48 protein-coding genes are annotated in these 57671 nt (G+C 71.0%); 22 read left to right on the forward strand and 26 right to left on the reverse strand.

The genetic code is table 11. The features are described 5' to 3' along the window. Positions 1-2570: ATP-binding protein (locus ACLF6P_RS14710; RefSeq protein ID WP_415950699.1), on the forward strand; the 2570-nt coding region annotated here is incomplete at its 5' end. 132 nt (positions 2571-2702) lie between these two features. Here ACLF6P_RS14710 and ACLF6P_RS14715 read toward each other — a convergent pair. The 3 genes from ACLF6P_RS14715 to panB form a co-directional block, all read right to left on the reverse strand. Beyond that, complete coding sequence (locus ACLF6P_RS14715; protein WP_415950700.1) at positions 2703-3551, reverse strand: ABC transporter permease; 849 nt, start codon at positions 3549-3551, stop codon at positions 2703-2705. A gap of 73 nt (positions 3552-3624) precedes the next feature. Continuing rightward, positions 3625-4644, reverse strand: a complete 1020-nt coding sequence (locus tag ACLF6P_RS14720; protein WP_415950701.1) for an ATP-binding cassette domain-containing protein — start codon at positions 4642-4644, stop codon at positions 3625-3627. 142 nt (positions 4645-4786) lie between these two features. Then, positions 4787-5689, reverse strand: coding sequence for a 3-methyl-2-oxobutanoate hydroxymethyltransferase (panB, locus tag ACLF6P_RS14725; RefSeq protein ID WP_415950702.1), 903 nt, complete (start codon positions 5687-5689; stop codon positions 4787-4789). A 216-nt stretch (positions 5690-5905) separates the two neighbouring features. Here panB and ACLF6P_RS14730 point away from each other — a divergent pair, with 216 nt between their 5' ends. The 3 genes from ACLF6P_RS14730 to ACLF6P_RS14740 all read left to right on the forward strand — a co-directional run bounded on the left by ACLF6P_RS14730 (position 5906) and on the right by ACLF6P_RS14740 (position 9799). Next, positions 5906-7504 (forward strand): MFS transporter, encoded by a 1599-nt coding sequence (locus ACLF6P_RS14730; protein ID WP_415950703.1) that lies wholly within the window; start codon positions 5906-5908, stop codon positions 7502-7504. Between the two features lie 365 nt (positions 7505-7869). Continuing rightward, positions 7870-8487: a TetR/AcrR family transcriptional regulator gene (locus ACLF6P_RS14735; RefSeq protein WP_415950704.1), complete on the forward strand. Its 618-nt coding sequence runs from the start codon at positions 7870-7872 to the stop codon at positions 8485-8487. Between the two features lie 283 nt (positions 8488-8770). Beyond that, positions 8771-9799, forward strand: coding sequence for an endonuclease/exonuclease/phosphatase family protein (locus ACLF6P_RS14740; protein ID WP_415950705.1), 1029 nt, complete (start codon positions 8771-8773; stop codon positions 9797-9799). A gap of 85 nt (positions 9800-9884) precedes the next feature. Here the strand turns inward: ACLF6P_RS14740 and ACLF6P_RS14745 are convergent, their stop codons facing one another. The 5 genes from ACLF6P_RS14745 to ACLF6P_RS14765 form a co-directional block, all read right to left on the reverse strand. Further along, positions 9885-10871: a DUF4190 domain-containing protein gene (locus ACLF6P_RS14745; RefSeq protein ID WP_415950706.1), complete on the reverse strand. Its 987-nt coding sequence runs from the start codon at positions 10869-10871 to the stop codon at positions 9885-9887. A 72-nt stretch (positions 10872-10943) separates the two neighbouring features. Next, positions 10944-11819 carry an alpha/beta fold hydrolase gene (locus tag ACLF6P_RS14750; RefSeq protein WP_415950707.1) on the reverse strand — a complete coding sequence of 292 codons (876 nt, stop codon included), beginning with the start codon at positions 11817-11819 and terminating at the stop codon, positions 10944-10946. Between the two features lie 40 nt (positions 11820-11859). After that, complete coding sequence (locus tag ACLF6P_RS14755) at positions 11860-12621, reverse strand: DUF998 domain-containing protein (protein ID WP_415950708.1); 762 nt, start codon at positions 12619-12621, stop codon at positions 11860-11862. Positions 12622-12762: 141 nt separating this feature from the next. Then, positions 12763-13401 carry a DUF305 domain-containing protein gene (locus ACLF6P_RS14760; RefSeq protein ID WP_415950948.1) on the reverse strand — a complete coding sequence of 213 codons (639 nt, stop codon included), beginning with the start codon at positions 13399-13401 and terminating at the stop codon, positions 12763-12765. 14 nt (positions 13402-13415) lie between these two features. Continuing rightward, the gene (locus ACLF6P_RS14765; RefSeq protein ID WP_415950709.1) at positions 13416-14075 is read right to left on the reverse strand and encodes a DUF3105 domain-containing protein; all 660 of its coding nucleotides are present in this window, start codon (positions 14073-14075) and stop codon (positions 13416-13418) included. 213 nt (positions 14076-14288) lie between these two features. On the opposite strand from ACLF6P_RS14765, the gene ACLF6P_RS14770 reads away from it, so the two are divergent. From ACLF6P_RS14770 to ACLF6P_RS14780, 3 genes are all read left to right on the forward strand, one after another. Then, a complete protein-coding gene (locus ACLF6P_RS14770) occupies positions 14289-15650 on the forward strand; it encodes a glutamine synthetase family protein (protein ID WP_415950710.1) in 1362 nt (453 codons plus the stop codon). 141 nt (positions 15651-15791) lie between these two features. Next, on the forward strand, positions 15792-15998 hold the full coding sequence (locus tag ACLF6P_RS14775) for a hypothetical protein (protein WP_415950711.1): 207 nt from the start codon (positions 15792-15794) through the stop codon (positions 15996-15998). Beyond that, a complete protein-coding gene (locus tag ACLF6P_RS14780; RefSeq protein WP_415950712.1) occupies positions 15995-16420 on the forward strand; it encodes a type II toxin-antitoxin system VapC family toxin in 426 nt (141 codons plus the stop codon). Before ACLF6P_RS14775 ends, ACLF6P_RS14780 begins: the two co-directional genes overlap by 4 nt. A gap of 426 nt (positions 16421-16846) precedes the next feature. Here the strand turns inward: ACLF6P_RS14780 and ACLF6P_RS14785 are convergent, their stop codons facing one another. The 3 genes from ACLF6P_RS14785 to ACLF6P_RS14795 all read right to left on the reverse strand — a co-directional run bounded on the left by ACLF6P_RS14785 (position 16847) and on the right by ACLF6P_RS14795 (position 18892). Then, the gene (locus ACLF6P_RS14785; RefSeq protein ID WP_415950713.1) at positions 16847-17692 is read right to left on the reverse strand and encodes an endo alpha-1,4 polygalactosaminidase; all 846 of its coding nucleotides are present in this window, start codon (positions 17690-17692) and stop codon (positions 16847-16849) included. A gap of 115 nt (positions 17693-17807) precedes the next feature. After that, positions 17808-18017 carry a DUF397 domain-containing protein gene (locus tag ACLF6P_RS14790; protein ID WP_415950714.1) on the reverse strand — a complete coding sequence of 70 codons (210 nt, stop codon included), beginning with the start codon at positions 18015-18017 and terminating at the stop codon, positions 17808-17810. Continuing rightward, the gene (locus ACLF6P_RS14795; RefSeq protein WP_415950715.1) at positions 18014-18892 is read right to left on the reverse strand and encodes a helix-turn-helix domain-containing protein; all 879 of its coding nucleotides are present in this window, start codon (positions 18890-18892) and stop codon (positions 18014-18016) included. The genes ACLF6P_RS14790 and ACLF6P_RS14795 overlap by 4 nt, the downstream gene beginning before the upstream one ends. Positions 18893-19050: 158 nt before the next feature. On the opposite strand from ACLF6P_RS14795, the gene ACLF6P_RS14800 reads away from it, so the two are divergent. Both ACLF6P_RS14800 and ACLF6P_RS14805 read left to right on the forward strand, forming a co-directional pair. After that, positions 19051-19491, forward strand: a complete 441-nt coding sequence (locus ACLF6P_RS14800; RefSeq protein WP_415950716.1) for an ATP-binding protein — start codon at positions 19051-19053, stop codon at positions 19489-19491. A gap of 287 nt (positions 19492-19778) precedes the next feature. Further along, on the forward strand, positions 19779-20795 hold the full coding sequence (locus ACLF6P_RS14805; RefSeq protein WP_415950717.1) for a helix-turn-helix domain-containing protein: 1017 nt from the start codon (positions 19779-19781) through the stop codon (positions 20793-20795). A gap of 49 nt (positions 20796-20844) precedes the next feature. Here ACLF6P_RS14805 and ACLF6P_RS14810 read toward each other — a convergent pair whose 3' ends face one another. Further along, on the reverse strand, positions 20845-21276 hold the full coding sequence (locus tag ACLF6P_RS14810; protein WP_415950718.1) for a VOC family protein: 432 nt from the start codon (positions 21274-21276) through the stop codon (positions 20845-20847). 117 nt (positions 21277-21393) lie between these two features. Between ACLF6P_RS14810 and ACLF6P_RS14815 the strand changes: the two genes are divergently transcribed. Further along, positions 21394-24384 (forward strand): bifunctional [glutamine synthetase] adenylyltransferase/[glutamine synthetase]-adenylyl-L-tyrosine phosphorylase, encoded by a 2991-nt coding sequence (locus ACLF6P_RS14815; protein WP_415950719.1) that lies wholly within the window; start codon positions 21394-21396, stop codon positions 24382-24384. A 111-nt stretch (positions 24385-24495) separates the two neighbouring features. Here the strand turns inward: ACLF6P_RS14815 and ACLF6P_RS14820 are convergent, their stop codons facing one another. Both ACLF6P_RS14820 and ACLF6P_RS14825 read right to left on the reverse strand, forming a co-directional pair. Beyond that, entirely contained in the window at positions 24496-25410 is a 915-nt protein-coding gene (locus ACLF6P_RS14820) for a phosphatase PAP2 family protein (RefSeq protein ID WP_415950720.1), read from the reverse strand. 147 nt (positions 25411-25557) lie between these two features. Beyond that, complete coding sequence (locus ACLF6P_RS14825) at positions 25558-26574, reverse strand: LacI family DNA-binding transcriptional regulator (protein WP_415950721.1); 1017 nt, start codon at positions 26572-26574, stop codon at positions 25558-25560. 299 nt (positions 26575-26873) lie between these two features. Here ACLF6P_RS14825 and ACLF6P_RS14830 point away from each other — a divergent pair, with 299 nt between their 5' ends. From ACLF6P_RS14830 to pulA, 7 genes are all read left to right on the forward strand, one after another. After that, positions 26874-28148 carry an extracellular solute-binding protein gene (locus ACLF6P_RS14830; protein ID WP_415950722.1) on the forward strand — a complete coding sequence of 425 codons (1275 nt, stop codon included), beginning with the start codon at positions 26874-26876 and terminating at the stop codon, positions 28146-28148. A gap of 116 nt (positions 28149-28264) precedes the next feature. Then, entirely contained in the window at positions 28265-29143 is an 879-nt protein-coding gene (locus ACLF6P_RS14835; protein ID WP_415950949.1) for a carbohydrate ABC transporter permease, read from the forward strand. Positions 29144-29151: 8 nt separating this feature from the next. Further along, positions 29152-30000 carry a sugar ABC transporter permease gene (locus ACLF6P_RS14840; RefSeq protein WP_415950950.1) on the forward strand — a complete coding sequence of 283 codons (849 nt, stop codon included), beginning with the start codon at positions 29152-29154 and terminating at the stop codon, positions 29998-30000. A gap of 134 nt (positions 30001-30134) precedes the next feature. Beyond that, on the forward strand, positions 30135-31781 hold the full coding sequence (locus ACLF6P_RS14845) for a glycoside hydrolase family 13 protein (RefSeq protein WP_415950723.1): 1647 nt from the start codon (positions 30135-30137) through the stop codon (positions 31779-31781). Then, the gene (locus ACLF6P_RS14850) at positions 31778-32827 is read left to right on the forward strand and encodes a LacI family DNA-binding transcriptional regulator (protein WP_415950724.1); all 1050 of its coding nucleotides are present in this window, start codon (positions 31778-31780) and stop codon (positions 32825-32827) included. The genes ACLF6P_RS14845 and ACLF6P_RS14850 overlap by 4 nt, the downstream gene beginning before the upstream one ends. A gap of 154 nt (positions 32828-32981) precedes the next feature. Further along, positions 32982-34697: a carbohydrate-binding module family 20 domain-containing protein gene (locus tag ACLF6P_RS14855; protein WP_415950725.1), complete on the forward strand. Its 1716-nt coding sequence runs from the start codon at positions 32982-32984 to the stop codon at positions 34695-34697. 112 nt (positions 34698-34809) lie between these two features. Beyond that, complete coding sequence (gene pulA, locus ACLF6P_RS14860) at positions 34810-40092, forward strand: pullulanase-type alpha-1,6-glucosidase (RefSeq protein WP_415950726.1); 5283 nt, start codon at positions 34810-34812, stop codon at positions 40090-40092. Positions 40093-40191: 99 nt separating this feature from the next. On the opposite strand, the gene ACLF6P_RS14865 is transcribed toward pulA, so the two are convergent. Continuing rightward, positions 40192-40710, reverse strand: a complete 519-nt coding sequence (locus ACLF6P_RS14865) for a GNAT family N-acetyltransferase (protein WP_415950727.1) — start codon at positions 40708-40710, stop codon at positions 40192-40194. A gap of 165 nt (positions 40711-40875) precedes the next feature. On the opposite strand from ACLF6P_RS14865, the gene ACLF6P_RS14870 reads away from it, so the two are divergent. Next, positions 40876-41223, forward strand: coding sequence for a 5-carboxymethyl-2-hydroxymuconate Delta-isomerase (locus tag ACLF6P_RS14870; RefSeq protein WP_415950728.1), 348 nt, complete (start codon positions 40876-40878; stop codon positions 41221-41223). A gap of 53 nt (positions 41224-41276) precedes the next feature. Here the strand turns inward: ACLF6P_RS14870 and ACLF6P_RS14875 are convergent, their stop codons facing one another. From ACLF6P_RS14875 to ACLF6P_RS14915, 9 genes are all read right to left on the reverse strand, one after another. Then, positions 41277-42017, reverse strand: coding sequence for a TetR/AcrR family transcriptional regulator (locus ACLF6P_RS14875; protein WP_415950729.1), 741 nt, complete (start codon positions 42015-42017; stop codon positions 41277-41279). A 34-nt stretch (positions 42018-42051) separates the two neighbouring features. Further along, the gene (locus ACLF6P_RS14880; protein WP_415950730.1) at positions 42052-43107 is read right to left on the reverse strand and encodes a PDR/VanB family oxidoreductase; all 1056 of its coding nucleotides are present in this window, start codon (positions 43105-43107) and stop codon (positions 42052-42054) included. Between the two features lies 1 nt (position 43108). After that, the gene (locus tag ACLF6P_RS14885) at positions 43109-44023 is read right to left on the reverse strand and encodes a metal-dependent hydrolase (RefSeq protein WP_415950731.1); all 915 of its coding nucleotides are present in this window, start codon (positions 44021-44023) and stop codon (positions 43109-43111) included. A gap of 71 nt (positions 44024-44094) precedes the next feature. Next, positions 44095-46176 carry a hypothetical protein gene (locus tag ACLF6P_RS14890; protein WP_415950732.1) on the reverse strand — a complete coding sequence of 694 codons (2082 nt, stop codon included), beginning with the start codon at positions 46174-46176 and terminating at the stop codon, positions 44095-44097. Positions 46177-46229: 53 nt separating this feature from the next. After that, positions 46230-47276 carry a DUF1996 domain-containing protein gene (locus ACLF6P_RS14895; protein WP_415950733.1) on the reverse strand — a complete coding sequence of 349 codons (1047 nt, stop codon included), beginning with the start codon at positions 47274-47276 and terminating at the stop codon, positions 46230-46232. A gap of 192 nt (positions 47277-47468) precedes the next feature. After that, on the reverse strand, positions 47469-48467 hold the full coding sequence (locus ACLF6P_RS14900; protein ID WP_415950734.1) for an NAD-dependent epimerase/dehydratase family protein: 999 nt from the start codon (positions 48465-48467) through the stop codon (positions 47469-47471). A gap of 203 nt (positions 48468-48670) precedes the next feature. Next, positions 48671-49702 (reverse strand): glutamine synthetase, encoded by a 1032-nt coding sequence (gene glnII, locus ACLF6P_RS14905; RefSeq protein WP_415950735.1) that lies wholly within the window; start codon positions 49700-49702, stop codon positions 48671-48673. Between the two features lie 251 nt (positions 49703-49953). Then, positions 49954-51162 (reverse strand): ARPP-2 domain-containing protein, encoded by a 1209-nt coding sequence (locus tag ACLF6P_RS14910; protein WP_415950736.1) that lies wholly within the window; start codon positions 51160-51162, stop codon positions 49954-49956. After that, positions 51159-52604, reverse strand: coding sequence for a hypothetical protein (locus ACLF6P_RS14915; protein WP_415950737.1), 1446 nt, complete (start codon positions 52602-52604; stop codon positions 51159-51161). The genes ACLF6P_RS14910 and ACLF6P_RS14915 overlap by 4 nt, the downstream gene beginning before the upstream one ends. Positions 52605-52799: 195 nt before the next feature. On the opposite strand from ACLF6P_RS14915, the gene ACLF6P_RS14920 reads away from it, so the two are divergent. Continuing rightward, positions 52800-53753: a Gfo/Idh/MocA family protein gene (locus tag ACLF6P_RS14920; protein WP_415950738.1), complete on the forward strand. Its 954-nt coding sequence runs from the start codon at positions 52800-52802 to the stop codon at positions 53751-53753. Between the two features lie 43 nt (positions 53754-53796). Here ACLF6P_RS14920 and ACLF6P_RS14925 read toward each other — a convergent pair whose 3' ends face one another. Continuing rightward, entirely contained in the window at positions 53797-54168 is a 372-nt protein-coding gene (locus tag ACLF6P_RS14925; RefSeq protein WP_415950739.1) for an arsenate reductase family protein, read from the reverse strand. A 175-nt stretch (positions 54169-54343) separates the two neighbouring features. Between ACLF6P_RS14925 and ACLF6P_RS14930 the strand changes: the two genes are divergently transcribed. The 3 genes from ACLF6P_RS14930 to ACLF6P_RS14940 all read left to right on the forward strand — a co-directional run bounded on the left by ACLF6P_RS14930 (position 54344) and on the right by ACLF6P_RS14940 (position 56165). Beyond that, positions 54344-54649 (forward strand): hypothetical protein, encoded by a 306-nt coding sequence (locus tag ACLF6P_RS14930; protein WP_415950740.1) that lies wholly within the window; start codon positions 54344-54346, stop codon positions 54647-54649. A gap of 107 nt (positions 54650-54756) precedes the next feature. After that, entirely contained in the window at positions 54757-55170 is a 414-nt protein-coding gene (locus ACLF6P_RS14935) for a DUF4180 domain-containing protein (protein WP_415950741.1), read from the forward strand. Then, entirely contained in the window at positions 55167-56165 is a 999-nt protein-coding gene (locus tag ACLF6P_RS14940; RefSeq protein ID WP_415950742.1) for an asparaginase, read from the forward strand. Before ACLF6P_RS14935 ends, ACLF6P_RS14940 begins: the two co-directional genes overlap by 4 nt. 72 nt (positions 56166-56237) lie before the next feature. Here ACLF6P_RS14940 and ACLF6P_RS14945 read toward each other — a convergent pair whose 3' ends face one another. Then, on the reverse strand, positions 56238-57647 hold the full coding sequence (locus ACLF6P_RS14945; RefSeq protein WP_415950743.1) for a hypothetical protein: 1410 nt from the start codon (positions 57645-57647) through the stop codon (positions 56238-56240). Positions 57648-57671: the final 24 nt, after the last annotated feature.

Consider the following 57671-nt stretch of genomic DNA (forward strand, 5'->3'; position numbering starts at 1 on the left):
CACCCGCCCGCAAAGGCAACCTCCGCGCCCGCCTCACCTCTTTCATCGGCCGCGAGGAGGACATCGAGGCCCTGCGCGCCGATCTCGCCGGCGCGCGCCTGGTGACCCTGCTCGGCCCCGGCGGCGCGGGCAAGACGCGGCTCTCGCAGGAGGCCGCCGACGGGCTGGCCCACCGCGACGGCGTCTGGCTGGCCGAGCTCGCGCCGGTCGACGCGGGTGCCGATCCCGAGGCCGTACCGGAGGCGGTGCTCACGGCGCTCGGCGCCCGCGAGACCGTCCTGTACGGGGCGGGCGCCGAGGAACTGCGCTCCGCGGACCGGCACGGCCAGGACCCCCTCGTACGCCTGGCGGAGCATCTCGCGCGACGGGAGCTGCTCCTCGTACTCGACAACTGCGAGCATGTGGTCGGGGCGGCCGCTCACATGCTGGCGTATCTGCTTCCGCGCTGCCCCGGTCTGACGGTTCTCGCCACGAGCCGTGAACCGCTCGGCGTGCCGGGGGAGTCGGTGCGGCCGCTGGGGCCGCTGCCCGAGGCGATGGCGCTGCGGCTCCTCGACGAGCGCGGGGCGGCCGCGCGGCCCGGCTTCAGCGTCGAGGACGACCGGGCCGCGGCCGAGGAGATCTGCCGCCGTCTCGACGGCCAGCCGCTCGCCATCGAACTCGCCGCGGCCCGGCTGCGGATGCTCAGCCCGCGCCGGATCGCCGACCGGCTCGACGACCGTTTCCGTCTCCTGACCGGCGGCAGCCGCACGGCCCTGCCGCGCCAGCAGACGCTGCGGGCCGTCGTCGACTGGTCCTGGGATCTGCTCGACGCTCCCGAGCGGGCCGTGCTGCGCCGCCTCTCCGTCTTCGCCCGCGGCTGCGATCTGGGCGCCGCCGAGGCCGTCTGCGGCGCCGTGCCCGAGTCGGACGGGGACGCCGCCTGCCATCTGCACCTCATGGTCGACCGGCGCGATGTCCTCGACCTGCTCGGCTCCCTCGTCGACAAGTCGCTTGTGGTGGCGGCGCCCACGGCCGAGGGCGAGATGCGCTACCGGCTCCTGGAGACCGTCGCCGAGTACGCCTCCGAACGCCTCGACGAGGCGGGCGAACGGGCCCTCGCCGAGCGCGCCCACCTCGTCCACTACCGCGAACTCGCCCGCACCACCGACCCGTTGCTGCGCACCAGCCGCCAGTTCGAGGCGATCGCGCGGATCGAGACCGAGTACGAGAACCTGCGCACCGCCCTGCGCCGAGCCGTCGCCCTGCGCGAGGAGCAGGAGGCGCTGTGCCTGGTCCACGCGCTGTGCTGGTACTGGCAGATCCGCGACCAGCGGACCGAGTCCCAGCACTGGTCGACCGCCGTCGCCGAACTCGGCCCCGACCCGTTCGCGCCGCCGGTCACCCCCGCCCCCGACGTGCCCGAGCGCTGCACCGACGCGCCGCCGCCGATGAGCCCCGAGGTGCTCCAGGAGGCGCGGCGCGGCGTACGGCTCATCCAGCTGGCCACCCAGGACCACGGCCGCGACATCTGGTCGGACGACTCCTCGCGCGATCTGCTCGACGCCGTCGTGGCGACGTACCGGGTGGGCCAGCCGCAGACCTGCCGGATGCCGGGATCGCTCTGGTTCTTCGCCCGGCTGATCAGCGGCGAGCCCTTCGACGTGGCGGAGCTCACCGAGGAGACCGTGCAGGCCTGCCGACGGCTCGGCCACCGCTGGGAGCTGGCCACGGCGCTGCATGTGCGCGCCAACATCCTCGCCAACCGCGGCGAATGGGCGGACGGCGCCTGCGAGGCCGCCGACGAGGCGCTCGCGATCTACCGTGAACTCGGCGATGTCTGGGGGCAGGCCGAGGCGCTGTCCGCGCGCGGTGAGGCCTGGGAGCGGCAGGGGCACTTCGCGCGGGCCGCCGAGGACTATCGCGCGGCGATCGAGCACACCGAACGCATCGGCGCCTCCACCCAGGTCATGGTCCTCAAATCCCGCCTGGCCGGCGGCGCGCTCGCCGAACTCGGCCAGGGTGACGAGGCCGAGCGGATCCTGCGCGAGGTGATCGCCGAGTCCGATCCGGCGGTCCTGGAGGCCCAGGCCTTCGCCCGGCTCTTCCTCGCACTGCGTCTGGGCCGCACCGGCCGCACCGCTCAGGCGCGGGAGTGCCTTGCCTGGCTGGGCGAGCAGTTCTCCGCGGGGCCGATCGCGATGTTCAAGGGCATGATCATGGGCATGCAGGGCTGGCTCGACACCGTCGACGGCGACCACGAGTCCGCGTTGGTGAACGCGCGCGAGGCGCTGGTGCGCGCCCTCGACCCGATGCCGCAGATGGTGATGCCACAGCTGACCTGGACCCATCTGTCCCTGGCCGCCAGGGCACTCGCCGGACTCGGTCCGGAGCGGGCCCGGGACGCGGCCCGCGTGCTCGGCGTTTCCGACGCCCAGCGGCCCGTCAAGCATGTGGCGCCGCAGTTCGAGCGGGAACTGCGCGAGAGCGCCGAGGCGGCCGTGCGCGCCCACCTCAGCGACGAGGAGTACGAGCGGGCCCATACGGAAGGCGGCGGCCTCTCCGTCGAGGAGGCCGCCGCCCTGTTCTGACCCGGGTGCCGCGGGACGCGATCCGGCGGCACCAGGATCAGCGCCCCGATTCCGTAGGCATCAGACCTTCTCCAAGCGTCCGGCCTTCTCCATGCGTCCGACCTTTCCCACGCATCGGACGCTCTCCACGCATCAGCTCTTCTTCGCGAACTTGTGGATGGCGTACGGAGCCATGACCACGGTCAGACCGACCGTCCAGGCGAGCGTCAGCCACAGGCCGTGCGCGACGGGGTGGCCGGTGGTCATCAGGCCGCGGGCCGCGTCCGCGAGGCCCGACATCGGGTTGTACTCGGTGAAGTTCTGCAGCCAGCCCGGCATGTTCTCGGTCGGCGTGAAGATCGACGAACCGAACTGCAGCGGCATCATCACCATGACGGCCATCGCCTGCACCGACTGCGCGTTCTTCATGGTCACGCCGAGGACCAGGAAGATCCACATCACGGCCGAGCCGAAGAGCAGCGAGAGGCCGACGGCCGCGAACAGGCCGGGCCAGGACTCGATGTCGAAGCCGACCAGCACCGCGACGACCATCAGCACCGTGGTGGCGATCAGCATCCGCAGGATCTCCACGGTGATCTTCGCGACGAGCACCGAGGCACGCCCGATGGGCAGCGACCGGAAGCGGTCCATGATGCCCTTGTGGAAGTCCTCGTTGAAGCCGGTGCCGACGGCCTGGGCGATGGTCATCGACATCATCGCGAGCATGCCGGGGATGACGTACTGGATATAGGCGTCCTGTCCGCCGCCCATCGCCTTGCCGATCGAACCGCCGAAGACGAACACGAACAGCAGGGTGAGGACCACGGGCATCAGGAGGGCGTCGAACATCGACTCCGGGTCCTTCTTGATCCACAGCAGATTGCGGCGGATCAGGGCGCCGGTGTGGCGCAGGTTGGCGCGCAGACCGATCCTGCCGTCCTCGTCGTCGAGAAGGGGCTGCTGCGGGGCCGGTGCGGGCTTGTTGAGGGTCGTGGTGCTCATGCGCCGGCCTCGCTTCGCTCGGCGGGCTGTTCGCACAGCGCGCTCCTCTTGTTGATGCGTTCGCTTCGCTCTCTCATGCGGCGGCCTCCTCGAGTTCACGGGCGGGTGCGTCCTGCGGGGCACTGGCCTTCTGGCCGGTCAGCGAGAGGAACACCTCGTCCAGGCTGGGCAGTTCGGTGGCGATGTCGGCGAGCTGGACACCGGCGGCGGCCAGCCGGGCCACGATCGCGGTGAGCTGCTCATCGCTCTGTACGGGCACGATGACGGTGCCGTTCTCGGAGTCGACCGAGGTGGTGGCGAGGCCGGTGAGACCGGAGGCGTCCAGGTCCGCGGCGATCATGCGCAGCCGCAGGGGATCGGCCGGGCGGATGCGCAGGGTGCGGCCGCCGACCTTCGCCTTGAGTTCGGCGATGCCGCCCTCGGCGATGATCCGGCCGCGGTCGATCACGGTCAGTTCGGAGGCCAGCTGCTCGGCCTCCTCCATGTACTGCGTGGTCAGCAGGACGGTGACGCCCTCGTCCCGCATGGACTTGACCTCGTCCCACACCTCGTTGCGGGTCCGCGGGTCGAGACCGGTGGTCGGCTCGTCCAGGTAGAGGACGGCGGGGCGGCCGATCATCGAGGCCGCGAGGTCGAGACGGCGGCGCATACCACCGGAGTACGTGCCGGCGGTGCGCTTGGCGGCCTCGGTGAGCGAGAAGCGCTCGAGCAGCTCCTCGGCGCGCTTTCTGGCGTCCGCCCTCGACAGATCGAGCAGCCGGCCGATCATGTACAGGTTCTCGAAGCCGGAGAGCTTCTCGTCGACCGAGGCGTACTGGCCGGTCAGGCCGATCTTGCGGCGCAGCCGGCGGGGCTGGCGCAGCACGTCGTGGCCGGCCACGACGGCCGTGCCCGCGGTGGGGCGGATGAGGGTGGACAGGATGCGGACCAGAGTGGTCTTGCCGGCGCCGTTCGGACCGAGCACGCCGAGGACGGTGCCCTCGCGTACGTCCAGGTCGACGCCGTCGAGGGCCTTCGTCTCGCCGTAGTGCTTGGCGAGGCCTCGTACGGTGACCGCGGTGCGGTGGGTCGTGCTGTTGTCGGATCGCGTCATGCCGACAACTGTGGGCGGCGCCGCCGACAGGGGGCCGACAGAGTGCCGACAGGTCACCGACACGGGTTGTCGGTGACCTGCCGCTGACCTGCCAGTGACCGGCGATGCGCCTATACGTGCAGGTCAGATGGGGTGGACACCCCTAGTGGAACGTGTGCTCCTCCCGCGGGAAGGCGCCGCCCACGACCTCCTCGGAGAACTCGCGGGCCGCCGAGACCATCTGGGCGCGCAGATCCGCGTACTGCTTGACGAAGCGCGGCATCTTCCCGGGCGTCAGCCCCATCATGTCTGTGTAGACGAGGACCTGCGCATCGCAGGACGCCCCGGCACCGATGCCGACGGTCGGGATGTGCAGCGAGCGGGTGACCTCGGCCGCGAGCTCGGCCGGGACGAGTTCGAGGACGAGGGCGAACGCGCCCGCGTCCTGCGCCGCCTTCGCGTCCCGCAGCAGCCGGTGCGCATCCTCGTCCCCGCGCCCCTGCACCCGGTAGCCCATGGTGTTCACGGACTGCGGGGTCAGCCCCAGGTGGGACATGACGGGGATGCCGGACTGGACGAGCAGTTCGGTCTGGGCCAGCGAGCGCTCGCCGCCCTCCAGCTTCACGGCCCCCACGCCCGCCTCCTTGACCAGGCGGGTCGCCGAGCGCAGCGCCTGCACCGGCCCCTCCTGGTAGGAGCCGAACGGCAGGTCGCCGACGACCAGGGCACGCGAGGTGCCGCGTACGACCGCGGCGGACAGCATGGTCATCTCGTCGAGCGTGACGGGCACGGTGGTGTCGTACCCGAGATGGCAGTTGCCCATCGAGTCGCCGACGAGCAGGACGGGTACCCCTGCCTCGTCGAAGACGGAGGCGGTCATCGCGTCGTAGGCGGTCAGCATGGGCCACTTCTCGCCGCGCTCCTTGGCGGCGATGAGGTCCCGTACGGTCACGCGGCGGTTTGACCTGCCCCCGTACAGCGCCTTACTGCTGTCGGAAGCCTGCTTGCCCCCGGGGGCGTTCCCCTCGGGCGCGGCAGGCGTCTGGGCAGCCGAAATCTGCGACATTGCAACGGCTCCTTCAGTCATCTCGAGGCGCCCTGACGGCGTCCCCGGATCACCACCCATGGTGGCACCTCACGGGTCCGCAGACCAGAGGAACCCCCAAGCGCGCGCTTAGAGCCCTCTGCCGCCGGTGCTCAGAGCCTTCTGCCCCGGTAAAAGCTCCTCAAAAATTTACGATACGAGACGGTGTCGTATCGAAAAAACCCTATTCTCATCCCCATGACGACGACACCGCCCACCACCCCCGCCCGCATACCCGAAGCCGTCCACCGCCGCCGCTGGCTCATCCTCGGCGTGCTGATGCTCAGCCTGCTGATCGTCGTCCTCGACAACTCGATCCTGAACGTGGCGGTCAAGACGATCTCCGAACCGGCACCCACCGGCCTCGGCGCCACCCAGGGCGAGCTGGAGTGGGCGATCAACTCGTACACGCTCGTCTTCGCCGGGCTGCTCCTCACCGCCGGACTCCTCGGCGACCGGATCGGGCGCAAGAAGATGCTGCTGTTCGGCCTCGTCGTGTTCGGCGTGGGCTCCCTGCTCGCCGCGCTTGCCGACTCACCGGGTCAACTCGTCGCGTTCCGCGCCGTGATGGGCTTCGGCGCCGCCTTCGTGATGCCCGCGACCCTCGCGATCCTGATGAACGTCTTCGAGCGCGAGGAGCAGCCCAAGGCCATCGGCATCTGGGCCGCGGGCGTCGGACTCGCCATCGCCATCGGGCCCATCACCGGCGGACTGCTGCTCGACCACTTCTGGTGGGGCTCGGTCTTCCTGGTCAACGTGCCGATCGTGCTGCTCGCGCTCGTCCTCATGATCGCGCTCGTGCCCGATTCCAAGGACCCCGCCCCCGGCCGGATCGACCCCGTCGGCGTGCTGCTCTCCGTCCTCGGTCTCGTCCTGCTCGTCTACGGGATCATCGAGGGCGGCCGGCTCGCCGACTTCACCGCCCCGACCGTGCTCGCCACCTCGGGCGCCGGGCTCGCCGTGCTCGCCGTCTTCGTGGTGCACCAGAAGCGCAGCGACCACCCGTCCATCGACGTCACGTACTTCAAGAACAAGGTGTTCTCGGCCGCCATCGCGGCCATCGCCCTGGTCTTCTTCGCCCTCATGGGCGTCACGTTCTTCTCGGTCTTCTACCTGCAGAGCGTGCGCGGCTACACGCCGCTGCAGTCCGGTCTGCTCCTCATCCCGCTCGCCGCCGCCCAGCTGATCTTCGCGCCGCGCGCCCGCCTCGCCGTCGACCGCTTCGGCAACAAGGCGGTCACCACCGCCGGGCTGCTGCTCATCGCGGCGATGCTGGGCGTCTTCTCGCTGCTCGACGCGGACACCCCGATCTGGATCCTGGAGGTCGTCTTCTTCCTCATGGGCACCGGGATGGCGCACATCATGACCCCGGTGAGCGTGGTCATCATGCAGGCCCTGCCACGCGAGAAGGCGGGCTCGGCCTCTGCGCTCAGCAACACCTTCCGGCAGGTCGGCGGCGCGCTCGGGATCGCGATCCTCGGATCGGTGCTCTCCGCCGCGTACCGCTCCGGCATCGAGGACCGGCTCGCCGTCCTGCCGGAGCAGGCGCGGCACGCGGCGGGGGAGTCCATCGAGGCGACGCTCGCCGTGTCCCGCTCGCTCGGCGAGCGCGGCGAGGCGCTCGTCGCCCCGGCGCACCAGGCCTTCCTGGACGCGATGCACATCACCGCCCTGTGCGGCGCGGGCGTCGCCCTGCTGGGCGCGCTCGTCGTCGCCCTGTTCCTGCCGGGCCGCCCGCCCGCGCCTGGCGAGCGGGCGGCGGAGGAGACCTCCGAGCCGGTGGGCGCGGGCCGCTAGTGCCGCATCAGGGAACCTTTGCCCCGTCGCGACGCCCGGCACGCACTCTCGCCGCACGTGCCGAAAGCCCGAGTACGTCCAGTACGAGGACTTCCGGCCCGCACGCCGAGAGCACGCACCGGACGCCGCTCCTTGACGGGCAAAGGTTCCCTGACGCGGCACTAGGCGAGAATGACGTACGCATCGAGTACGTATGACGTACGGGTGCGAGTGACGTACGGGTACGAGCCACCGCGTACGCACGGCAGTTGCGTACGCGGGACGGCCGTGCACGCGCGACGGCTGCGTACACGGGATGAGCGGGACGAAGAGGAGCGCCAGGGATGGGCCCGAGGCACCGGCACGAGCAGCGGCATGAACGGCACATGCCATCGAGCCGGTCCGGGGCCGTGCGCGGGCGGCCGCGCAGCGAAGCCGTCGAGCAGGCCATCATCGAGGGCGTGATGAGCCTCCTCGAAGAGGGCGTCTCGCTCGGCGACATGTCCATCGAACGGATCGCGCGCACCGCCGGCGTCGGCAAGGCCACCATCTACCGGCGCTGGAGCGGCAAGGAGGAGCTGTTCGTCGAGGTCATGCGGGCGACCGAGGAACCCGATGCGGAGCTGCCGGGCACGTCCGTACGGGATGATCTCGTCGCCGTCCTCGAAGGGATCCGCCGCCGGGGCCTGGCCAAGCGCTCCTCGGCGCTGCTGCAGAGCCTGCTCGCGCAGGCCAAGAGCTATCCGCAGCTCTGGGAGCGCTATCACGAGGAGGTCGTTGCCCGCCGCCGCGAGCGGATCACCGAAGTGCTGCGGCACGGCGTCGAATCGGGCGAGCTCCGCGGCCACCTCGACGTCTCGCTGATGTGCGATCTGTTCACCGGCCCCATGCTCGCCCGCACCATCCTCAGCCATGACGCACCGCTGCCCGAGGGGCTCGCCGAGTCGGTCGTCGACACGGTCCTCGAAGGGCTGCGGACGGACCCCGGCCACGCGGGCCGGTGAGGACGCCCGCTCAGGGCGTATGGGACGCCCGAGCAGGCCGGGCGGGGAGCCCGCGCAGGCCGGTGAGCGGACCGGCGATACGCGGCTGATGTGCGCGTTTCGTCACAGCCGCCTGTGAACGGGCCCCGGCCAGGAACTGCCGGCCGGCACCGCCCGTCCTCCTAGCCGTACGGCCACGAGAACAGCCCGGCCCCGGCCCGGCCCTCGCGGCAAGGCACAGCACCGTCATCGCCTAGGGTCGACCCGGGACGGCGACGGTGTGCACGGCGAATGAGGCAACGGTATGGCGCAGGCGTATATGACGGAGACGGGGACCGGCGGCTCGGAGCCTGAGCACCGCTCCCGCGCCCGGCGCCTGCTCGACGGCCTGCGCAACACGCTCAGGAAGCCGGGCGTCTGGCGCCGCGGCATCGTCGTCGCGGCCCTCGCCGTCCTGCTCGCGCTGGTCATGGCGCTGCACTCGAAGATCCCCAACCAGGTCGGCAACCTCGGCTCGCTCACCGAGACCTTCCTGCCCTGGCTCGGGCTGTTCGTGCCGGTGCTCCTGGCCCTCGCGGTCCTGCGCAAATCGGCCACGGCGCTGATCGCCGTGCTCCTGCCGGCCTTCGTCTGGATGAGCCTCTTCGGCGGCCTGATCTTCGACAAGTCCGCCGCGGGCGGCGATCTGACGGTCGCCACGCACAACGTGAACGCCGACAACCCCGACCCCGAGGGCACCGCCCGCAGGATCGCCGCATCCGGCGCCCAGGTGATCGCCCTGGAGGAACTCAACCGCGAGGCGCTGCCCACGTACAAGAAGATCCTGCGCGAGACCTATCCGTACGCGGCCGTCGAAGGCACCGTCGGCGTCTGGAGCAAGTACCCGCTCAAGGACTCGCGGCCCGTGGACATCAAGATGGGCTGGACGCGGGCCCTGCGCACCACCGTGGCCTCCCCGAAGGGGGAGATCGCGGTGTACGTGGCGCATCTGCCGTCCGTACGCGTCAACGCGGACGCGGGTTTCACCGCCGGCCAGCGCGACAGCAGCGCCCGGGCGCTCGGGCTCGCGATCCGCGCGGACGAGGTGCGCAGGCTGATCCTGCTCGGCGACCTCAACGGCACCTTCAACGACCGGGCCCTGGCACCCGTCACCTCGCAGCTGCGTTCCACGCAGGGGGCTGCGGGGGACGGGTTCGGGTTCAGCTGGCCGGCCGCCTTCCCGATGGCGCGGATCGACCAGATCATGGTGCGGGGCATCGAGCCGGTGAGCTCCTGGTCGCTGCCCCGCACCGGCAGCGACCACCTGCCGCTCGCGGCTTCCGTGGAACTCTGAGTCTCCCCGCGGCCTTCGCGGCCTCCCCGGCCCGCCCGGCCTCCCCGGCCCGCCCGGGCTGACCGGGCCGCTCGGCCTGCGCGGCCTACTCGGCCGAGCCCGACCAGATCGCCGGCTCGTATTCGAGGAACTCGGGGCTCAGCTCCAGCTGGAGGTCCGTCTCGGCGCCGGCGGGGACGGAGAAGGCGTACGTGGCGGTGGCCTTCTTGCCGGGGAGCACGGAACCGGCGAAGGGCTTGGTGCTGTTGCTGCCGTCGAAGACCATCTCGGCCTCGGTGCCCTCGCCGTCGCGCAGCATGGGGTAGGCGCTGGCCAGGTCGAGCTTCCTCTTGCCGCCGTTCTCGATCGTGATCGTGAACTGGAAGGCCTTGTTGCCCTTCGTGTGGCCGACGGCGAACTCGTCCGGCTTGTACGCGGCGGGCTTCGAGACGGTGACGCTCAGACCGTCCTCGTACACGTAGCTCTCGCCGAACGCGACGGCCGCCTCGGCTTCGGCATCACCGTCGGCTTCGGCATCGGTGCCTCCGGCACCGCTGGTGTCCTTCTCGATCTGGGTGACCTCGTCCTTGGCCTCGTCGACGGCGTCCGAGACGATGATCACCGCGAAGACCAGCCACACCGTGGAGGCGACGATCGCGATACCGCCGAGGATGGCGCCCGCGAGGGCCACCCCGCCGTTGGTCGCCTCGCCCCGCTTGGCGCGGGAGCGGCCTATGAGGCCGAAGACCAGGCCGAGGATGCCGAGGATGATGCCGAGCCAGACCGTCAGGAACAGCACGGCGCCGATGATGCCGGTCACGAGACCGGCGATGCCCAGGCCGTTGCGCGGCGCCATCATGTACGGGCCCGGGGCCGGGGGCATCGGGTACGGGGTGCCCATGGCCGGGCCCTGGGGCGGTACGGGGCCGGAGACCGGCGGCGAGGCGAAGGGCGAATCCGGTCCGGAGGTCTGCGGCGGGGCGAAGGGCGAATCCGGTCCGGAGGTCTGCGGCGGGGCGGAGGGGGATTCGGCGCCCGAGGCGTGCGGTGGGGCGAAGGGGGACTCGTGGCCCGGCGGGGGCGGAGTGCTCATGGTGGTCCTTGGTGCGCGATGTGAATTTTCGCGTCACCGTAACAGAGGCTCATCTTTGCCCTACTGTGCCCTTCACCTGCGCAAATGGCATGCGGGGGCGCTCGTGGAGAGCACCGCGTCCGCCACCTCGCCGGGCCGGTCGAGCATCACCAGATGCCCGGCCCCCGCCGCGAGGCGCAGCCCGGCCCCGAGCGCCCCGGCGAGCTCCCGCTGCCGCCGCAGCCAGCTCTCGCCCTCGCCCGCCGCGAGAACCGTGACGGGCAGCTCGGCGGGCAGTGTGAACTGCCTTCGTACGCAGGCGAGTTGGGCCGCCATATCCGGATACGTGGCGTACTCGGCGAGAACCGCCCGCAGTGAACGGCTCGTCGCATAGGCGCGGCGCACCAGCGCGTACGGCGCCGGGTCGCCTGCCCGGCCGCCGCGCGCGAGCCGGAACACGGCCCGCCGCGCCGCCGGGCCCAGAGCACGCGGCACTCCCGCCGCGGCCAGGACCCGGGCGGCGACGCGGGTGAGGCCCGTGTGCAGCGCGGGCGCCGGGCGCGGGCGGGCGGCCGGCTCCACGCTGGAATCGATCAGGACGAGACCCGCCGTACGCGCGGGGTGCAGCCGGGCGAAGGCCTCGGCGTGGAAGCCGCCCAGGGAGTGGCCCGCCACGGTGGCGGGCCCGTCCAGGCCGCACGCGTCGAGGACCCGCGCGATCCGGTCGGCCTCGCCGGTCAGCGAAGGGAGCACGGCGGCCGGTGCGCTGAGCCCGAGTCCGGGGCGGTCGAAGCGGACGACCGTACGGTGCGGGGCGAGCAGCGCGGCCACGGCATCCCAGTCGAACCACGCCATGCCGAGCCCCGGCGTGAGCACGCAGACCGGCCCGGCGCCCTCGACGACGACGTGATGCACCACCCCGCCGATCCGCACGAACCCCTCGGTCCGCCCGTTCACGGCCCCACTCACGGGCCCGCTCCCGTCGCGTCGAACGGGCCCGTCCGCCCGCTCATCGGCCCGACCCCGTGCCGCTGGATCCGGTCCCGGTCCCGGCGCTGGTGCCGGTCCCGGTGCTGGTGCCGGTGCCGGTGTGCCCAGCGCCTTCGCCGCGCCCCACCTCGTACGCGAGCAGCCCCAGCCACACCGAGATCAGCAGCACCTGGCAGCGCTGCCCCAGGCCGAGCAGCCAGGTCCCGCCGCCCGCCTGGAAGGCCGCCACCGCGGCCAGGGTCCAGACGGTGGCGGCGAGTGCGGCCGCCACCAGCCACGGCCCGTACCGGGCCAGGAGCCGCCGGCGGTCGTGGCGGCGGGCCGCGACGGTCAGCGCCACCATGCCGGTCAGCGCCCCGAGCACCGCGAGTGAACTGCTCACCGCGTGCACCGTGTGGGTGGCCGGGAGCAGCCCGGCCGCCTCGCGCGCCGCGCAGCGCGGATCGGCGGTCGGGGTGCAGCTCAGCGGCAGCCGCGAGTCGACTGCGGTCGCCGCGCCGAAGAGCACGAGGCCCGCCCAGCCGGTCCGCGACCAGCCCGTCCGTGGCAGGTGCGCGGCCAGCCCCCAGGCCGCGCCGACGAGCAGGAGCAGCCCCGCCACCAGGTCCGTGGCACGGAAGACGCCGCCGAGCGGTTCACTCTCGGCGGCGAGTTCACTGACGTACGTCCGCAGCGGATCGAGACCCGTGGCGAGGAAGAACTCGCTGAGCCACGCGCAGTACACCACCGCGCCGAGCGCGAGCAGGACGGCGACGGGCCGCAGGCCGCGGGAAAGGCTCATCGCTGCATGCACCACCACCGGACGGGACGTAGTGGCTCAAACCCTACGGCCCCGACCCCGAAGCGGCCCACCGCGTCCGGGGCCTGAAGCGGCCCACGGCGTCCGGGGCGGCCGGAGGCGTCCACCGCGTCCGGGGCCGGTCTACCGCGCCTCGGCGCCCCGAGCCCGCAGCAGGTCCGCCATCAGCTCGATCTCCGACTCCTGCGCGTCCACCATCCCCTGCGCCAGCCGCTGCTCGACCCCCACCTCGCACCGGTCCACACAGCCCTGGGCCATGTGCACACCGCCCTTGTGGTGCTCGGTCATCAGCTGCAGAAACAGGATCTCGGCTTCCTTGCCGCTCAGCTCGCCGAGCCGCTTCATCTGCGTCTTGGTCGCCATCCCCGGCATCAGCGCCCCGTCGTGACCGGGCGCCGGTGAGGCCGCCATGTCCATCCAGCCCATCGGGGCGTCACCGGAGGCGACCGGAAGCCCCCACAGGCTGAGCCAGCCGAGCAGCATGCCGCGCTGGTTGGCCTGGGTGTTGGCGATGTCGTACGCGAGTCGGCGGATCTCCTCGTCGTCCGTGCGCGCCCGGATGACGAAGGACATCTCGACGGCCTGCTGATGGTGCACGGCCATGTCCCGCGCGAACCCCGCGTCGGCGGAGTCCGTCGTGGGCGTGGCCGTGGCGGCCGGAGACGCCTCGCCGTCGCCGTCGGCGAGCGCCAGTGCCGCGCCCCCGCCGCCCGCGAGCAGCAGCGCCGCCGCGATCCCCAGCCAGGTGCTGCGCTTTCCCATGAGGCTCATCCCGCTCACATCGTTCCGCTCGTGCAGGCGGCGCCCGGCTCAGGGGTCTGCGGGCCCTGGACGAACTTGGCGAAGAAGCTCTCCACCCGGGGATCCTTCGCACTGTCCACGGTCACCTGCTTGCCCCAGGCGGTCAGCATGAGCGCGCCCTCCTGCGCCTCCACCGGGCTCATCAGGGAGTACGGGGTGGCCTTGACCTTCTCCTTCAGCGCCTCGACGTCGGCGTCCTTCGCCTGCTTGTTGTACGTGACCCAGACGGCGCCGTGCTCGAGGGAGTGCACCGCGTTCTCGTTGCGGACCGGCTCGTCGTATACGTCGCCGTCGCAGTTCAGCCAGGTCGGATCGTGGTCGCCGCCGACCGGCGGGGTCTGCGGGTACGAGACCGGCGTCTTGACGTGGTTGCGCCCCAGCTTCTCGGCATCGAACTCCTTGATGCCCCCGATGGGCGCCTCCGACGCGGCCTTCGCCTTGGCGTCCGCTTCGTCCTGCTTGTTCTTCTCGTTGATGAACAGATACGAGCCGAAACCGACCAGGCCCGCCACTATGGCGGTACTGACGGTGATGGTGATCAGACGGGTGCGGCGCTCGCGGGCGTGTTCGGCGCGGCGCATCTCCTCCACGCGGGCACGGCGTTCGGCGGAGGAGGTGTTACGGGCGGAACCCATCTGGTGTAGTCCGTTCTCCAGTGGCAGGCAAGGTCAGGTGATGTTACCGACGGGTGGCCGCTGCGTCAGCCGCCCCGTCAACCCACTCGGCTCCCGGAAGGCCGGGCCGGTTTGCAATGTGCCGGAAACCGTGTGGTGGGATGCTCAGGTGACCCCGGGTGGATGACACGATCCGGTGGTCGGCCGGCCGGCAAGGATGGGTGGAAAGTCGCTATGGACAAGCAGCAGGAATTCGTGCTCCGTACCCTCGAGGAGCGCGACATCCGGTTCGTACGCCTGTGGTTCACGGACGTCCTGGGCTTCCTCAAGTCGGTGGCCGTCGCCCCGGCGGAACTGGAGCAGGCCTTCGACGAGGGCATCGGCTTCGACGGCTCCGCGATCGAGGGCTTCGCCCGGGTCTACGAGTCCGACATGATCGCCAAGCCGGACCCGGTGACCTTCCAGATCCTGCCGTGGCGCGCGGAGGCCCCCGGCACGGCCCGGATGTTCTGCGACATCATGATGCCCGACGGCTCCCCGTCCTTCGCCGACCCGCGCTATGTCCTCAAGCGGGCCCTCGCCAAGTCCTCCGACCTGGGCTTCACCTTCTACACCCACCCGGAGATCGAGTTCTTCCTCCTGAAGGACAAGCCGCTCGACGGCTCCCGCCCCACCCCGGCCGACAACTCCGGCTACTTCGACCACACCCCGCAGAACGTCGGCATGGACTTCCGCCGCCAGGCGATCACCATGCTCGAATCCATGGGCATCTCGGTCGAGTTCAGCCACCACGAGGGCGCGCCGGGCCAGCAGGAGATCGACCTCCGCTACGCGGACGCGCTCTCCACGGCCGACAACATCATGACCTTCCGCCTGGTCATGAAGCAGGTCGCCCTCGAACAGGGCGTGAACGCGACGTTCATGCCCAAGCCCTTCTCCGAGCACCCCGGCTCGGGCATGCACACGCACCTCTCCCTCTTCGAAGGCGACCGCAACGCGTTCTACGAATCGGGCGCCGAGTACCAGCTCTCGAAGGTCGGCCGCTCCTTCATCGCGGGCCTGCTCCGCCACGCCGCCGAGATCTCCGCCGTCACCAACCAGTGGGTCAACTCCTACAAGCGCATCTGGGGCGGCTCCGAGCGCACCGCGGGCGCGGGCGGCGAGGCCCCCTCGTACATCTGCTGGGGCCACAACAACCGCTCGGCCCTGATCCGCGTCCCGATGTACAAGCCCGGCAAGATCGGCTCGGCCCGCGTCGAGGTCCGCTCCCTCGACTCCGGCTGCAACCCCTACCTCGCGTACGCGGTCCTCCTCGCCGCGGGCCTCAAGGGCATCGAGAAGGGCTACGAACTGCCCCCGGGCGCCGACGACGACGTCTGGGCCCTGCGCGACGCGGAACGCCGCGCGATGGGCATCGAGCCGCTGCCGCAGAACCTCGGCGAGGCCATCGACCTGATGGAACGCTCCGAACTGGTCGCCGAGACGCTCGGCGAGCACGTCTACGACTTCTTCCTGCGCAACAAGAAGCAGGAGTGGGAGGAATACCGCAGCGAGGTCACGGCCTTCGAGCTGCGGAAGAACCTGCCGGTGCTGTAGGCGCAGGTCAGACGGCCGCTGGGCTGCACAGGGCGGGCATTGAGGGGGCGCGGTCTGGGGCCGAGTCACCGGATACCTCGATCGTGTGCCGCCCGCGACTCGGCGATGGCCCCTGCCACCGGGCGTGGCTACGCTGAATGCATGACCACCCGGGATCAGCTTCGCGAAATGATCGAGCAGCTGTCGGATGACGATATCGAGCTGGCGGCTGAGCGGATCAGGCCATTGATACTGCCAGAGCCGCCGCGACGCACACGACCTGCGTTCATCGGCATGGGGCGCTCCGGCCACTCGGATACATCGCAGCGTGTGGACGAGATCCTGCGTGAGACGGGGTTCGGCGAGTGATCGTTGTCGACACGGGACCGCTCGTAGCCCTGGCAGATGCCGACGACGAGTACCACGATGCGTATGCCCGGTGGTACGAGGGGATCAATCCGCAGAACCTGCTGATTCCGGCGCCAGTGCTGGGCGAGGCCTGCCACCTCGTCGGCACGCGATGCGGATCGCGCGTAGAAGCCGCCATGCTCGATGCTCTCGCGAGCGACCAGCTCGGCACCGTCACCGCGGTGCAGCCTGACGACCTGGCACGGATGGCTGAGCTCGTCCGCCAGTACGGCAACCTCCCCCTAGGCGGCACCGACGCCTGCGTGGTTGCCATCGCTGAGCGCTGGAAGGCCAAGCAGGTGGCCACAGTGGACCGCCGCCATTTCACCGTCGTCCGTCCCTGCCACGTCCCGTCTCTCGAGCTGTTGCCTGCCGACCTGTAGCCCCGATTCCGTCTCCTTGGCTTCACGTTGATCGGGACACCTGTGAAGGTGGTGGCCATGATGCGGCCTTGTCACTACCTCCGGTCCCTCGGATTGGCGTTCCGGCTTGCTCCGATGAGTTTCGCGGCATGCCGGGAGACGGGTAACCCGGCCCTGGAGCATGCTCTGGACAATCAGGCGACGCTCTGTGGCATCCCTGGGCGCCAGGTGACGGTCTATCGGCATCTGTTCGTCGCGAGGAGGTTCGGAAGGTGCTCGGACTGCCGGATGAGGGCGGTCGACTCCTCGTCCAGGACTCTGAGGTAGGGCGTCTCCGGCGAGCGGGCGTCTTTCGTCGCCCCAGGCGCGTCCCGCTGTGCCACCCCCTGGAGGCGTAGACCTCGACACGATCCCGCACACCGCGCGGTGGACGCCGGGTGTGCCGCCTCACGCGTCGTCGCAGGTCTCCCGCAGGTGGCCGGAGCGTCCCTCGGGGAGGACGTCCAGGTCGCGCCGGACGATACTGACCTGGTCGCCCCAGCCGTCACAGGCCTTCCTCAGGCCCTCGCCCTCGTACTCGATCAACAGGAGCGCGTCGCCGAACGCGTCGGCGTACTCCTGGCATTCGTCGTACCGGCCGCATTCCTCGACCACGGCAAAGTCCAAGCCCACCTTCTCGCGGTCCTCGGCGAGCTGGGGGGTGTTCTTCTGGGCGATGGCCAGGCCCTGGTCGTGGGCGTGGTCGGCCAGCAGTTTGAGGAACGCCTCGGCGTCCCGGGCGCTCAGCAGACCCTTGGGCGCCCGGGTGTAGGTGTCGTAATTATCCGGTTCGACGGCGTCGTAGCCCTTGGCGGCACAGGAATCGATCCACCCGACGACCGTGCCGGCGATCCGCTCCCGCTTGGCGCCCGTGCTGATGTCGAGCATCGCCTCGCCCCAGTCGTCGTCCATGACGACCTGGCCCTCCTCGTCCCGCAGGAGCAGGTCGGCGTCCCAGTCGTCTTCCGCGTTCGGCTGGGCCTGGAAGGCGTTGACGTAGCAGACGTTGTAAACGCCGGGCGCGGGCTCCGCCGTATGGTCGCGGACGACCACCTCCACTCCGTCGGGCGGGGCGTAGGGTCCGCCGAGCTGGTAGTCGAGACCGGCGTGCGCCGGGGGCAGGGCCACCTCGCCGGAGGACTCGGCGGCCCTCTCGCCTCCGCCGCCCGAGCACGCCGTGACCGACGGTACGAGGACGGCCGCCAGGGCGAGGGCGATGGCATACGGCCGGAAGGCGACGCGGTGTCCGCGCATGGTGGTGCAGCTCCAGTGGTGGGCAGAGTCATTCGCGGACGCGACAGAACGGGTCCCCTGCCGGATCCGTCAAGATACGCCCACTGCGTTTCGCGTCGACCTCGTCGAGTGCGGGTCAGCCCTCGGAGGCGTACGTCACGAACTCGGTCCACGCGGTCGGGGTGAGTGACAGGCGGGGGCCGAGGGTGTTTTTGGAGTCGCGGACGTGGATCGTGCCGAGGGTGGTGGCGACTTCGATGCAGTCGCCGGGCTCGCTGCTGTCGCTGTAGCTGCTCTTGAACCACTGAAGCCCGGCATCGTCCCCGGCAGTGACCTTGCGGATCATGTTTCTCCCAGCACTTGCTCGATGAAGGCCAGTGACTCTCGTGGCGTGAGAGCCTGCGCTCGGATCATGCCATACCGCAGTTCAAGGATCCGGAGCTCCTTCTGATCGGAGACGAGGCGGCCCGCGAAGGCCCCCTCGGACTGACCCACGGCTGTTCCGTCCTTGAACTTCAGCACCTGGATTCGCCCATCCATTCCGGCATGACCCCCGTGGCTGGTCGGCATCACCTGGATCGCCACGTTCCGCAACTGCGCTACCTCCAGGAGGTGTTCGAGCTGCCGACGCATCACCATTCTGCATCCGATCGGGCGTCGCAGCGTCACCTCTTCCAGGATGAAGCTGAGCGTGGGCGCCGGGTCACGTTCGTAGATCACGTGCCGCGCCATGCGCCCGGCAACCTCACGCTCCATCCTGTCCTGCGCGAGCGCGGGCTGTCGGCACTCGAACAGTGCTCTTGCGTACTCTCGGGTCTGCAGCAAGCCATGCAGGTTGTGGTTGCCGTACGAGTCCAGCTCGACCGCCCGCTCCTCCAGCTTCGCTAACTCCCGTACCTTCTTGGGGTATCGGGCCCTGGCCATTTCCCCCTTCATCGCGGAGATGAAGCCCTTCGCCTCCAGCACTTCGTCTGCCTTGTCCAGGTACTCGGGCCGAGGAATCCGAGCTCCCCGCTCCACTTTGCGCACCAGGTCCTCGCCGTATCCCATGGCTGCCGCGAACTCGGTCACGCTCAGGCCGGCCTTCTCCCGCCACCATCGCTGCTGGTGCCCCAGCGCCTCAACAACCGAAGCGATCTCATCCTCAGGCGCGACACCCCAGTCGGGTTCGTCTGACGCGTCCACAGGTTCCGTACCGCCGCTGCCGCTGTCCACGCTCATGCGTGCCCACCTCCGACGTAGCGTGCTTCTCCAACGCGCACCCGTACCCCGCCGTCACCGAGGACAGCCGGGACAAGCCGGGACAACGACCGGACAGTTCCGATACCTACCGGCGTCCTCGCTGTTCAGCGTACGCATGACCGGCCACGCTGAGTGACGTGAACTCAGAAACCACCCAAACCCCAACACCCGTACGCCACTTCACGATGCTGTTCTCGGCGACGCCCAGAGGAGCCCGCCTCGCCCGCCATCTCGCCGTGCAGCAACTCATGGACTGGGGTCTCGTCCGCGACCGTGGCGAGCAGATCGTCGCCGAACTCGCCAACAACGCCGTGCTGCACGGGCGCGTCCCCGGCCGTGACTTCCGTCTGACTCTCGCTCTCACGGACACGTGTTGCCTCCGCATCGAGGTGACAGACGCCCGTGCGGACCGTCTGCCCCTGCCGCCGCGTAGCGCGTCCGAACTCCCGGCTCGCGAAGCCGAGTCAGGCCGTGGGCTCCTCTTGGTGGAGGTGCTCGCCGATCGCTGGGGTGTGGAGCCGGGGCCGGTGCCCTGCAAGACGGTCTGGGCGGAAATCGACCGCTCTTCTCCCGTCTGACCGCATCGAGGTTTCCACGTCCCGGTGGACCGCGACCCGGTGCGGCCCGACGTCAAAGAGTCAAAGAACCCGGGAGAGAACCCCACCAAACCCACCCCCAGCCCCCGCATCACTCACACGAGTGATCGATCCCAACTTGGCTGGCGCATATGCCATTTCAGGGTGCAGGCTCGGCCGCAGTAGCAGTAGCAGCAACACGCACAACACAACCGCAGACATGCGACGGCCCCCGCAGGGACTGCAATCCCGTGCGAGGGCCTGACCACCGAGGAAGTAGGCCCTTCCTGATGGCTGAGCAGCAGCTTAACGCGCCCGCGTGCGCGTCACCCCCGGTTCCGGCCAGCGGCATCCGGCACGTCTACCGACGCCACCCCGACCGCTTCACCGTGGTCGGCAACCACCTGGCGCAGCACCCCGAACTCTCCCTCACGGCCATCGGCCTGGGCACCCACATCCAGTCGCTTCCCGAGGGTGCCAAGGTGAGCATCAAGTGCCTCGCGGGCCGCTTCCGCGAGGGTGAGGTCAGCATCGCCGCCGCCCTGCGCGAGCTGGAGGCTCACGGCTACCTCACCCGCACCCGCGAGAGGCTCCCGTCCGGCCGGATCGTCACCCGCACGGTGTCGTACAACAACCCGCCCGCGATGCGTGACACCTGCCCGGAGCAGGGTGCGGCCCCCGTCGAGCGGCGGATGCGGCGGCCCAGCGAGCCGCAGTCGGGTGAGTCGAAGTCGGGTGAGCCGCAGTCGGGCGAGCGGGAGCGGGCCGCTTCGGCGGCGCACGCCAGTCCGGCCTGCCCGCCGACCGTACCGGCTTCCCGGCCGAGCGCGCCGGCTTCCCGGCCGAGCGCGCCGGCTTCCCGGCCCGCCACCCCGCCTTCCCCGCTCCCCGCGCCCGACACGCCCGAGCTCGACCGCCACCGCACCGCCGTCGCCCTCCTCGCGGACCTCCGCCGAAACGACCCCCGCCTGCTCCTCGCCCAACGGGACATCCGCCGCCTCGCCCCGGCCGTCGCCGCCTGGCTGGAACGCGAGGTCCCTCCCGAGGCCGTACGCCGCACCCTCACTGCGGATCTGCCGGACGATCCGATCCGCCACCCGGCCGCTTTCCTGGCGCACCGCCTCACCGCGCTTCTGCCGTCACCGCTCCCAGCGGCACCCGCAGGGCCCCGCCGCCCCGACCCCCTCCAGAACTGCGACCGCTGCGACCACGCCTTCCGCGCGCCGGAACCGGGCATCTGCCCCGCCTGCGAATCCGCCGCCTTCAGCGCCTTCCCGGTCTCGCTCGTCCCAGCCGGGCCGCGATGACCGCGCCCGGCTCATACCGGGTCTGCCCGAGCCCGTCCGGAACGGTTGACTACCGCTCCGACAGCGGAGCCGGTGCCTCCTGCAGCACCCACCCGTTGCCGTCCGGGTCCTCGAAGGTGGCGAAGGAGTTCCAGGTCTCGCCCTTGCCGGGCTCCCAGCCCGAAGGGCCGACGTGCATGACCTCCGCGATCTCCAGGCCGCGGGCGGTCAGCTCCGCGTGGGCGGCCTCGATGTCCGTGACGCAGAGCTGCAGGCCCTGCAGCGTGCCGGGCGCCATGGACCGCTGCCCCGGCGGGGTCGGCATGCCCTCCCCCAGGGCGATCGAGCAGCGCGAGCCGGGCGGGGTGATCTGGACGATGCGGACCCCCGGGGCGACCTGCTGGTCGAGGTCCACCTTGAACCCGCACTTGTCGGCGTAGAACTCCTTGGCACGGTCCACGTCCGAGACCGGCACGATGACTACTTCCAGTGTGTACTCCATGGACTCACTCTGGTCCGCGCGCCGGGCCTCCGCCACCGGTTCGGCCCTACCGGTGCCTGGGAGGCGCGTGGCCGCTGCGGCTAGGCTCGGGCATGATCGACGGAGAAGGGGTCGGACATGACCGTGCCGGGGCGCAGGAGCAGTACCTTCACTCGGCTGCTGCGGTACGGATTCACCGACCCGTCCGGGAGTGAGCGGCTGCTCGGCAGTCCGCATCTGGCCGAGTTGCAGTCAAGCCCCGTGCTGCTCGACGCGCTCGGTGCCACCGCCGATCCCGATCTCGCGCTCCTTGGCCTCGTACGGCTGACCGAGGCGCAGCCTGATGCGGAGCAGCGGCGGATGCTGCTCGACACGCTGCTTGCGAGCAAGCCGCTCAGGGACCGGCTGCTCGGGGTGCTGGGGGCGTCGGAGGCGCTGGCCGATCATCTGGCGCGGCATCCCGGCGACTGGCATGCGCTCGTCACGTACGAGGCGAGTGATCTGCATCCGGGGGTGGAGGAGTTCGAGCGGGGGCTTGCGAGCGCCGCCGATCCGGTGGAGCTGCGGGTGGCGTACCGCAGGTGCCTGCTTTCGATCGCCGCGCGGGATGTCTGCGGTACGACGGATGTGGCGCAGGCCGCCGCCGAACTGGCCGATCTGGCCACCGCGACGCTGCGCGCCGCCGTCGCGATCGCCCGCGCCGACGCGCCCGACGACGACGCCCTGTGCCGGCTCGCGGTGATCGCGATGGGCAAGTGTGGTGGGCATGAGCTGAATTACGTGTCGGACGTCGACGTCATCTTTGTGGCGGCCGCCGCTGAGGGGGCGGAGGAGGGCAAGGCGCTTCAGGCCGCCACCCGGCTTGCCTCGCACATGATGCGGATCTGTTCGGAGACCACCGTCGAGGGCACCATCTGGCCCGTGGACGCGAATCTGCGGCCGGAGGGCAGGAACGGGCCGCTGGTGCGGACCATGGCCAGCCATCTCGCGTACTACCAGCGCTGGGCCAAGACCTGGGAGTTCCAGGCGCTGCTCAAGGCGCGGCCGGTCGCGGGCGATCCCGACCTGGGCCGGGAGTACGTGGAGACGCTGGCGCCGCTGGTGTGGCAGGCGTCCGAGCGGGAGAACTTCGTGCCCGACGTGCAGAAGATGCGCCGCCGGGTCGTCGACGCCATTCCGATGGCCGAGCTGGAGCGGGAGCTGAAGCTCGGGCCCGGAGGGCTCAGGGATGTCGAGTTCGCCGTGCAGCTGCTGCAGTTGGTGCACGGGCGGGGGGACAGCTCGCTGCGGAGCGGCTCCACGCTGGAGGCGCTGGGGGCGCTCGCCGCCGGCGGGTACGTGGGGCGCGCGGACGCGGCGCAGCTCGACGAGGCCTACCGCTTCCTGCGGTCCATGGAGCACCGCATCCAGCTGTACCGGCTGCGCCGCACCCATCTCGTACCCGAGGACGAGGCCGATCTGCGGCGGCTCGGGCGTTCGCTCGGGCTGCGCGCCGAACCCGTCACCGAACTGAACCGGGCCTGGCGGCGGCACAGCGCGGCCGTGCGGCGGCTGCACGAGAAGCTGTTCTACCGGCCGCTGCTCGACGCCGTCGCCCAGCTCGCGCCCGGGGAGACGCGGCTCTCCGCGGACGCGGCGCGCGAGCGGCTCGTGGCGCTCGGCTACAACGATCCGACGGCCGCGCTCAGGCACCTGGAGGCCCTTGCGTCGGGGGTGAGTCGCAAGGCCGCCATCCAGCGCACGCTGCTGCCGGTGCTGCTCGGCTGGTTCGCGGACTCCGCCGACCCGGACGCGGGCCTGCTCGGCTTCCGCAAGGTCTCGGACGCGCTCGGCAAGACGCCCTGGTACCTGCGGCTGCTACGGGACGAAGGCGCCGCCGCCGAGAACCTCGCCCGGGTCCTGTCGGCCGGGCGGCTCGCCCCCGATCTGCTGATGCGCGCGCCCGAGGCGGTGGCGCTGCTCGGCGACCCGCGCGGCCTGGAGCCGCGCGACCACGCGCACCTGGAGCAGGAGATCCTCGCGGCGGTGGGCCGTGCGGACGATGCCGAGCAGGCGGTGGCCGCGGCGCGCGGCGTGCGGCGGCGTGAGCTGTTCCGTACGGCCGCGGCCGACCTGATCCGGTCCTACGGCACCGAGGAGCACCCGGCGGAGGTCGACCCCGGCGCCTTGGTGGACCGGGTCGGCGGCGCGGTCTCCGACCTGACCGCCGCGACGCTCGCCGGTACGCTGCGGGCGGTGGTCCGGCAGGGCTGGGGCGATGAGCTGCCGACGCGGTTCGCCATCATCGGGATGGGGCGCTTCGGCGGGCACGAGCTCGGGTACGGCTCCGATGCGGATGTGCTCTTCGTCCACGAACCGCGCGAGGGCGTGGACGAGCAGGAGGCGACGAAGGCGGCGCGGGCGGTGGTCGCCGAGATGCGGCGCCTGCTCGAGATCCCCAGTCAGGATCCGCCGCTGCTGATCGACACGGACCTGCGGCCCGAGGGGAAGAACGGGCCGCTCGTGCGGACGCTCAAGTCGTACGAGGCGTACTACCGGCGCTGGTCGCATGTGTGGGAGAGCCAGGCGCTGCTGCGGGCGGAGCCGGTGGCAGGGGACGAGGACCTCGGGCGCCGGTTCGTGGACATGATCGCGAGTCTGCGTTACCCGGCGGAAGGGCTGGGGGACGATGCGGTGCGGGAGATCCGGCGGCTCAAGGCGCGGATGGAGACGGAACGGCTGCCGCGCGGGGCGGATCCGAACCTGCACGCCAAGCTGGGGCGGGGCGGTCTTTCGGACGTGGAGTGGACGGTGCAGTTGATGCAGCTGCAGCACGGGTGGGTGGAGCCGGGGCTGCGTACGACGCGTACGCGGGAGGCGCTGCGGGCGGCACAGGCCGCCGGGCTGATCTCCACGGAGGACGCGGCGGTGCTGGATGAGGCCTGGGTGCTGGCCACCCGGGTGCGGAACGCGGTGATGCTGGTGCGGGGGCGGGCGGGGGACACGTTTCCCTCGGAGGGGCGGGAGCTTGCCGCTGTCGGGCGTTACCTGGGGTACGGCCCCGGGTTGGTCGGTGACCTGCTCGATGACTACCGGAGGGTTACGCGGCGGGCTCGGGCCGTCGTGGAGGAGCTGTTCTACGGGGCGTGAGAGCGCGCCCACCCAGCTGTGGGCAGTCGTGCCGCGGGACGGCACGGGTGGGCACAGCGGCACCCCGCGCGGAGCGCGACCGACCCCGCACCCGGGCGAGCCGGTGCGGGGTCAGACCCGGGTGAGTACCGGTTCCGCGGGTTCGTGCGAGGGCACCCGGCGGGGGAGGCGGAACGGAAGGGTTCCGTACCAGGCGGAGACGACCGCGAAGCCGAAGGCAAGGCACAGCGCGCCGCCCACCGCGTCCAGCCAGAAGTGGTTGGCCGTCGCGATGATCACGACGAGGGTGGCCGCCGGGTAGAGCAGGCCCAGGATCCTCGCCCAGGGCGCCTTGGCCAGGGCGAAGATGATCAGCCCGCACCACAGTGACCAGCCGATGTGCATGGAGGGCATCGCCGCGTACTGGTTGGTCATGTGTTTGAGGTTGCCGGAGGCCATCGAACCCCAGGTGTGGTGCACCAGGACGGTGTCGACGAAGTTCTGGCCCTCCATGAGCCGCGGCGGGCAGAGCGGGAAGAGGTAGAAGCCGATGAGCGCGACACCCGTGGTGAGGAAGAGGACCGTGCGGTGGGCCGCATAGCGGCCGGGGTGCCTGCGGTACAGCCACACCAGGACGCCGATCGTCACGATGAAGTGCAGGGTCGCGTAGTAGTAGTTCATGCCGACGATGAGCCATGTCACCGAGTTGACGGCCCGGTTGAAGGCCTCTTCGAAGCCGAGCCCTATCGCGTGCTCGGCGCGCCAGATCCAGTCGGCATTGCGCATCGCCACGGCTTCCTGCTCGGGCACGGCATTGCGCACCAGCGAGTACAGCCAGTAGCTGACGCCGATGAGCGCGAGCTCGATCCAGATCCGCGGGCGCCGCGGCCGGCGCAGCCGCTGCCACAGCGTGCCCTCGGCAGCGGTGCTCCCGGTCGTCCCGCGCCCTTCGGCGCCCGACTCACGCGCCTCGGCGTCCGTTTCGTCCCCCTTGGGTGGCGCTGCGGCCGTCCGGCCGTCCAGTGTCTTCACAGTCGTGTCACCCATGGAAGGAGAGTCTGCCAGATGCCCACACCCTCCTGATCATCCCTTGGTCGGGTCTTGTACGCATCCAGTCCGACCTTTGGACTACGGGCCGCCCAGGGGTGCACGGGGTGCGGGTCACGGAGTGTCCCGGCGGGCACAGGGCGTCACTCACTGCGGTGCCGAAGCGGTTGAACCGCGGACCACCAGCTCGGGCATGAAGACGAACTCGGTGTGCGGGGCCGGCGTCCCGTCGACCTCCTCCAGGAGCGCCCGCACGGCCGCCTGCCCCATCGCCGTGACCGGCTGGCGGATCGTGGTCAGCGGAGGGTCGGTGAACGCTATGAGCGGGGAGTCGTCGAAGCCGACCACCGAGACGTCACCGGGCACCGTGAGGCCGCGCCTGCGCGCCTCGCGGATCGCGCCGAGCGCCATCAGGTCGCTCGCGCACACCACCGCCGTGCAGCCGCGGTCGAGCAGCGCCGAGGCCGCGGCCTGGCCGCCTTCGAGCGAGTACAGCGAGTGCTGCACCAGGCCGAGCGCCTGGGCCGCGTCGAGCCCCAGCCGTTCCCGCATCGCGCCCACGAAGCCCTCGGTCTTGCGCTGCACCGGCACGTACCGCTCGGGGCCGAGCGCGAGCCCGATCCGGCGGTGGCCGAGCGCGGACAGGTGGCTGACGGCCAGGTCCATCGCGGCCCGTTCGTCGGGCGAGACGAACGGCGCCCGCACCTGTGGCGAGAAACCGTTGATCAGTACATGCGGGACGCCCTGTGCGCGCAGCCGGTCGTAACGCCGCGTATCGGCGGTGGTGTCCGCGTGCAGACCGGAGACGAAGATGATGCCGCTGACGCCGCGGGCGACGAGCATCTCCGTCAGCTCGTCCTCGGTGGAGCCGCCGGGCGTCTGGGTGGCGAGTACCGGGGTGTAGCCCTGGCGGGTGAGCGCCTGGCCGATGACCTGGGCGAAGGCCGGGAAGATCGGGTTGTCGAGCTCGGGCGTGATCAGCCCGACCAGGCCCGCGCTGCGCTGCCTGAGGCGCACGGGCCGTTCGTAACCGAGGACGTCGAGTGCGGCAAGCACTGATTCGCGGGTGGTCGCGGCCACGCCGGGCTTGCCGTTGAGCACGCGGCTGACTGTGGCTTCGCTGACCCCCGCCTGGGCTGCGATGTCGGCGAGCCGTGCGGTCACGGCACTGGACTGTACCGGTCGGCGCGCGGAATGCCCACCGAGTGTGTATGAGTCGCTCCGCGGCGCGATTGCGCGCATCCTGCAAGCTCTTGCAAGTCGGCGTTGCGGTGCTTGCAGTTCGGTGCATCCGTGACCGCACGCCGGTATACAGCCGATCAGGGAGAAGGGAAGGTAACGATCCGCATCTCTTGCAGAAAGTTCCCGCAAAGTCTTTCCATCAGCTTTCGGCCTTGTTACGTTCCTGGCCGAACCCGGGGCCGCGCAGGGGCGGCCGGGATGGGGCATCCGAAGGAGAACTCATGCGGCGTGGCATATCGGCCACCGCGCTGGTCGCGGCGATCGCTCTGGCGGCGACGGCCTGCGGCGGGGACGACGGTGGTGACAAGGGCGGCAAGAGCGCCTCAGGTGAGCTGACCGGCGAGGTGGTCTTCTGGGACACCTCCAACGACGCCGAGAAGGCCACGTACAAGGAGCTCGCCGAGGGCTTCGAGAAGCTGCACCCGAAGGTCGACGTCAAGGTCGTCACGGTGCCGTTCGGCGAGGCGAACGCCAAGTTCAAGAACGCGGCGGTGGAGGGCTCCGGCGCCCCGGACGTCATGCGCACCGAGGTCGCCTGGGTCGCGGACTTCGCCAACCTCGGCTACCTGGCTCCGCTCGACGGCACCGCGGCCATCGACAAGGCGGACGACTACCTCGAACAGGCCGCCGCCTCCACGAAGTTCGGCGACAAGACCTACGCGGTCCCGCAGACCATCGACACCCTCGCGCTCTTCTACAACAAGAAGATGCTCAAGGACGCGGGCGTCGAGGTGCCCACCTCCTTCGAGGAGGTCGGGTCCGCCTCCGCGAAGATCAAGGAGAAGAGCGGCAAGACCGGCTTCTACCTGCGCGGCGACGACCCGTACTTCTACCTCCCGTACCTCTACGGCGAGGGCGGTGACCTCCTGGACACCGAGAAGAAGGAGATCACCGTCGACGGCGAGGCCGGTGCGCAGGCCTTCGCCGTGATGAAGGACCTCGTCGACTCGGGGGCCGCGACCACCGACGCCTCCGACGGCTACAACAACCAGCTGAACGCGCTGAAGAACGGCGATGTCGCCATGGCCATCGACGGCCCCTGGTCGATCGAAGGCGTTCTGGCCGGCAAGGAGTTCGAGGACAAGGCCAACCTGGGCGTCGCCCCGGTCCCGGCCGGATCCGAGCGCGCCGCATCGCCGCAGGGCGGCTGGAACCTCTCCGTCTACGCGGGCTCCGGCAACCTCGACGCCTCCTACGAGTTCGTGAAGTACATGAGCTCCGCGAAGGTGCAGCAGCAGACCACCGAGAAGCTGAGCCTGCTTCCGACCCGCAAGTCGGTCTACGACGTGGACTCGGTCAAGAACAACCAGATGGTCCAGTTCTTCAAGCCGGCCGTCGACAAGTCCGTGCAGCGGCCCTGGATCCCCGAGGCCAACGCGCTGTTCGAGCCGATCCGGCTGCAGATGCAGAAGGTGCTCAGCGGTGACGCATCGCCCAAGGACGGGGCGAACGGCATCGGCAAGGCGTACGAGAAGCTCCTCAAGGACTACAAGTAGCCGTGACTCAGCTCACCGAGAAGCAGGGAACGCCGGCCGCCCCCACCAGGAAGGCGGCCGGCCGGCCCCCGGGGCGCCTGCGCCGGGCCCTGTCCACGCACTGGTACGCGTGGGCGATGGTCGCCCCGGTCGTCACCGTGATCGGCGTGATCATCGGCTGGCCCCTGGCGCGAGGCATGTACCTGTCGACGACGAACGCCGACGAGGCGAACGTCGAGCGCACCATCGGCGTCAACCACATCCCCGCGACCTACGAGTCCGTCGGCCTGGACAACTACACGGCGATCCTGACGGACAGCGTCTTCTGGGACCGGCTGGGCTGGACGCTGGTGTGGACGGTGTCCTGTGTGACGCTGTCGTTCGCGCTCGGGCTCGGCCTCGCCATGATGCTCAACCGCAAGGTGCGGGGCCGCGGCTTCTACCGGATGGCGCTCATCCTGCCGTGGGCGGTGCCGGCCTTCGTCTCGGTGTTCACCTGGCGCTTGCTGTTCAACGAGCGCAGCGGTCTGCTGAACTCGCTGCTCACGGGCGGCGGCATCGACGCGATTCCGTGGCTCAACGACCCGACCTGGGCGAAGATCTCGGTGATCATGGTCAACGTCTGGCTCGGTGTGCCGTTCATGCTGATCGCCATGCTCGGCGGACTGCAGTCCATCCCCGGCGACCTGTACGAGGCCGCCGAGATGGACGGCGCGAGCGCCTGGCAGCGCTTCAGGCACATCACCCTGCCGGGGCTCAAGCCGGTCGCCTCCACCGTCGTCCTGATCAGCGGCATCTGGACCTTCAACATGTTCCCGGTGATCTTCCTGCTCACCCGGGGCGGTCCCGGTGACTCCACCGAGATCCTGGTGACGTACGCCTACCGGCTGTCCTTCGTCGTCAGCCCCCGCGACTACGCGGGCTCCGCGGCCTGGGGTGTGCTCATCCTCGCGCTGCTCTCGCTCTTCGCGGTGATCTACCGCCGTGCGCTCCGCAAGCAGGGAGACGTCTGGTGACCAAGACCATGACAAAGAAGAAGCCGCGGCTGCGCGGCGAGCGCGGCCCGCTCGCCTCCGCCGGCCTGCACCTCACGCTCCTCGTGGCGAGCGTCATCGCGGTCTTCCCGCCGCTGTGGCTGCTCGTCACCTCGTTCAAGCCGAAGAGCGAGGCCTTCACCACCGACCTGGTCAAGGACTTCACGCTCGGCAACTACGACCACGTCCTGAACGAGACCGAGTTCCTCACCTGGCTCGGCAACTCGCTCATCGTGGTCGGCCTGACCACCGTGATCGGCGTGTTCATCTCCTCGACCACCGGATACGCGGTCAGCCGCTTCAAGTTCCCCGGGATGCGGCCGCTGATGTGGCTGCTCCTGATCACGCAGATGTTCCCGGTGGCCGTCCTGATCGTGCCGCTGTACACGCTGCTCGCGAACCTGGGGCTCCTGAACCAGCCGGCCGGCCTCGTGATCACCTATCTGACGATCGCGATCCCGTTCTGCGCCTGGATGATGAAGGGCTACTTCGACACCATCCCGGTGGAGATCGACGAGGCCGGACGGGTCGACGGGCTCAACCCCTTCGGGGTGTTCTGGCGGCTCATCCTGCCGCTCGCCAAGCCCGGCCTCGCGGTCACCGGCTTCTACAGCTTCATCACCGGCTGGGCCGAGGTCGCCTACGCCTCCGCCTTCATGACCGGCGAGGAGAACCTCACCCTCGCGGGCGGACTGCAGACCTTTGTCAACCAGTACACCAGCGACTGGGGTTCGCTGACCGCCTCCGCCGTCATCGTCGCCGTACCGGCCGCGGTGATCTTCGGATTCGCCCAGCGCCACCTGGTGGCCGGACTGACCGCCGGTGCCACCAAGTCGTGACGAACCGCAGTGACGAACCGCAGTGATGAACAGCCGTGACCGAGACGTCCTGACCATCCCGACCGAGCAGCCGTGACGGAGAAGTCGTGACCGATCAGCCCGTATTGACGAACCACCCGACTCACAGGGACGACATGACTTCTGAGCTCTCCGCCGACTGGTGGCGCGATGCCGTGATCTACCAGGTCTATCCGCGCAGCTTCGCCGATGCCGACGGAGACGGCATGGGCGATCTGGAAGGCGTACGCAGCAGGCTGCCGTATCTGCGCGAGCTCGGCGTCGACGCGGTGTGGCTCTCCCCGTTCTATGCCTCGCCGCAGGCCGACGCCGGCTACGACGTGGCCGACTACCGCGCCGTCGACCCGATGTTCGGCTCGGTCGAGCACGCCGAGGCGCTCATCCGCGAGGCCCACGCACTGGGCCTGCGCGTGATCTTCGACGTCGTGCCGAACCACTCCTCGGACCAGCACGACTGGTTCAAGCGCGCCCTCAAGGAAGGCCCGTCGTCCCCGCTGCGTGCGCGCTACCACTTCAAGCCCGGCCGCGGCGCCGACGGCGAACTGCCGCCCAACGACTGGGAATCCGTCTTCGGCGGACCCGCCTGGACCCGCACCACCGACCCGGACGGCACGCCCGGCGACTGGTATCTGCACCTGTTCGCCCCCGAGCAGCCCGACTTCAACTGGGAACACCCCGCGGTCGCCGACGAGTTCCGCTCCATCCTGCGCTTCTGGCTCGACCTGGGCGTCGACGGTTTCCGCGTGGACGTCGCCCACGGCCTGGTCAAGGCCCCAGGCCTGCCCGACATCGGCAGCCACGACCAGCTCAAGCTGCTCGGCAACGCCTCGATGCCGTTCTTCGACCAGGACGGCGTACACGCCGTCTACCGCTCCTGGCGCAAGGTGATCGAGGAGTACCCGGGGCAGCGGATCGGCGTCGCCGAGGCCTGGACGCCGACCGTCGAGCGCACCGCCCGCTACGTACGCGAGGACGAACTCCACCAGGCCTTCAACTTCCACTACCTGGCCACCTCCTGGGACGCGGCCGAGCTGCGCGAGGTCATCGACAGCTCGCTCGCCGCCATGAAGTCCGTCGGCGCGCCCGCCACCTGGGTCCTGTCCAACCACGACGTCACCCGGCACGTCACCCGCTTCGCCAACCCGCCCGGCCTCGGCACCCAGCTGCGCACCCCCGGCGACCGCGCACTCGGGCTGCGCCGCGCGCAGGCGGCCACCCTCCTGATGCTGGCGCTGCCCGGCTCCGCCTACATCTACCAGGGCGAGGAACTGGGCCTGCCCGACGTCACCGACCTGCCCGACGAGGCCCGCCAGGACCCCTCGTTCTTCCGGGTCGCCGGCCAGGACGGCTTCCGCGACGGCTGCCGGGTGCCCATCCCCTGGACCAGGGAAGGCAGCTCGTACGGCTTCGGGGCGGGCGGCAGCTGGCTGCCGCAGCCCGAGGAGTGGGCCGGGCTGAGCGTCGAGGCGCAGAGCGGCGCCCCGGGCTCGACCCTGGAGCTGTACCGTGAGGCGCTCGCCCTGCGGCAGTCGCATGCCGGCCTCGGCGCGGGGGAGTCCGTGCGCTGGCTGCCCGCGCCCGAAGGCGTGCTGGCCTTCGCCCGTGAAGGCGGCTTCGTCTGCACGGCGAACACGACGGACGAGCCCGTACGCATGCCGGCGCCCGGCGGCAAGGTGATCCTGTCCAGCGGCGCCGAAGCACCCGCGGACGACGGGCAGCACGTCGAGCTGCCCGCCAACTGCACGCTCTGGTGGCAGACGTGAGCATCCCCACCGCGCGGGGCGGGGACACCCCCGCCCCGCGCCTGGCCGACATAGCCGCCCAGGCCCGCGTCAGCGAGGCCACCGCCAGCCGGGTGCTCAACGGCAAGGCGGGCGTCGCCACCGCCACCCGGCAGCGGGTGCTCGCGGCGCTCGACGTGCTCGGCTACGAGCGGCCCACCCGGCTGCGGCAGCGCAGCGCCGGGCTCATCGGCCTGGTGATCCCCGAGCTGACCAACCCGATCTTCCCGGCCTTCGCCCAGGTCATCGAGCAGGTCCTGGCCGGACACGGCTATACGCCGGTGCTCTGCACCCAGATGCCCGGCGGCGCCACCGAGGACGAACTCGTCGAGCAGCTCGAACAGCGCGGCGTCAACGGGATCGTCTTCCTGTCCGGCCTGCACGCCGACTCCACCGCCGACCCGGCGCGCTATGAACGCCTCCGCGCACGCGGTATCCCGTTCGTGCTCGTCAACGGCTACCACCCCGAGATCGAGGCCTCGTTCGTCTCACCCGACGACAAGGCGGCCGCGGGCATGGCCGTACGGCACCTCGTCGAGCTCGGCCACGAGCGCATCGGGCTCGCGGTGGGCCCCACCCGCTATGTACCCGCCCGGCGCAAGGCGGAGGGTTTCACCGACGCGCTGCACGAGCTGCTCGGCCTTCCGCGGGGGGATGCCGAACTGCTCGTCCAGCGCACCCTGTTCAGCGTCGAGGGCGGCCAGGCGGCCGCCGGGCTCCTGCTCGACCAGGGCTGCACCGGCGTGGTCTGCGCCAGCGACCTGATGGCGCTCGGCGCGGTCCGCGAGGCGCGCCGCCGCGGCTTCGAGGTACCGGGCGAGGTGTCCGTCGTCGGCTACGACGACTCGCCGCTGATCGCGTTCACCGACCCGCCGCTGACCACCGTGCGCCAGCCCGTCAAGGCGATGGCCACGGCGGCGGTGGGGGCTCTCCTCGAGGAACTGCACGGCAACCCCGTACAGCCCACGGAGTTCGTGTTCCAGCCGGAGCTCGTCGTGCGAGGGTCCACGGCCCAAGTGCGGCGTTGAGCAAGTCCGTTCCACCACGCGCCGTACGAGGGCGATCCGCTGTGAGCCGCCCCCGTACGGCGCGGAGCAAGGCCGCACGTCAGCACGCCCGCATTTCAGCACGTCAGCACGTCAGCACGTCACTGGATCCACTTTCCTCAGAGCCGGAGGACCCATGACCCGCAGCAGAGCCCGAAGAGCCGTCGTCGCCCTCGCGACGGCCGGCCTGGCGGGCGCCGTGTTGAGCGCCCCCACCGCACAGGCCGCACCGCCCGGTGAGAAGGACGTCACCGCCGTCCTCTTCGAGTGGCGTTTCGACTCCGTCGCCCGCGAGTGCACCGACACGCTGGGCCCGGCCGGATACGGCTACGTACAGGTCTCCCCGCCGCAGGAGCACATCCAGGGCGGCCAGTGGTGGACCTCGTACCAGCCCGTCAGCTACAAGATCGCCGGACGCCTCGGTGATCGCACCGCCTTCAAGAACATGATCGACACCTGTCACGCGGCGGGCGTCAAGGTCGTCGCCGACTCGGTGATCAACCATATGGCGGCCGGCGACGGCACCGGCACGGGTGGCTCCCCGTACACCAAGTACGACTACCCCGGGCTCTACTCCGGCGCGGACATGGACGACTGCCGCTCCGAGATCGGCGACTACCGGGACCGCGCCGACGTACAGAACTGCGAGCTGGTCGGCCTCGCCGACCTGGACACCGGCGAGGAGTACGTCCGGCAGGCCATCGCCGGCTACCTCAACGACCTGCTGTCGCTCGGCGTGGACGGCTTCCGGATCGACGCGGCCAAGCACATGCCCGCCGGCGACCTCGCGGACATCAAGTCCCGGCTGACCGACCCCGGGGCCTACTGGAAGCAGGAGGCGATCCACGGCGACGGGGAGGCCGTCTCGCCCAGCGAGTACCTCGGCAACGGCGATGTGCAGGAGTTCCGCTACGCCCGCGGCCTCAAGCAGACCTTCCTGAACGAGAACCTCGCCCACCTGAAGAACTACGGCGAGGGCTGGGGCTTCATGGAGTCCGGGAAGTCCGCGGTCTTCGTGGACAACCACGACACCGAGCGCGTCGGCGACACCCTGAACTACAAGAACGGCTCCGCCTACACCCTCGCCAACGTCTTCATGCTGGCCTGGCCGTACGGCTCCCCGGACATCCACTCCGGATACGAGTGGTCCGACAAGGACGCCGGGCCGCCCGACTCCGGCACGGTGAACGCCTGTTACCGCGACGGCTGGAAGTGCCAGCACGCCTGGAACGAGATCTCGTCCATGGTGGCCTTCCGCAACGAGGCGCGCGGTCAGGGCGTCACGGACTGGTGGGACAACGGCGGCGACCGGATCGCCTTCGGCCGCGGCGACAAGGCGTACGTGGCGATCAACCACGAGGGATCCGCGCTCACCCGCACCTTCCAGACCTCGCTCGCGGCGGGCGACTACTGCGATGTACAGAGCGGCAAGGGCGTGAGCGTCAACGGCTCCGGCCAGTTCACGGCCACCGTCGAGGCCGGTACGGCCCTCGCCCTGCACACGGGCGCCAGGGACTGCACCGGCACGACCGAGCCCGGCCCCGAGCCCGGCCCGGTCACCTCGGGCGCGTCCTTCAACGTGAACGCCACCACGGTCTGGGGCCAGAACATCTACGTGGTCGGCGACTGCGCCGAGCTCGGTGCCTGGAACACCGGCAGCGCCCTCAAGCTCGACCCGGCCGCCTACCCCGTCTGGAAGCTGGACGTGGCGCTGCCCGTCGGCACCGGCTGCGAGTACAAGTACATCCGCAAGGAGTCGAACGGCGCGGTGACCTGGGAGAGCGGTGCCAACCGCTCGTTCACGGTGCCCGCGAGCGGCACCGTGACCCTGAACGACACCTGGCGCGCCTGAGCACCTTCCCGCCAGGACGCGCCCCCTGAGCCGCGGGCCGCTTCACGCCTATCCATACCCCGCTGCTGTGAAGCGGCCCGCACACTTTCCACCTCACAAGGAGATCCGGACCGTGACCGGTGCACGCCCGCATGCCCGAAGAGCCGCCGCCGCGACCGCAGTCGCGCTGCTCGCGGCACTGACTCCGGCCGTACCGGCCGCGGCGAAAGCCCCGCCCCCACCGCCCTCGGACGCCAAGCTCGCCGCCGAACCCTCCCGCCACGACCTGACCCGCGAGCAGTTCTACTTCGTGCTGCCCGACCGGTTCGCGAACGGCGAGAAGGCCAACGACCGTGGCGGACTGACCGGTTCGCGCCTGACGACCGGCTTCGACCCCGCCGACAAGGGCTTCTACCAGGGCGGCGACCTCAAGGGCCTCACCGAAAAGCTCGACTACATCAAGGGCCTCGGCACCACCGCCATCTGGATGGCGCCGATCTTCAAGAACAAGCCCGTCCAGGGCGCGGGCAAGGACGCGAGCGCCGGCTACCACGGCTACTGGATCACCGACTTCACCCAGGTCGACCCGCACTTCGGCAGCAACAAGGACCTGGAGCGGCTGATCGACAAGGCCCATGACAAGGGCATGAAGGTCTTCTTCGACGTCATCACCAACCACACCGCCGACCTGATCGACCACGCCGAGCAGGAGTACGGCTACAAGCCCGCCGGCGCCTACCCGTACCTCGACGCCAAGGGCCGCCCGTACGCCGACGACGCCCCACCGCGCAGGAAGCCGGGCACGGAGACCTTCCCGTACACCCCGGTCGTACGCGACGGCGGCGAGCGCAAGGTGCCCACCTGGCTCAACGACCCCACGCTGTACCACAACCGGGGTGACTCCACCTTCGCCGGCGAGTCCTCGACCCAGGGCGACTTCGCGGGCCTGGACGACCTGTGGACCGAGCGTCCCGAGGTCGTCGAGGGCATGGCGAAGATATACAAGCGCTGGGTGCGCGACTTCGACATCGACGGCTTCCGGATCGACACCGTCAAGCACGTCGACCTGAAGTTCTGGACCGAGTGGGCCACCGCCCTCGACTCCTACGCGAAGAAGAAGGGCCGCGAGGACTTCTTCATGTTCGGCGAGGTGTACTCCGCCGACACCGACATCACCTCGCCGTACGTCACCGAGGGCCGCCTCGACTCGACGCTCGACTTCCCCTTCCAGGACGCGGCCCGCGCCTACGCCTCCCAGGGCGGCTCCGCGAAGCGCCTGGCGAAGGTCTTCGCCGACGACTACAAGTACACGAGCGGCAAGTCCAACGCGTACGAGCAGGTCACCTTCCTCGGCAACCACGACATGGGCCGCTTCGGCACCTTCCTGAAGCAGGACAACCCCGAGGCCGACGAGAGCGAACTCCTGGCCCGCTACCGGCTCGCCAACGAGCTGATGTTCCTCTCCCGCGGCAACCCGGTCGTCTACTACGGCGACGAACAGGGCTTCACCGGCGCGGGCGGCGACAAGGACGCCCGCCAGACCCTCTTCGCCTCGAAGACCGCCGACTACCTGGACGACGACCAGCTCGGCACCGACCGCACCCACGCCACCTCCGCCTACGACCCGCGGCACCCCCTGTACCGGCAGCTCGCCGAGCTGGCGGAACTCCGCAGGGCGCATCCGGCGCTCGCGGACGGGGTGCAGCAGGAGCGGTACGCCGACGACTCGGTGTACGCCTTCTCCCGCACGGACGCCGGCTCGCGCGTCGAGTACGTCGTGGCCGTCAACAACGCGGGCGAACCACGGAAGGTGCAGGTCCCCACCGGATCGGCGGGCATGGACTTCCGGGCCGTCCACGGCGGTTCGGGCAGCTTCACCAGCGGCAGTGACCGGAAGGTCGAGGTCACCGTCCCCGCGTACGGCAGCCTGGTCCTCAAGGCCGCGGCACCGCTCGCCGAGCCCGCCGCCGCGCCCTCGCTGAGTCTGAAGGCCCCCGCCGCGGGCGCCACCGGCCGCGTCGAGCTCACCGCCGACGTGGACGGCGGACAGCTCGACCGGGTCGTCTTCGCCGCACAGCAGGGCCGCGGCAAGTGGCGGGTCCTCGGCTCCGCCGACCACGCGCCGTACAAGGTGACGCACCACATCACCGCACCGGCCGGAACCTCCGTCCGCTACAAGGCCGTCGCCGTCTCCTCCGACGGCCGCACCGCGAGCGATCTCGCGGAGACCAGGGCGGGAGCGCCGCCCGTGGAGCCCCCGCCGAGTGCGGTGCAGCGCGAGTACGCGGTCGTGCACTATCAGCGGACCGACGGCGACTACGACGGCTGGCAGCTCAAGTCCGGTGACCGGACCGCGGACTTCAGCGGGCGGGACGCCTACGGCGCCTTCGCCTGGGTGAAGCTGCCGGAAGGCGCCACTCAACTCCCTTACACCATCGAGAAGTCCGGCACTCCGGACGGCCCGCAGCGCACCCTCCCGCTTGCCGACACCGGCGAGGTCTGGGTCGAGCAGGGCAAGGACGGGCAGGCCACGAGCGCACCGGACGGCGCCTACCCGCCGCAGGACAAGAACAAGGCCGTCCTGCACTACCACCGCCCCGACGGCGACTACGAGGGCTGGGGCCTGCACACCTGGACCGGCGCCGCGAACCCCACCGACTGGGCGAAGCCGCTCCTGCCGTCCCGCACCGATGCCTATGGCGCGGTTTACGAGGTGCCGCTCGCGGACGGGGCCACCTCGCTCAGCTACATCCTGCACAAGGGCGACGAGAAGGACCTCCCCGCCGACCAGTCACTCGACCTCGCCACCACCGGACACGAGGTCTGGCTGATGAGCGGCCAGGAGCGGTATCTGCTGCCGCAGCCCAAGGCCACCAAGCCCGACTACACCAAGGCCGAGGCCATCTGGCTCGACCAGGACACCGTGGCCTGGAACGGCGTGAAGTCGGCCGTCTCCACCCAGCTCCTGTACGCGCGGAACGGTGACCTCGACCGGGCGCGCTGGCTGCGCCTGTCGAAGACCTCGCTCACGGACGCGCAGAAGCAGAAGTTCCCGCACCTCGCCGCCTACACGGCCTGGAAGGTCGACCCGCGCGACCGCGACCGGGTACGCGAGGCCCTGCGCGGCCGGGTGGTCGCCACCCAGCGCGCCGCGAACGGCGCCGTGCTCGCCGGGACCGGCGTCCAGCTCGCCGGCGTCCTCGACGACCTGTACGCCACCGGCACCTCGCTCGGCCCGGTCTTCGACGCGAAGGGCGTGCCCACGCTGAAGCTGTGGGCGCCCACCGCACAGTCCGTGGCGCTCGAACTCGACGGCCGCAGGCTCGGGATGAAGCGTGACGAGGACACCGGGGTCTGGTCGGTCAGGGGACGCAGGTCCTGGAAGGGGAAGCCCTACCGGTATGTGGTGAAGGTCTGGGCGCCCAGCGTCGGCAAGGTCGTCACCAACAAGGTCACCGACCCGTACTCCGTCGCCCTCACCACCGACTCCGAGCGCTCCCTGATCGTGGACCTGTCCGCCAAGTCCCTGGCCCCCGAGGGCTGGTCGAAGCTCAAGAAGCCGAAGGCCGTCCCGCTGAGCCAGGCGCAGATCCAGGAGCTGCACATCCGGGACTTCTCCGTCGCCGATCCGACGGTCCCGGCCGCGCACCGCGGCACGTACGCGGCCTTCGGCGACACCTCCGGCCGGGGCATGGAGCACCTGCGCGAGCTGGCGGCGGCAGGCACCTCGTACGTCCATCTCCTGCCCGCCTTCGACATCGCCACCATCCCCGAGCGGGACGCGAAGGGCGTCGGCTGCGATCCGGCGCAGTACGCGGCCGACTCGGAGCGGCAGCAGGAGTGCATCGCACAGACCGCCGCGAAGGACGCGTACAACTGGGGCTACGACCCGTACCACTACACGGTCCCCGAGGGCTCCTACGCCACCGATCCCGAAGGCCCCCGGCGCACCGTCGAGTTCCGCGAGATGGTGCAGTCGCTCAACGAGGCGGACCTGCGGGTGGTCATGGACGTGGTCTACAACCACACCACCGCGAGCGGCCAGGCGAAGACCTCCGTGCTCGACAAGATCGTGCCCGGCTACTACCAGCGGCTGCTCGCCGACGGCAGCGTCGCCACCTCCACCTGCTGCGCGAACACCGCGCCCGAGAACGCCATGATGGGCAGGCTCGTCGTCGACTCGATCGTCACCTGGGCGCGCGAGTACAAGGTCGACGGCTTCCGCTTCGACCTCATGGGCCACCACCCGAAGGCCAACATCCTCGCCGTGCGCAAGGCGCTCGACGCACTGACCCCGGAGAAGGACGGGGTCGACGGCAAGAAGATCATCCTCTACGGCGAGGGCTGGAACTTCGGCGAGATCGCCGACGACGCCCGCTTCGAACAGGCCACGCAGGAGAACATGGTCGGCACCGGCATCGCGACCTTCTCCGACCGGGCACGCGACGCGGTACGCGGCGGCGGTCCCTTCGACGCCGACCCGCGCGTACAGGGCTTCGGCTCCGGGCTGCACACCGAGCCCAACGGCTCGCCCGCGAACGGCACCCCGGCCGAGCAGAAGCAGCGGCTCCTGCACTACCAGGACCTCATCAAGGTCGGCCTCACCGGAAACCTCGCCGACTACACCTTCACCGACAGTTCAGGCCGCGAGGTCAAGGGCTCCGAGGTCGACTACAACGGGGCACCCGCCGGATACGCGGCCGCTCCGGGCGAGGCACTCGCCTACGCCGACGCCCACGACAACGAGACCCTGTACGACGCGCTCGCCTACAAGCTCCCGCCGGGTGTGAGCGCCGACGACCGGGCCCGTATGCAGGTCCTTTCCATGGCCACCGCGGCCCTGTCCCAAGGGCCCTCGCTCTCCCAGGCGGGCAGCGACCTGCTGCGCTCCAAGTCCCTCGACCGCAACTCCTACGACAGCGGGGACTGGTTCAACGCCATCCACTGGGACTGCCGCGACGGCAACGGCTTCGGCCGCGGACTGCCGCCCGCGGCCGACAACCGCGACAAGTGGCCCTTCGCCAAGCCGCTCCTGACCGGCGTGCCGACCGTGGGCTGCGCGCAGATCGACGGGGCCTCGGCCGCCTACCGCGACCTGCTGCGGATCCGCACGACGGAGCCCGCCTTCCGGCTCGACGATCTCGCCGCCGTGCAGCGCGAACTGTCCTTCCCGCTCTCCGGCGCGCAGGAGACCCCCGGGGTGATCACCATGCGTCTCGGTGACCTCGTGGTGGTCTTCAACGCGACCCCGAAGCGGCAGGCACAGCGCCTCGACGCGCTCGCGGACAGCGGCTACCGGCTGCATCCGGTGCAGGCCGCGGGCGGCGATACGGTCGTCAAGTCCGCCTCGTACGAGGCGGAGACAGGGACCTTCGCCGTACCGGGCCGTACCGTCGCGGTCTTCACCCGCGGCTGACCGGCCCGTCCCCTGCAGTCACCGCGGTGCCTTTGGGCGCCGCAGTGACGGCAGGGGGCTCCGGGACCCGGCGGAGCGCCCAGGGACGTGGGCAGGGCCTCAGGCGAGCGCTTTCTCCAGGAGCGTCACCCCGTACTTGCTGCCGCCCGCCCCCTCCTTGAAGGGCTGCTCGCCGACCACCGCGTACCCGGCCCCCTCGTAGTACGCGCGCAGCCGCGGGTTCGACGTGACACAGTCGAGGCGGCACAGGGTGCGTCCCGCCGCCGCGGTGCGGCGCTCGGCGTCCGCGAGCAGGGCGCGCCCGGTGCCGGACGGGGCGCCGCGGCGGGTCATCAGCCGGTGCACGTACCCGGCCACCGGCGGCTGCTCGCCCCACGCGGGCACGTCCTCCCACCACAGCTCGTACGCCCCGGCGAGCTCCCCGGCGGCGTACGCCATCCAGACCTCGCCCTCCGCGATCCGCCGCCGGAAGTGCTCCTCGCCCTTCTCGCCCGGCTTCCACTGATCGATCCCGCTCTCCTGCATCCACCGCGCGGCCCCGTCGTAGAGCGCCACGAGGGCGGTGAGGTCGGCGGGGGAGTCGGTGGCCTGCCGGTAGGCGAGTTGTGTGGTGATCATGCCGCTCAGTATGCGAGGGCGGGGTCCGGCCGCGATCGGCGGGCCGGTCCGCCGTACGCTCGGCGGTAGGAAGCTGTTGTCGAACTCCGCTTCGATCAGACCCTCGGGCCCCGGAGCGGGGTTTGACAACAGCTCTGAGCACAGGCCAGCAACCCGGAGTACGCCATGCCCCAGATCACCGTCGACCACCCCGCCCACCTTGCCGAGTCCCTCGACCGGCGCGGTTTCGCTCTCGCGCTGCACCCGCTCGTGGTGGAGCTCGCCGACGCCCGTCTCGCGGCCTGCAAGACGCGGTTCCGTGTCACGGAGGAGAACGTGATCGGTGCGGACGTGGGGGGCCCGGGTGTGCTGCACATCGAGATCGCGCTGCTCGCGGGGCGGAGTGAGGAGGTCAAGAAGCGGCTGGCTTCGGCGGTGGTCGAACTGGCCGGTTCGTACGTGGCGGGCACGGCCGTCGAGGGGCACGTCTCGGTGGAGGTACGGGACCTGGACGGGTCGTACTCGAAGGTCTGAGGTCGAAGGTCTGAGGTCGGAGGCCTGACGTCGGAGGTCTGAGGCCTCAGGTCTCAGGGCCGTGCCTGAGGCTGAGGCCGCGGTGCCAGCGTCACCAGCCGTTGCACCAGTTCCCCGAACGGGCCGTCCGCCGGCTCGTCTTCGAGGACGCGTGCCAGGATCCGCGCCATCTCCTCGTCGTACGCGGCACTCACCGCAATGAGCGCCGCGAAGTCGTGTACGAGCTGCAGTTCCAGCTCCCGGCGCGGAATCCGTCGCCCGTCCAGCCAAAGCAGCGCCGTCGACTCTGCGAGCGACACCCAGGAGCGGATGACGAGTTCGAGCCGCGCGGGCGGCTGCCCGATCCCGAGGTGCCGCAGGATCTCCTCGTACGCGGCCTGCCGCACCGAGTCGATGAGCGCGTAGGTGTCGGCGGCCGTGTCCGGCGCGCCCCCGAGGCCCGCGTTCACCGCGGGCCCGCCCCGCATGAGCGCCGAGAACCCCGGCCCGTGCTCGTCGACGAACTCGAAGAACCGGCCCATGACCCGCAGCAGCCGCGCCCCGAGCGGCCCTTCGCAGGGTTCGACGAACCGCCCGGCCAGATCCTCGGCGGCCCGCTTCAGCGCCGCCTCGTACAGGCTGAGCTTGCCGGTGAAGTAGTGGTAGACGAGCGGCCGGGAGATTCCCGCGGCCGCCGCTATCTCGTCGATGGAGACCTCGTCGGGGGAGCGGTGGCTGAACAGCTCCAGCGCCACGCCGATGAGCTGCTGCCGCCGCTCCTCGACCGTCATCCTGCGCCGCACCCCGGTGGTCATATGAACACCTTAACGGCCACTCGCCGACCGGCCCCTACAGGTCAAGGGCGACCTTTCCGCCACGCGCCCGCGAGACGCAGATCAGCATCGAGCCGTCCCGCTCGCCGTCGTCGAGCAGCTCGTCTCGGTGGTCCACCTCCCCGGCGAGCACCCGCTGTTGGCAGGTTCCGCAGAAGCCCTGCTGACAGGAGTACGCGGTGTCCGGCAACTCCCGCCGTACGGCCGTGAGCGCGCTCTCGTCGGCGGCCACGGTCACCGTACGGCCGCTGCGCCGCAGTTCGATCTCGAAGGGCTCGTCGCCCTCGACGGGGCCGGCCGCCGTGAACCGCTCCAGATGCAGCGTGCACCCGGCGGGCAGCCGTGCGGCCACCGCGTCCATCAGCGGCTCGGGTCCGCAGCAGTACACGTCTGCCGCCTGCCGCACGTCCGCGAACAGCGCACCGAGATCCGGCCGCCCCGCCTCGTCCTCGGCCACGACCGTGAGCCGCTCCGGCCCGGCGAGCTTCTCGACCTCCGCGAGGAACGGCATCGAGGACCGGCTGCGCCCGCAGTACAGCACCTGCCAGTCCGCGCCCGAGGCCTCGGCGACGTACAGCATCGGCAGGATCGGCGTGATGCCGATCCCGCCCGCGATGAACACGTACGCGTGCGAGGACTTCAGCGCGAACCGGTTCCGCGGCCCGCGCGCCTGCAGCCGCATCCCCTCCCGCAGCTCCTCGTGCACCTCGCGCGAGCCGCCCCGGCCGTCCTCGACCAGGCGGGTGGCGATGGTGTACGTGGTGGAGTCGGCCGGATCGCCGCACAGCGAGTACTGGCGCACCAGGCCCGAGGGCAGGCTCAGTTCCAGATGCGCTCCCGGCTCCCAGGGCGGCAGGTCCTGACCGTGCAGCTGCAGTTGTACGACGCCTTCGGCGATCTCCTCGCGGCGTCCGAGCCGCAGCGTGAGCGCCCGCCCGCGCGGGCGGCCCGAGGTGGGCACCGGCAGGGCGGGCAGCGGCCACAGCGGCGAGCGCCGGATCCGGCGGCGCAGGGCGCGGCGGGTCAGCAGCGCCGCACCGGCCACGGCGGCGACGGTACGCAGTCGGGGCATGTCAGGCGGCGCCCTTCTCGCGGGCGTCCGCGGCGAGCGCGGCCGGTGACGAGGCGAGGTAGGCGACGGCCTGGGCCGTGGAGCCCTCCTGCGAAGGGTGGTAGGCGCGGTCCAGATAGCGCGGGATGGAACGCGCCATCGCCCCGGCTGTGGGCAGCACGCCCTGCCGCCCCTTGGCGTGGAACTGGCGCCAGGTGGCCCGCCCGTCGGTGAGACTCGGATCGTTCTCCATGAAGAAGCGGGCGCCGCGCTGCCAGAGGAAGACCAGGGCGCTGAAGGCCGTGGCCCAGGTGCGCACCCGGCGCGCGTAGCCGCCGTCCACGTGCATGAACAGGTCGAAGGCCACCGAGCGGTGCTCGACCTCCTCGGCGCCGTGCCAGCGCAGCAGGTCCAGCATCGTCGGATCGGCGCCCTTGCGGTCCAGGCTTTCGGCGTTGAGCACCCAGTCGCCGAGGAACGCCGTGTAGTGCTCGATCGCCGCGATCAGCGCGACCCGCTCCATCAGCCACCACTTGCGCGCCTTGCCCGGCGGCAGCGTCCGGTCGCCCAGCAGCTTCTCGAACATCCAGTCGACCTGGGCGAGGTACGGCGCCGGGTCGAGGCCCTGTTCCTTGAGGTGCGGAAGGACCTCGTCATGGGCCTGGGCGTGCATCGCCTCCTGCCCGATGAACCCGATCACGTCCTCGCGCAGCTTCTCGTCCCTGATGTGCGGGAGGACCTGCTTGTAGACGTGCACGAACCAGCGCTCACCCGCGGGCAGCAGCAGATGCAGCACGTTGATGGTGTGCGTGGTGAACGGGTCGCCGGGTATCCAGTGCAGCGGCGTCTCCTCCCAGGCGAAGGAGACCTTGCGTGCCTTCAGCGCGACGTGCTCCGAGGTGACGGGCTGCGGGAGCCGGACCTGCGTATTAGACATGGCGTCAATGTACTGGCGGGTAAGCGCTGTGCAACACCCCTCTGCGGCCAGGAGTTGTCACAGCGCGAAGCTCAGCGCAGGGCGTCCACCCGGTCCCCGTTCGCCAGGCGCCCGTCCAGCTCCGCGCGGGCGCCCTCCTCGGCGGGCGCCGCGAGGGTGCTGCCCTCGGCGGAGGCCTCGACGCCGCCCGAGGCGGTGATCGAGGCGACCTGGCGGCTGCCCGCCGCAAGGAGGTACCAGGCGCCGTCCCGTGACTTCCACAGCACCCCCGAGAGCACCTTCGGATCGCGCGGCCCGCAGGCCGGCGAATCCTCGGCGCGCGCGGCGATCGCCCCGGTCGGCTTGCCCTGCGCCTGGAACTGGGCGAGCGTACGGCTGCCCGCGCCCCGCCAGGTGTCGGCGCGGGTGCACACCCAGCTCGCGGTGCCGTTGTCCTCGGGCAGCTCCTGGGACGCGTATGCCCAGGAGTTGACGGACCGCACCCCCTGCGAGGCCACCGTCGGCAGCAGACAGGCGGTCCTGGCCCAGCTCTCGCGGGCCTTGCCGCCCGAGACCTCGCGCGGCGCGCCCGGGCGGCCCGCGGTGAGATGCGCCGGGGTGAGCTCGCCGAGGTCGGTGACGGTGCGGGTGGTGTCGTGGTCGCCGAGTTCGAGGACGTTCCAGGACGTGCAGCCGCCCGCTGCCCGCCCCGATCCGGCCGCCACCCGGCCGGCCACCGGATCGGTCACCCCGTCCTCGCCGCGCCGCAACTCACGCGGCTTCGCGGAGGCATCGGCGAGGTCGCGGACCGCCGCCTCCCGCACCCAGGGAGCCGTGAGATAACGGACATTGCCGTCGACCCGGTTCACGACCAGCGCGCTCGCCGTGGCCGCACCGGCGCCGTCCACCCGCGCGAGGTCCAGGGCCGCGCCGCTCGTGCCCTTCGCCGGCTCCGCATACCGCGCGATCCGCAGCCCGTCGTACAGGATCACGACCCGCGCCTGGTCCACCTCACCCGCGTAAAGGAGCTGCGGAGGCCCCGGCGGTCCGCCCGAGGGGGTGCCGGGCGTGGCGGAGACCTGCACGCTCCCGCCGGGCCGCGCCCACACCGCGAGCGCCCGCCGCAGCAGCGCCTTGTCGCCGGTCAGGGAGCCGCGCGCGGGCCAGACCGAGAAATCGGTACGGGCCGAACGCTTCCACACCCCGGCGGCCACGGTGGTCAGCCGGTCCGGGTCGAGGGCCGCTTCGGAGGCCGGGTTCCTCGCATACGAGGGTGCCGCGGCGCCCCGTGGACCCCAGCCCTCGCCGGGCAGCCCGAGCAGCGCGGCGCAGACGACGAGCGCGGCGGTGGCGACGAGGGCCGCCTTGATGTGCTGGCGGCGGCGCACCAGGTCGGTGGGGCGGGCCTGCAGGGAGCAGGGGTCGAACTCGGGGGAGTCCAGGAGCTCGTACGGGTCCGGGCCAGCGGGGCCACCGGGGCCAGCGGGGCCACCGGGGCCACCTGGGCCACCCGGGTCGACCGGGCCTTCCGCGCCTTCCGGGCCGTCCGCATCGTCCGTGCCGCGGACACCCTCCTCCAGGGCGTCCGCCTCCGCCAGCGCCGCGAACGGATCGTCGACTCCGGCCGCGAAGAGGATCGCGTGTACCTCGGAGTCGGGCAGCGCTTCGAGACCGCGCAGCACGAAGACGGCGCGGGCCGGACCGGACAGGGCGGAGAGCCGCTGGTCCAGGGCGAGTTCATCGGCTCCGCCCGAACGCGGGAACAGCCTCAGCCCCCACACCTGCGGCAGCAGCGGTGGCACCTGGGCCCGCTTCGGCCAGGCCAGGCGCCGCAGCGGCAGCCCCGCCTCGAGCGCGGCCCGCAGCACCCGCAGCCGTACATACGCATAGCCCGGATCGCCGCGCCGGCCCTCGGCCCCGCCCGCCCGCTGCTCCGGGAAGGCCGGCGCCTCGCCCGGGGTGCGGCCCCTGGGCAGGGCGCGCTGGACCAGCGCGTGCGCGGTCAGGACCCGGCGGTTGCGGCCGAGACTCGGCGGCAGCACGAGATAGCCGATCCGCACGAGCCGCGGATAGTGCTCCACGATGGCCGCCTCGGCCTGTTCGAAGGCGACGGCGGGACAGACCGGGGCGGCGGGATCCTGGGCGGGGCGGGTGGCGACATCCGGAGAGCTCACGTTCAGCAGAACGAGTGAGTCTTGGGATGGTCACTCGAACAGGTCCCGAGGGCTCAACGGCAGCGCAGGCCGTCGTTGATGCACTCCACCATGCGCCGCATCTCGTCCTCGTCGAAGACGTTGATGAAGTCGCCGTGGTCGGTGATCGGCTTGTGCAGCTGCTCGGGGAACGAGTCCACCGCGAAGTTCGGCTCCGCCGGTACGTCGTACACGATCCGCTGCACGAGCTGCGGTACGGCCCTGAACCCGTCCGGGCAGCGGCCGTCCTCGTCGGCGAAGGCCACATGGCTGCGGTGGTCGGCGCTGTCGGTGTTCCGCCCGTCCCAGCAGCTCTGGAACCTGAAGGTGCGCACCACTTTGGAGCCTTCGGGGCAGAGCGGGTACCGGTCCGCGACCTGCCGGTCCTCGAAACCGGTGCAGCTCCAGGAGGCGTTGGCGTTCGCGTCGCCGTTGGTGAAGGCCTTCGCATCGCCGGTGATGATCCGCAGGAAGCGCGGCATCGCGACGACCCTGCCGCGCGGGTTGCCCACGAACTCCAGGGTGACGTCCTCGGGCGTCTGGATCTCGCCCACGTTCTTGTCGTTGCCGCCGCCGTCGGCCTGTGCGTCGTCCTCGTCCCGACCGTTCTGGATCCGCAGGACCGGCCAGTAGTAGGTGGACCTGTCCCGCTGGTTGTCGCAGGTCGTCCGGCCGTTCGCGAGATCCTCGTCGTCGGAGAAGGCGTCCGTGGCCTGGTTGCCGATGTAGTCGTGCATGTGCTGGGCGCCGTTGGGGACGCCCGGGGCGACGATGACGTTGTCCGGGTTGAACTTGCCGTTCTCGTTCGTCCCGCAGCGGCTGGTGAAGCTGCCTTGCGAGGCGCCGCGCCCGGGGCGGATGCCCTCCGCGTTCGGCGCGACGTCCTCGATCGGCACGAAGTCCCCGGGCGAGGGACCGTTCCCGGCCTGCCCGTTTCCGCCTTGTTCGTCCCCGGCTTGTCCGTCACCGGCCTGCGCGTCCTCCCTGCCCCGACGGTCCTCCCTGTCCTGCCCGGCCTGCGTGCTCTGTTCGGCCCGCCCGCCGGGCTCTTCGGTCGCCGAGGCGTAGAAGTTGGCCGTCACCAGGCCACCGGCCCCCAGAATCAGGGCCGTTGAAGCGGCCAGGGCGCGACCGGCCAGCCTGGAGCGTTTGTGTGATCCTTGACGAGATATGCGTCCCATGGGGCTGGGTACGCGAAGGATCACGGATCTGTTCAACCGCCCCAGCGGTCTCAACCGTCCCTGGCGAGTCAACCCGTCGTCCCTGATGCGGCACTAGAGAGTCTCGCCGAGCACCTTGGCCTCCACCTCGGGATCGACGCCCTTGCCCGGCCGGTCCGGCCGTTGCGGAGCCGTACCACCGATCGCCTGGAGCCACGCCCAGGTGTCGGCGACGGTCTCGCGCACCGGACGGCAGCGCAGCCCGGTGGCGAGCGCACGGGAGACATCGCTGGTGTGCAGGGCGTCGTGCATGTCACTGCCCGGCGGCACCCACACCGGCAGCTGCGTCCACGGCTCGATCCCGGCATCGAGGATCACCTGCGGCTCGGTCCAGCGCAGCTCGGCATCCGAACCGACCACGTCCACCACGGAGTCGAGGAACCCGCCCATGGTGGTGTGCCCGGACGGACTCACCATGTTGTACGGGCCGCTCAGACCGGCCTCGACGGCATCGAGGATCCACTCGGCCGTGTCCCGCACATCCACGTAGCTCAACGGCAGTTCCCGCGGCCCCGGCGCAAGGACCGGACCGCCGCGCGCGATCCGCCCCAGCCACCAGGGCAGCCGCCCGATGTTCTCGTACGGCCCGAGCAGCAGCCCGGCCCGCACATGCAGCGCACCCTCCGCCCCGAACTCCCGCTCCACCGCGAGCTCGGCCCCCCGCTTGGCCTGTGCGTAGTCCTCGCAGGAGCCGGAGTCCGGATCACCCGCCACCACCGGAGCGCTCTCGTCGAACCCGGCGGGCGGCGCCCAGGTGTACACCGACAGACTCGACACATACGCGTACGTCGCCACGCGCCCCCTGAGCAGTCGCGCACTGTCCCGCACGGCGCCCGGCTCCTTCGACCAGGTGTCGACCACGGCATCCCACTCGCCCCCGGCGAGTGCGTCAAGACCGCCTGTCTCGGTGCGGTCCCCGTGCACCGCGGTCACCCCGTCCGGGGCCGGATGGCTGCCGCGGTGGAAGACGGTGACCTCCCACCCCCGCGCAAGCGCCCGCTCCGTAACCGCCCGTCCTGCGAACTCGGTGCCACCGAGGATCAGAAGTCTCATACGGCGATCGTGCCCGAGCGGACGGGGGAGCGGAACGGACCTCTGCTCACGGCAGACAGCGAACACCGAAGGAGGCCCGCCCGCCGCACACCGTGGGAGGTCCGCCTGCCGAACACCGAACGGCGCCCGTGTCGCACACCGAAAGGCGCCCGCCGTGAACTTCCACGACGGGCGCCCTCGAAGCCGAAGTCTTGTCCGGTGGATCAGACCTGCCCGGCCTTCTCCAGGCCCGTGCAGCACGTGTCCACGATCAGCCGGGTCACGACATACGGGTCGACGTTGGCGTTGGGACGGCGGTCCTCGATGTAGCCCTTGCCGTCCTGCTCGACCTGCCAGGGGATACGCACCGAGGCGCCGCGGTCCGAGACGCCGTAGCTGTACTCGTTCCACGGGGCGGTCTCGTGCAGGCCGGTCAGCCGGTCGTCGATGCCGGCGCCGTAGTGCTTGACGTGGTCGAGCGGCTTGGAGCCCTCGCCGAGCGCCTCACAGGCCGTGATGATCGCGTCGTAGCCCTCGCGCATGGCCTTCGTGGAGAAGTTGGTGTGTGCGCCCGCACCGTTCCAGTCGCCCTTGACCGGCTTCGGGTCGAGGGTCGCGGAGACGTTGAAGTCCTCGGCGGTGCGGTACAGCAGCCAGCGCGCGATCCACAGCTCGTCGGCGACCTGGAGCGGCGCGAGCGGACCGACCTGGAACTCCCACTGGCCCGGCATGACCTCGGCGTTGATGCCGGAGATCCCGAGACCGGCCGTCAGGCAGTGCTCCAGGTGCGCCTCGACGATGTCGCGGCCGTGGATCTCGTCCGCGCCGACACCGCAGTAGTAGCCGCCCTGCGGCGCCGGGAAGCCGCCGGCCGGGAAGCCGAGCGGGCGGTCGCCCTCGAAGAACGTGTACTCCTGCTCGATGCCGAAGATCGGCTCCTGCGCGGCGAACTTCTCCGCCACCTCGGACAGCTGCGCACGGGTGTTGGAGACGTGCGGCGTCATGTCCGTGTTCAGGACCTCGCACAGCACCAGGATGTGCTCGCCGCCGCGGATCGGGTCCGGGCAGGTGTAGGCGGGCTTGAGCACACAGTCGGAGGCGTGGCCCTCGGCCTGGTTGGTGCTCGATCCGTCGAAGCCCCAGATCGGCAGGTCCGCGAGACCGGAGACGGGGGTGTTCAGGATCTTCGTCTTGGAGCGCAGCTTCGCCGTCGGCGCGGTGCCGTCGATCCAGATGTACTCAGCCTTGAAGGTCACGGGCGCCATCCTTTGCGGGCGTTGCATGCGGGTGATGGGCAGGCGTCGCGGCGGTGCGGCGTCAGTCCTGTGGCGTGGGGTCTCGGTGGGTCCCCACGCCGTGGCCGCAGCTTGGCAATCCGCGATTTCCCGGCCATTGCCCGACTGTGAACCCCGTGTTACGCGCGTGACCCGGAGCCCTGGCGCACTTCCGGCCCGGCCCGTCCTCGGCTGCTCCGTAGCCCCTCCGCATCCCCTCCGCAGCTTCCCCGTCAGCCCCTCCGACGGCCGTCCGTGAACCGGTTCACGTCGTCGCCGAGCATCACCTGCTCGACGATCCGCCGCTTGAGCAGCCCGTCGAACCCGGCGGCCTCGATCCGCCGGATCAGCTCGGCGGGCGTCGCCCCGAGATCCGCCGCCGTGGACTCCAGCTCCCACTCGTTGCGGGCGAGCCGGGAGAGCAGATGCCCGCGCCGGATCTGGTTCTCGGTCAGCCGCATCGTCTTCAGATACGCGACCCGCCCCGACGGATCGGTGATCGCCTCCCCGATGTGCTGCTCGCGCTGCCGCTCGAACGGCGGCAGGAACCGGACGAGCCGGTAGCGGCCCATCCGGCGCAGCGGCCGGACGTCGTACGAGGTGTCGAGCAGCCCGCCCGCCATCACCTCGTCATGATCGCGCGCCCAGGCCCGCTCCTGCCCGACGGCTGCCGCACGCAGCGCCGCGAGTGAATTGATCCCGGTCCCGTCGATGCGCGCGGTGAACTCCGGTACCGGGCGGCCGAAATACGCGTGCTGGTACACCAGCTCCCCGTACAGGTCCTGCAGCAGAGTGGCGTGCAGCGCCCGGTAGTCGTCGGGATGCGGTACGACGAAGGCCGCCGCCGGCGCGTCGGCCGCGTACACCATCATTCCGCACTGCCCGGGCAGGATCTCGAAGATCCGCAGCGCCTCTTCGAGTCCCACGACCTCATGGCCCTCGAACGTCATCTCGGAGCGCGGCGACAGGCCGCGCCGCAGCGCCCGCGCCGACCATTCCTCCCACTGCACCGACGGACCGCCGAAGTGCAGCGAGAGGTAGCCCTCGAGCGCCAGGTGCAGCGGCAGGAACCGCACCCGCTGCGGTCCGGCTCGCTGGACGAGACGGCGCATCGGCACGGAGGGAAGCGGGCGCTCCCGGTCGAGGAGGTCCGCATGGCTCTCGTGCAGCTGGGTGCCGTACGCGGCCCGCCAGACGCCGTCCCGCGACCAGTCGGCGATCATGCCGTGCGGGATGTACGAGGTGTAGACCGTGCCGTCACCCGGCTCCACGGCGAGCAGCGCGTCCTCGAACAGTTCGCGGCGCAGTCGCAGATCCGTGATCGGCTTCTCGCGCACCAGCGGGACGAGGCGGATCCCGCCCCACACCTGCGAGGGCTTCGTGCTCAGACCGGTCAGGTCCAGCTTGGTCGGGCCCGGCCCGGTCAGGTTCGGCTCGCTCATGCCGTGCCCCCGGTGTCCGCCGCGCCCGGCCGCTTCTTCGTGAACATCTCGATCCTGTCGTCCAGATACGCCCGCAGCTCCGACAGCCCCGTCCGCCCCTCCGCGAACTGCGCCAGCTCCACCAGCGCGGGCAGATCCTCCGCATCGCGCACACCTGCCGTCGGCACGCTCGGCGCGAGCCGCCGCACGTCGAAGGAGGCCGCGTCGTATACCGGGTTGAGGTGCACCGCACGGGTGCGGCGCTCCGGGTCGAGCCGGCTGCGCCACACTCGCAGCACCTCGCCGGCCAGCCCCGGCGGCGCGTTGTCCCAGCCGTCCGAGACGATCACCAGGCGGGCGGGGGAGTGGTCGAGCGCGTCCAGGACGCGCAGGCCGAGCGGGGTGTGTCCGTAGGGGTACGTGAGCAGCGCGTCCCGGCGGCCCGACGTCCACAACGGCACGTATTCACCGGCCAGTTCCGCGAGCAGGAAGTGGCAGGCGAGCGCCACTGCGAGCGGGCGGCGCCGCTTCTGCCCCGAGCCGTACGCCGAGAAGCTGTCGTCGAGCACCGCCCCGACCTTCCCCCACGTCCCCGCGTACGGACCGGCCGTCCGGCGCGCGGCCGCCCGCAGCGCACCGGTCAGCTCCGCCCGCCGCTCGGCGCGTACGGACAGGTCGAGGGACAGCACGTACGAGGCGAGCCGGGTCAGCGGCATCCGCGCCAGATCGACGTCGAGCGCCGTCCTGCGCTCGCGCGCGGACTCCCGCAGCCGCAGCTGCTCGTGCCGTGTCATCCGCGGCGCGATCCGCTCCAGGAAGACCTCGCGCGGGATGCCGTGCCGGGCCGCGAAGCCCTCGGCGACCGTGTACGGCAGCTCGTACACCGCGCCCTGCTCGTGGCGCGCCCGGCGGTGGGCGTCGAGCAGCGGGCGCTCGTAGCGCGTGCGGGCACGCGGCGCGAACAGGAAGTCGCCCAGCTCCTCGTCGAGCGGCAGATGCGCATGCCGTACGGCCGTCTTGAAACCGCCGCGGTACTTCACCGCGTCGAAGCCGGCGTCCCGGCGCGCGGCCAGCCAGTCCCGCATGATGGCCCGGGTGCGCCGGTTGTTGACCTTCGCGCGGCGCAGCCCGGCGAAGATCCGGTACACGCGCTGCGGCGGCAGCACGGCGAGTCGCGCCGCGATCAGCCGGCCCTCGGTGCGCTTCTGCCCGGTGCTCGCCTCGCCCGCCGTGACCAGGAGCTGCTGCACGATCCGGGCGGCGTTGTGGTCGTTGATGTCGAGGGCGAGCGTGGCGGCGTACAGATCGCGGTAGTTGACCCGTACGTACTCGTGCAGGAAGTCCAGCGACATCTGCTGCTCCTCCGCGCCGGAGCGGAACTCGCGCTGGCCGGTGGAGGCGATCGCCGCGTTGACGAAGAGGAGCACGTCCTCGGCGGCGACGAGGTCCGCGTACGTTTCCATGAGTCCCCCCCGCGAGCCCCCCGTGAGCGAAAGGCGGCCGCCAGATCCCCGTGCAACAAGCGAAGCCGGCCGGGGAATGAGGGGGCGAGCGGCGAATGCATTGCTGTACAGGCAAGAGTCGGAAGTCGCACCGGAGTCCCGCGGCCGGCCCCTCGAACCTAACACCGCACCAGCCCTGCCCCATCATGGTTTTCCATGACCACCACGGCGACGAAACCTACGGCGAACCCTACGGCGAACCCCACGACGAACTCCCCGACAGCCGCGCCCCTGCGCGTAGGACTCCTCGGCACCGGCCCCTGGGCGAGTCGCGTCCACGGCCCCGCGCTCGCCGCACACGCCGGTGTGCGGCTCGTCGGCGTCTGGGGGCGGCGGCCCGAGGCGGCCGCGCTGCTGGCGAAGGAGCTCGGCACTCAGGCCTACGACGATGTGGAGGCGCTGTTCGACGAGGTGGACGCGGTCGCCATCGCGCTGCCGCCCGACGTCCAGGCGCCGCTCGCCGCCAGGGCGGCCCGGGCCGGATGCCACCTGCTGCTCGACAAGCCCGTCGCCACCGGCTTCGAAGCCGCCCGCGAACTCGCCGAAGCGGCCGCCGGCGTGGCCTCGGTGGTCTTCTTCACGCTGCGCTTCTCGGCGCAGGCCGGGCCCTGGATCGAGGAACAGGCGGGCGGCGAGGGGTGGTTCAGCGGGCGCGTCGACTGGATCGGCTCCCTCTACGCGCCCGGTGTGAAGAGCCCGTATGCCGCATCGCCCTGGCGCCGGGAGCGCGGCGCCCTGTGGGACGTCGGTCCGCACGCCCTGTCCGTGCTGCTGCCCGTACTCGGTGACGTCACCGAGGTGACCGCGCTGCGCGGCCCCGCCGACACCGTCCAGGTCCTGCTCCGGCACACCTCCGGCGCCGCCGGCAGCATGGCGCTCAGCCTCACCGCGCCCGAGGCGGCGGCCGGCGTGGGCGCCGAGTTCCGGGGCGCGCGCGGGGTGGCGAGGCTGCCCGAGGTGTGGGGCGACGGCCCGCTCGCCTCCTACGGGACGGCGATCGACGCGCTCGTCGACTCCGTGCGCAACGGGGTGGCGCACCCCTGCGACGTACGCCTCGGCCTGCGGGTCACGGAGATCCTCGCGCAGGCCGAGGCGGCGCTCACGCGGTGAGCGGCCCGGTCGGCGCTCCGTGCTTCCACCGGGCCCAGGACTTTCAAAAGCGCCCGAGCGCGTCCCGTACCGCCTCCTCCGAGCGCGCCACCACCGCGGTGCCGTCCTGGGCCGTGATGATCGGCCGCTGGATCAGCTTCGGGTGCTCGGCGAGCGCTTTGATCCAGCGCGCCCGCCCGCTCTCATCCCGCGGCCAGGCCTCGCGGTCCTTCAGGTTCAGCTCCTTGGCGACCGGTTCCTGGGTGCGGGCGATGTCCCAGGGTTCGAGGCCGAGCCGCTTCAGCACGTCACGGATCTCGGCCTGCGTCGGCACGTCCTCCAGATACCGCCGCACGGTGTACTCGGCCCCCTCCGCGTCGAGCAGCGAGAGGGCGCTGCGGCACTTGGAACAGGCGGGATTGATCCAGATCTCCATGCCGGGAAGCGTACTGCGCGAGAGTGTCACGATCACCCTCAAGGGCCGTGTGGCCAGGGGCTTTTGTCAGTGGTGGGCAGTAGAATAGAAGCAGTGTTCGAGCTTGGGGCGTGAAGGTGCCGGCCGTGCCGCGGCCGGTGTCCCCACGGCTCCCGACCACCCCTGGAGGTTGCCCATGGTCCCTGCCGCACTCCGAGCCCAGTCGCCGCTGCGGTCCCAGACGGCGTTGCCGATCGACGTCCCCTACGTGCCGTTCGCCAAGAAGGCGCTGCCCGCGGGCCGGCCCCGCGAGTGGTACATCTCGCACAACCGCCGCCTCAAGGCCATGCGCCTCGCGATAGCCCTGCTCGACTCGGGCGTGTACCGGCCCGAGCAGGCCGACAACCACCGCATCCGCAGCACCGCGGACCTCGTCGGTATCCACCCGCCGTCCGAGACCACCTGCCACATGGTGCGCGCGCTGATGCGCTACACCCGCTGATCGACCGCGCGAAACCGCCGGGCGGGCCGAACTCCTCCGGCCTGCCCGGCAGTTGCCCGCACCGGCAGGGCGCCCCCGGCCACGCGCCACCCCGTAACCTCGACGCCATGACCGACCCGACGGACTCACCCGACTCACCCGACTCGCCTGTCCCGCCTGCCTCGCCCGACGTACGCCTGATCCACTCCGTTCCGGTGCTGATCCTGCCGCCCGAAGGCGACCCCGTCGCCCGAGAGCAGGACGCCCTCGACCTCATCGGCGAAGCCGGCTACCGCGGTGCGCACTGGGCCGCCGTACCGGCCGAACGCTTCGCCCCCGACTTCTTGGTGCTGCGCACCCGGCTCGCGGGCGACGTCATCCAGAAGTTCGTCCAGTACGGGGTGAAACTCGCCGTGGTCGGCGACATCACCGCACACGTGGCCGCGAGCACCGCGCTGCGCGACTTCGTACGGGAATGCAACCGGGGCACGCAGACGTGGTTCGTCACCGACCTCGCCGAACTGGAGGACCGCCTGAAATGAGCACGGCCCGGGGGACCATCACCCTCCTCACCCTCGGCGGCACCATCGCCATGTCCGGCAACCCCGTCGCCGGTGTGGTCCCGCGCCTGACCGGCGCCGAACTCACGGCCGCCGTCCCCGCGCTGGCGGACCATCCGCTCGACGTCCGCGACGCCCATGCCGTCCCCAGCGCCAACCTCACCTTCGCCCAGCTCTTCGCCGTCGCCGAAGAGGCCTCGCAGGCGGTGCAGGCGGGCGCGGCGGGCGTGGTCATCACCCAGGGCACGGACACCCTGGAGGAGACCTCGTACCTCCTCGACCTGATCTGGCCGCACCCCGAGCCCCTGGTCCTCACGGGCGCGATGCGCAACCCCACCCTCGCGGGCGCGGACGGCCCGGCCAACCTCCTCGCCGCCGTACGTGTCGCCGCGTCCCCCGAGGCCCGCGACCTGGGCGCGCTCCTGGTCTTCAACGACGAGATCCACGCACCCCGTTGGGCCCGCAAGACCCACTCCACCAGCACGGCGACCTTCGCCTCCCCGAACACGGGCCCGCTCGGCCACATCATCGAAGGCACCCCACGCCTCCTCACCCGCCCACCCCGCCTCCCGGCACTACCGTCGGCAGCCGAGGCGTCAGCCATGGCCCGCGTCGCCCTCCACACGGTCACCCTGGACGACGACGCGGCACACCTCCCCCACCTCCGGCACCTCCCGGAAACCCACCAGGGCCTGGTGCTCGCGGCCTACGGAGTCGGCCACGTACCGGCCGCCCTCGCGCCGGTCCTGGGCGAACTGACCACCCACATCCCGGTGATCCTCACCTCCCGCACCGGCGCCGGCTCAACCCTCGCCTCCACCTACGCCTCCCCGGGCTCGGAATCCGACCTCCTGAACCGAGGCCTGACCAACGCCGGCCTCCTGGACCCCTACAAGTCCCGCATCCTCCTCCGCCTCCTGCTCTCCACCGGAGCGGACCGGGACCGCATCTCGGAAGAGTTCGCGCTACGGGGGTGAGGGGCGTGGACGAGAGGCGTGGACGAGAGGCGTGGACGAGGGGGACTGCTACCGGACCCCACGCCCCCGGCACTACGCCCGAATCCCAGCCGCCCACTTGCGCCGCCGCAGCACGTAGTCGTCGAACAGGTGGGCGCTGCGATCGAGCAGCGCGGCGACCTCGGCGTCGCCGCGCGGCACACCACCATCGGCCTGCCACCGCTGTACGGACATTTCGGCCCAGTGCCTCAGCCGCACGTCCTCATCGCCCAGCAGGCTTACGGCGACCCGAAGCTGAGGCAGCCCGCCCTTCTGCGTGAGCAGCCGGAACGCGGCACGGCGCGTGCGCGCGGCCCGACCGGGGGCCACCCGGTGCATGAGCCACTCCTCGGGCAGCTGCGCCGCGCTCGGCAGCAGAGCGGTCACCGCTTCCCGTACGACACCGGGCGACTCGTCGTCGATCAGCGGGAGCAGCCGTTCGGCGAACGCCAGGTCCAGCAGGCGCAGTCCGGCGACGGCTCGCGCGCGTACGGCCGCCCGTTCATGCCCCGCGTACCTCCACAGTGTCCCGGCGTCCGAGGCCCGCTCGCACTCGGCCAGCCCGATGACGGCACCGGGCGTGACGTCCTCACCCGTGCACAACTCCTGGTAGTACAGGTGGGGATCGTGTCCGTCCTGCCGTACGACATAGCGTGCACACGCGCGTACGAGCGCCGAGCGGTCGGTCAGGAAGTCAGGCGCCAGCCCGGCCCGCCCGAGCCGTCGCAGCGCCGTGACTCCCGCGGAGCGCGCCCGCGGATTCCGTGCCGCCAGCAGGGCTCCAAGCACGTCGTCGGCAGTTGCCTCCGTTACGTCACGCAGTGCGGCGTCGGCGCAGAGCCGCTGCACCACGGTGTCCGGGTCGTCGACCGCCGTCCGGGCCGACTCCCGGGCGTCGAGCCACCGTTCCTCCAGGGCCCAGCGACAGGCCTCACGCCGCACGCGTACATCCGGGGAGCCGAGCAGGATCCCTATGGAGCCGTGGCCCACAGCCTTGCGCAGGAGCTCGGCCCCGAACTCCCCCCGCGCCCGCTTCCCGAGTCGCAGCACGGGAGCGGCGAGACGCGTGAGCGCATCGGCATCGCACGCGGGCATCGCTTCCAGAAGCACGTGCCGGGCGCACGTCCGCACAGGGTCTGCCCAGTCGGCGCAGCGCACGGCGACCAGCGGCAGCAGAGCCGTGCGCGCGGTCGGCCGCTGCAGCGCGCGCTCGCGTATCCGACCATTCGGATGGCACAGGGCGATCGCGGTCCGTTCGACCTCACCGAGGCCTGCCACCGTCCCTGGCCCTGTCCCCGACTGTGTTCCGAACAGCTTCCGCCGCGACGGGAGGAGCTGCGTGTGCCACCGCCCGATGTCCCGCACGGTGCGATCCCAGCCGAGCCACTCCCCGGCCGACCAGGACCGCACTGCCTGCTCCAGGTCCAGCTGTCCGCGTACGACGGCGATCACCGTGTCGTGCATGTCCGCACCTCGCTTCCGAGGTGC

It is taken from the genome of Streptomyces lothianensis, assembly GCF_047779955.1.
In the GTDB taxonomy this organism is placed as follows: Bacteria; Actinomycetota; Actinomycetes; order Streptomycetales; family Streptomycetaceae; genus Streptomyces.

Bases quoted from the DNA above. Each gene is read 5' to 3' on its own strand.
- ACLF6P_RS14790 (WP_415950714.1), bottom strand. From the start codon at position 18,017: ATGATCCGCAAGGTCACTGCCGGGGACGATGCCGGGCTTCAGTGGTTC.
- ACLF6P_RS14795 (WP_415950715.1), bottom strand. From the start codon at position 18,892: ATGAGCGTGGACAGCGGCAGCGGCGGTACGGAACCTGTGGACGCGTCA.
- ACLF6P_RS14900 (WP_415950734.1), bottom strand. From the start codon at position 48,467: ATGAGACTTCTGATCCTCGGTGGCACCGAGTTCGCAGGACGGGCGGTT.
- ACLF6P_RS14940 (WP_415950742.1), top strand. From the start codon at position 55,167: ATGAGCACGGCCCGGGGGACCATCACCCTCCTCACCCTCGGCGGCACC.
- ACLF6P_RS14760 (WP_415950948.1), bottom strand. From the start codon at position 13,401: ATGGGAAAGCGCAGCACCTGGCTGGGGATCGCGGCGGCGCTGCTGCTC.
- ACLF6P_RS14770 (WP_415950710.1), top strand. From the start codon at position 14,289: ATGGACAAGCAGCAGGAATTCGTGCTCCGTACCCTCGAGGAGCGCGAC.
- ACLF6P_RS14840 (WP_415950950.1), top strand. From the start codon at position 29,152: ATGACAAAGAAGAAGCCGCGGCTGCGCGGCGAGCGCGGCCCGCTCGCC.
- ACLF6P_RS14875 (WP_415950729.1), bottom strand. From the start codon at position 42,017: ATGACCACCGGGGTGCGGCGCAGGATGACGGTCGAGGAGCGGCGGCAG.
- ACLF6P_RS14920 (WP_415950738.1), top strand. From the start codon at position 52,800: ATGACCACCACGGCGACGAAACCTACGGCGAACCCTACGGCGAACCCC.
- ACLF6P_RS14880 (WP_415950730.1), bottom strand. From the start codon at position 43,107: ATGCCCCGACTGCGTACCGTCGCCGCCGTGGCCGGTGCGGCGCTGCTG.
- ACLF6P_RS14945 (WP_415950743.1), bottom strand. From the start codon at position 57,647: ATGCACGACACGGTGATCGCCGTCGTACGCGGACAGCTGGACCTGGAG.
- ACLF6P_RS14830 (WP_415950722.1), top strand. From the start codon at position 26,874: ATGCGGCGTGGCATATCGGCCACCGCGCTGGTCGCGGCGATCGCTCTG.
- ACLF6P_RS14870 (WP_415950728.1), top strand. From the start codon at position 40,876: ATGCCCCAGATCACCGTCGACCACCCCGCCCACCTTGCCGAGTCCCTC.
- ACLF6P_RS14730 (WP_415950703.1), top strand. From the start codon at position 5,906: ATGACGACGACACCGCCCACCACCCCCGCCCGCATACCCGAAGCCGTC.
- panB (WP_415950702.1), bottom strand. From the start codon at position 5,689: ATGTCGCAGATTTCGGCTGCCCAGACGCCTGCCGCGCCCGAGGGGAAC.
- ACLF6P_RS14735 (WP_415950704.1), top strand. From the start codon at position 7,870: ATGCCATCGAGCCGGTCCGGGGCCGTGCGCGGGCGGCCGCGCAGCGAA.
- ACLF6P_RS14740 (WP_415950705.1), top strand. From the start codon at position 8,771: ATGGCGCAGGCGTATATGACGGAGACGGGGACCGGCGGCTCGGAGCCT.
- ACLF6P_RS14930 (WP_415950740.1), top strand. From the start codon at position 54,344: ATGGTCCCTGCCGCACTCCGAGCCCAGTCGCCGCTGCGGTCCCAGACG.
- ACLF6P_RS14925 (WP_415950739.1), bottom strand. From the start codon at position 54,168: ATGGAGATCTGGATCAATCCCGCCTGTTCCAAGTGCCGCAGCGCCCTC.
- ACLF6P_RS14715 (WP_415950700.1), bottom strand. From the start codon at position 3,551: ATGAGCACCACGACCCTCAACAAGCCCGCACCGGCCCCGCAGCAGCCC.
- ACLF6P_RS14815 (WP_415950719.1), top strand. From the start codon at position 21,394: ATGACCGTGCCGGGGCGCAGGAGCAGTACCTTCACTCGGCTGCTGCGG.
- ACLF6P_RS14835 (WP_415950949.1), top strand. From the start codon at position 28,265: ATGGTCGCCCCGGTCGTCACCGTGATCGGCGTGATCATCGGCTGGCCC.
- ACLF6P_RS14820 (WP_415950720.1), bottom strand. From the start codon at position 25,410: ATGGGTGACACGACTGTGAAGACACTGGACGGCCGGACGGCCGCAGCG.
- ACLF6P_RS14765 (WP_415950709.1), bottom strand. From the start codon at position 14,075: ATGGGTTCCGCCCGTAACACCTCCTCCGCCGAACGCCGTGCCCGCGTG.
- ACLF6P_RS14935 (WP_415950741.1), top strand. From the start codon at position 54,757: ATGACCGACCCGACGGACTCACCCGACTCACCCGACTCGCCTGTCCCG.
- ACLF6P_RS14720 (WP_415950701.1), bottom strand. From the start codon at position 4,644: ATGACGCGATCCGACAACAGCACGACCCACCGCACCGCGGTCACCGTA.
- ACLF6P_RS14915 (WP_415950737.1), bottom strand. From the start codon at position 52,604: ATGGAAACGTACGCGGACCTCGTCGCCGCCGAGGACGTGCTCCTCTTC.
- ACLF6P_RS14755 (WP_415950708.1), bottom strand. From the start codon at position 12,621: ATGAGCCTTTCCCGCGGCCTGCGGCCCGTCGCCGTCCTGCTCGCGCTC.
- ACLF6P_RS14885 (WP_415950731.1), bottom strand. From the start codon at position 44,023: ATGTCTAATACGCAGGTCCGGCTCCCGCAGCCCGTCACCTCGGAGCAC.
- ACLF6P_RS14845 (WP_415950723.1), top strand. From the start codon at position 30,135: ATGACTTCTGAGCTCTCCGCCGACTGGTGGCGCGATGCCGTGATCTAC.
- ACLF6P_RS14805 (WP_415950717.1), top strand. From the start codon at position 19,779: ATGGCTGAGCAGCAGCTTAACGCGCCCGCGTGCGCGTCACCCCCGGTT.
- ACLF6P_RS14865 (WP_415950727.1), bottom strand. From the start codon at position 40,710: ATGATCACCACACAACTCGCCTACCGGCAGGCCACCGACTCCCCCGCC.
- ACLF6P_RS14910 (WP_415950736.1), bottom strand. From the start codon at position 51,162: ATGAGCGAGCCGAACCTGACCGGGCCGGGCCCGACCAAGCTGGACCTG.
- ACLF6P_RS14810 (WP_415950718.1), bottom strand. From the start codon at position 21,276: ATGGAGTACACACTGGAAGTAGTCATCGTGCCGGTCTCGGACGTGGAC.
- ACLF6P_RS14785 (WP_415950713.1), bottom strand. From the start codon at position 17,692: ATGCGCGGACACCGCGTCGCCTTCCGGCCGTATGCCATCGCCCTCGCC.
- ACLF6P_RS14745 (WP_415950706.1), bottom strand. From the start codon at position 10,871: ATGAGCACTCCGCCCCCGCCGGGCCACGAGTCCCCCTTCGCCCCACCG.
- ACLF6P_RS14775 (WP_415950711.1), top strand. From the start codon at position 15,792: ATGACCACCCGGGATCAGCTTCGCGAAATGATCGAGCAGCTGTCGGAT.
- ACLF6P_RS14855 (WP_415950725.1), top strand. From the start codon at position 32,982: ATGACCCGCAGCAGAGCCCGAAGAGCCGTCGTCGCCCTCGCGACGGCC.